The following is a 56,223-nucleotide window of genomic DNA, read 5'->3' as shown; positions in this document are numbered from 1 at the left end:
GTCCGCATCCTGATCATCTCGCCTTTCTTCGTCATGCCGCCGGTCGCCGCGCTGGTGTGGAAAAACATGATCATGAACCCGAGCTACGGGGTATTTGCCGACATCTCGAAATTCTTCGGGCTCCGGCCGATCGACTGGTTCGCGCAATATCCGCTTTTCTCGATCGTCATCATCGTCGCCTGGCAGTGGCTGCCGTTCGCGACGCTCATCCTGCTGACCGCCCTGCAGTCGCTCGACGGCGAACAGAAGGAAGCGGCGGAGATGGACGGCGCCAACTTCCTCAACCGCTTCATCTATCTGGTGGTGCCCCATCTCGCGCGGTCGATCACGGTCGTCATCCTCATCCAGACGATCTTCCTGCTCGGCGTCTATGCGGAAATCCTGGTCACCACCAATGGCGGCCCGGGTTACGCCTCCACCAACCTCGCCTTCCTGATCTACCGCACGGCGCTCCTCGGCTACGATGTCGGCGGCGCCTCGGCAGGCGGCATTATCGCAGTCGTGCTCGCCAATATCGTCGCCTTCTTCCTGATGCGCGCGGTCGGCAAGAACCTGGACCGGTAGGAGAAGATCATGGCACGCAACGTAACGACACGACACAAGATCAGCGCCACGGTCGCCGCCTGGATCGTCGCGTTGATCATCTTCTTCCCGATCCTCTACACGATCATCACCAGCATCAAGACCGAGCCGGAAGCGATTGCGGGCTTCAGCCTTTGGCCGTCCGGCACGTTCGAAAACTACATCACGGTCCAGACGCAACGCGACTACCTGAAGCCGTTCATGAACTCGGTGATCCTGTCGGTCGGCTCCACCATCCTGGCGCTTATCATCGCGATCCCGTCCGCCTGGGCGATGGCTTTCTCGCCGACCAAGCGCACCAAGGACATCCTGATGTGGATGCTGTCGACCAAGATGATGCCGGCGGTCGCGGTTCTGGTGCCGATCTACCTGCTGTTCCGCGATTTCGGCCTGCTCGACAGCCGCATCGGTTTGACGGTCATGCTGACGCTGATCAACCTGCCGATCGTGGTGTGGATGCTCTATACCTATTTCCGCGAAATTCCCGGCGAAATCCTGGAAGCGGCGCGGATGGACGGGGCGGGCCTCTGGCAGGAAATCGTCTATGTGCTGACGCCGATGGCGGTGCCGGGCATCGCCTCGACCCTGCTCCTCAACATCATCCTTGCCTGGAACGAGTCGTTCTGGACGATCCGGCTGTCGACCACCAACGCGGCGCCGCTGACGGCCTTCATCGCTTCCTTCTCCAGCCCGCAAGGCCTGTTCTGGGCAAAACTTTCGGCCGCCTCGACCATGGCGATCGCGCCGATCCTCATCCTCGGCTGGTTCTCGCAGAAACAACTCGTTCGCGGCCTCACGTTTGGCGCGGTTAAGTAAGGAAAACGGACATGGGCAGCATCACGCTCCAAAAAGTGTCGAAAGTGTTCGGCGAGGCCAAGGTCATTCCGTCCATCGACCTCGAAATCAACAACGGCGAATTCGTCGTCTTTGTCGGGCCGTCCGGGTGCGGCAAGTCAACGCTTCTGCGCCTGATCGCCGGGCTGGAAGACGTGTCCGCCGGTCATATCCTGATCGACGGTAAGGACGTCACGGACGCGGCACCCGCCGAGCGCGGGCTTGCCATGGTGTTCCAGTCCTACGCGCTCTACCCGCATATGAGCGTGCGCAACAACATCGCCTTCCCCTTGAAGATGGCGAAACTCGACAAGGCCATCATCGACAAGAAAGTGGCGGATGCCGCCCGGGTGCTGAACCTCACCGACTATCTGGAGCGGCGCCCCTCGCAGCTTTCCGGCGGCCAGCGCCAGCGCGTCGCGATCGGCCGCGCCATCGTGCGCGAACCCTCGGCGTTCCTCTTCGACGAGCCGCTTTCCAACCTCGACGCCGCATTGCGCGGGACGATGCGGCTGGAGATCAGCGACCTGCACCACCAGCTCAAGACGACGATGGTCTACGTCACCCACGACCAGGTCGAGGCTATGACCATGGCCGACAAGATCGTCGTGCTCAATCGCGGCAATATCGAGCAGGTCGGCTCGCCGCTCGAACTCTACAAGAGCCCGCGCAATCTGTTCGTTGCCGGCTTCATCGGTTCGCCGCACATGAACTTCGTCACCGGCACTTACGCCCAGTCGAAGAACGCCAAGACCGCCGGCATCCGGCCGGAGCATCTCGGCCTGTCGAAGGACAGCGGCATCTGGCGCGGCACCGTGAAGGTCGCCGAACATCTGGGCGCCGACACGTTCCTGCACCTCGATGTCGAGGGCATCGGCCAGATCACCGCGCGCTGTGACGGGGAATTCGGCGCCTATCACGGTGACACGGTCTACATGACGCCCGACGAGACCAAGCTGCATCGGTTTGATGACAAGGGCCTGGCCCTTCGCGCCTGAGCGCGAGACTGGAGTAAAGACAATGACTGTGAAGCTTTCGCTGGCGAGCTTGAATGACGCTGCGGCCACCGCCGCCGTGCCGGCCTATGATCCCAAAAGCCTGACCGCCGGTATCCTGCATTTCGGCGTCGGCAATTTCCATCGCGCCCACCAGGCGATCTATCTCGACGACCTGTTCAACACCGGCAAGGCGCATGACTGGGCGATCATCGGCGCCGGCGTGATGCCGTCAGACGGGGCCATGCGCGACAAGCTCAAGGCCCAGGATTTCCTCACCACCGTCGTCGAGCAGGACAACAACAGGACCGCTGCCCGCGTCACCGCGCCGATGATCGACATCATCGCCCCCGGCGACGTCGCGACCGTGATCGAGACGCTGGCCGACCCGAACATCCGCATCGTGTCGATGACGATTACCGAAGGCGGCTATTTCATCGATGCGTCTGGCGCGTTCAACCCGGCCCATCCGGCGATCGCCGAAGATGGGAAGAACCCCGCGAACCCGAAGACCGTATTCGGCCTGATTCTTGCTGGCCTGAAAGAGCGCAAGGCCCGGGGGATCGCCCCGTTCACCATCATGTCCTGCGACAACATTCCCGGAAACGGCGAGGTGACGGAGAATGCCGTCATCGGCCTCGCCAAGCTTTCCGACCCGGATTTCGCCCACTGGATCCACGAGAACGTCGCCTTCCCGAATTCGATGGTCGATCGCATCACGCCGGCCACCGGTCAACGCGAGATCGACATCCTCAAAAATGATTTCGGCATCGACGACAACTGGCCGGTCTTCTGCGAGGAATTCAAGCAGTGGGTGATGGAGGACAAGTTCCCCTCCGGCCGTCCGCGGCTGGAAGAGGTGGGCGTCCAGTTCGTGCCCGATGTGGCGCCCTACGAGCTGATGAAGATCCGCATTCTCAACGGCGGCCATGCGGCAATCGCCTATCCGGCAGCGCTCCTCGACATCCATTTCGTCCACGAGGCGATGGAGCACAAGCTGATCCGCGCCTTCCTCGAAAAGCTGGAAAAGGACGAGATCATCCCGGTCATCCCACCGGTGCCGAATACCAACCTCATTGATTACTACAAGCTGATCGAGCGGCGCTTCTCCAACCCGAAGATCGGTGACACAATCCCTAGGCTCGCGCAGGACGGGTCCAACCGCCAGCCGAAATTCATCCTGCCGTCGACCGCCGACCGGCTTGCCAAGGGCCAGGATATCGTCGGCCTGTCGCTGGTCTCGGCGCTGTGGTGCCGCTATTTCGCCGGCACGTCCGACAGCGGCAAGCCGATCGTCTTCAACGACGCCAGCGCCGACCGCCTGAACGCCGCGGCGCTGAAGGCCAAGGATAACCCGGCCGCCTTCCTTGCGCTTGGCGACATTTTTGGAGACGTTGCAAAATCCGAGCTGTTCCGCACCCGCTTTGCGCACGCGCTGAAGACGCTCTGGATTGAGGGGACGGCAAAGACGCTCGAGCTTTATCTTGGCGGCAAGCTCGTCAAATAGCGGGGAATGGACGTGCAACAGTCGGCGGGACCACTGGTGATCTTCGATTGCGACGGGGTCCTCGTCGACAGCGAGCCCGTCTCCGTGCGTGTGCTGGTCGATGCGCTGCGCCGCAAGGGGGTCGAGATGGATGCGGCGGAGGCCTATCGCCGCTTCCTCGGCCGCAGCCTCGGCACAGTTACAAAGACGATGCGGGAGGAATTCGGCGTCGAGGCGGACGATGGTTTCCTCGAAGACATGCGCCACGATCTCTATGCCCGCTTCCGCGCCGAGTTGCAGCCGATGCCGGGCATAGCCGAAGCGCTGGATGGCTTGAGTTTCCGCCGTTGCGTCGCCTCGTCCAGCCAGCCGGAGCGCATCCGCCTGTCCCTGTCGCTGACCGGCCTGATCGACAAGCTGGAGCCGAACATCTTTTCCGCCACGATGGTGGAAAAGGGCAAGCCGGCGCCGGATCTCTTCCTGCACGCGGCAAGCGAATTGGGCGCGGACCCCAAAGACTGCATCGTCATCGAGGACAGCCCCGCCGGCATCCAGGCGGGCCATAGCGCGGGCATGTCGGTCTTTGCCTTCGTCGGCGGTTCGCATGCCAGCGTTCCCGGCTACCGGGAGCGGATCGACGCGCTTTCGCCAGAAGTCGTGTTTGACGCGATGCCGGATTTGATCCACCTTGTCCAAAAACATATAGAGGGTCGCAGCGGCTCCGTTTCTTCGACCGCGCTTTAGTGCGATCCGTGGAACTGCAAGGCGACAAGGGACAGGAAACGAATCCGGATGCGTGATCACCTCGTTGCGGTCGATATCGGCACGGGCAGCGCCCGCGCCGGCGTCTTTGATCGCAGCGGCCGCCTGCTCGCCAAGGCCAAGCATCCGATCCTGATGTTCCGCCCGAAACAAAATCACGCCGAGCATGATTCCGAGGACATCTGGGCAGCCACCTGCCGCGCGGTGAAAGAGGCGATGGCCGAGGCGGGTATTGCGGCGGACCGTATCGCCGCGATCGGCTTCGATGCCACCTGTTCGCTCGTTGCACGCGACCGCGAGGGCAGGCCGCTTACGGTTTCCACGACGGGCAAGGCTAATCAGGACACCATCGTCTGGCTCGATCATCGGGCGATCAAACAAGCCGACCAGCTTTCCGCTACCGGCCACAAGGTGCTGGAATTTTCCGGCGGCTCGCTGTCGCCCGAGATGGAAATGCCGAAGCTGATGTGGCTGAAACAGCATCTGCCGCAGAGCTGGGCGAGGGCGGGCTATTTCTTCGATCTCGCCGATTTCCTCACCTGGAAGGCAACCGGCTCGCCTGCCCGTTCGCGCTGCACGCTGACTGCCAAGTGGAACTATCTCGCCCACGAAAGCCCCGGCTGGAGCGCCGATTACCTGGCGCTTGCCGACCTCGAAGACCTGCTCGAAAAGGGCGGGCTGCCGGGCGAGACGATCGGCGTCGGGACAAGTCTGGGCAGCCTCAGCAGGCAGGCGGCCGAAGGGCTCGGCCTCGATACGAAAGTGCAGGTGGCCCCCGGCATGATCGACGCCTATGCCGGCGCCTTCGGCGTGCTCGGTGGGGTCTCGGGTGGCGCGTCGGGTGGCTCGAAGCTCGAGACCAGCGTGGCGCTGATCGGCGGCACGTCCAGCTGCATCGTCGCCTTCACGAGGGATTCCAAACCCGGCCGCAGCCTCTGGGGTCCCTATTACGAGGCAATCCTGCCCGGCCACTGGCTGGTCGAAGGCGGACAGTCGGCGGCAGGCGCGCTGCTGGATCATATCGTGCTGATGCACGCTGCCGGCGGCGAACCGACGGCGGAGCTCCACGGCCGCATCATCGCCCGCGTCGGCGAGTTGCGGGCCGAGACCGACGGCGATATCGCCCCGAACCTTCACGTCCTGCCGGATTTCCACGGCAACCGCTCGCCGCTTGCCGACCCGCACGCGACCGGCGTCATCAGCGGGCTGACGCTCGATACGTCCTTCGACGGCCTCTGCCGGCTTTACTGGCGCACCTGCGTCTCGATCGCGCTCGGCATTAGGCACATTCTCGATGCGCTTTCGGATTACGGCTACCGGTTCGAAACCCTCCACGTCACCGGCGGCCACGTCAACAACCCGCTGCTGGTCGAACTCTACGCCGACGTCACCGGCCGCAAGGTGGTGATCCCGGAAAACCGCGACGCGGTGCTGCTCGGCACGGCTATGGCGGCTGCCGTGGCCGGCGGGGTGCATGGCTCGTTGTTCGAAGCGGGGCAGGCCATGGATGCGGGCGGGACGGAGCTGCAGCCGGACCCCGCGCGGGCCGAGCAGTACGGACGGGATTACCGGCGGTTCCTGGCGATGGTCAGGCATCGGGAGGAGTTGCGGGGGATGGTGTAGGGAGGATCCCCGGCTTGGCAAGACGGGGCGCTTCCGTGCATTTGCGGTCACCGCAATCGCCGAGACACCGCAGCCTAATAGTTCACCAGCAGGTTTGGCGCGCCCGAAGATCCGAAACGGGGTTGTACGCCGAGTAAAGGCGCTGATCGACCGATGATCTCCTTGATCATCGGGGCGGCGGTGGATGCGGCCGTCCGCCCACCGTGTTCCCCTGTCTGCGGAGCATCGATTATCGAAAGCACGATGTATTTCGGCCTGTCCATCGGGAAGGCTGCGACGAAGGCATTGAAATTGATGTCCTTGGCATAACGTCCGTTGATCACCTTGTCGGCCGTGCCGGTCTTGCCGCCGACGTGGAAACCTTCGACCTGCGCGCCGCGTCCCGAGCCCTTCACGCCGTTCCAGGTGAACAGGTAGCGCATGTCGGCGCTGGTGTCCTGCTTGATCACCGGGCGGGAAACCTGTTCGGCCTCTTCTCGGGAGCGGGGAAGAAACGTGGGAGGAACAAGTGTGCCGCCATTGATCAGGGCGGCGGCGGCAACCGCGGTCTGCAGCGGGGTGGTCGCGACCCCGTGGCCGAACGAGATCGTGACCGAGTTGATCTTCTTCCAGGTTTTCGGCTGGGTTGGCGTCGCCACGCCCGGCATCTCGGTGTCCATCCTGGAGAGAAGCCCGAGCTTCGTGAGGAACTGCTGGTGGCCCTCGATGCCGACCTTGTCCGCGACCGCCGCGGTGCCGATGTTCGATGAATACTGGAAGACTTCGGAGATCGTCAGCGGCCGGTTCTTTCCGCGGAAATCCTTGATGGTGAAGCCGCCCATGCGGATGGGCCGGGACGCGTCGACGACGGAATTCAGGGTGATCTTGCCTTCGTCCAGCCCCATCGCCAGAGTGAAGCTCTTGAACGTCGAGCCCATCTCGAACGTGGCGTTGCTTATCCGGTTGAACCAGCCCTTTTCGTAGTCCTTATCGACACTGCCGTCAGGCAGCATCCGGGACGGTTCGTTCGGGTCGTAGTCGGGCACCGAGGCCATCGCCAGAACCTCGCCGGTATCGACATCGAGAACCACCGCGCCCGCAGCCTCGGCCTTGTAGGCGGTCATCGCGTTGGCGACGACCTGGCGGACGATATTCTGGACGCGGAGATCGATGGACAGCCTGACGGGTTCGAGCGGGGCGCCCCCGGTCAGTCCGGCCAGGCGAAGATCGCCAAGACCCTGCTGATCCAGATATCGCTCCATTCCGGCCAGGCCCTGGTTGTCGACATTCACATGGCCGACGATGTGAGAGGCGGTCACGCCGCCTGGATAGAACCGACGTTTCTCCGGTCTAAAGCCGATGCCGGGAATGCCGAGCGCCAGGATATCCGCCTGCTGTTTCGGGGTGAGTTGCCGCTTCAGCCACTGGAATGCGGTATGCGATCGCAGCTTCTTGTGAGTTTCGCTCCAGTCGAGGTTGGGGATGACGAAGGCAAGCTTCTCGACGACTTCGTCCGCATCGACGATCCTGCGCGGGTCGGCGTAGAGCGAGGTCATGTTGAGGTCGGTGGCCAACAACGCTCCGTTGCGATCGACGATGTCCGGCCTGGAGGCGACGGGATTGCTGGAAATTGCTCCCGTCGCGGCCGGCTCGGCGAGGCCGTATTGGACGAGGCGCGCGCCGACGATGAAATAGACCGCAAGGAAGCCCGCGATCAGGATTCCGAGCCTTTGCCTAGCCTCCTTTCTGCGGCTTGCGCGTGCACCCAGGAAGGTCGCATTTTTCCCGACGACATTGCTCTCAACAATGAAATGTGCACGGCTTCTGAGCCGGACGACAAAAGAGATCATTCCGAACAAATCCAAAAAATATGTCAGCCGAAGGCAAAATTGAGCGGTTCGTCAGCCGCTGGATTGCAGCGTGCACGCGGTTGAACCGGAAGCCAACCGGAGAGTTTCCGGCGGGGTGGAGATGTTTAAAGTTGTATTAATATACAATTAAAGTTGTATTCGGCTGCCGGCCGAAAATTAACCGGCGCCTGCCGGGCCGGCATCGTGTCCTCCCACCGCCCACGCCAATCCGGTCGGGCATGTTTGCGGTGTTATAGCGGCAGCTCTCACAGGGGGCAGGGATACTGTCGCCTCGCTTGCTGCCCCTCCTTGCTCCGCCGCTCCCTCCCACCTACATCTCTCCCGCCAACCTGGAGACGCCGATGATCCTCGACGCCGCACGCCTTTCGCTCGCCAACCTTTTCGCACCCGAAACCCGTTCCGTGTTCTGGAAGACGCTAGGTCTAACCGCCCTCGTGCTGGTCGGTCTCTGGTTCGCGCTCCGCGAAGTCTTCATCCTTTATGCCTGGCCGTGGTTTGCAGCCTTTTTCCCGGACCTGCCGGATTGGGCGGGTTGGTTGACCCTGTTTGCGGCGATTGCTGCCGGGATCGGGCTGGCGCTGGCGCTCGCTCTGCTGATCGCGCCGATCACGGCGCTGATCGCCGGCCTGTTCCTCGACGATGTCGCCGAAGTCGTCGAGAAGCGCGATTATCCGAACGATGCGCCCGGCAAGGCGATGCCGCTCGCCCAGGCGATCATCGGCTCGATCCAGTTTCTGGGCGTCGTCATTGTCGGCAATATCGTGGCCCTTTTCCTGCTGTTCATCCCCGGCATCAACCTGATCGCCTTCTTCATGGTGACCGGCTATCTGCTCGGCCGGGAGTTCTTCGAGTTTGCGGCGATGCGGTTTCGCACGCCCGCGGAAGCACGCGCCTTCCGCTCGAAACATTCCTCCACCGTGTTCCTTGCCGGCCTTCTGATCGCGTTTTTCCTGGCGATCCCGATCGTCAACCTGCTGACCCCGCTGTTTGCCGCGGGCCTGATGGTGCATCTCCACAAGGCGGTCTCGAAGCGGGACCCCGGCTTCAAGCTCTAGGCGGGTAGGGAAGAAGCGTCGTATAGGGCGGCGAATTCTGCGCTCGGCGGGATCGGGGTGATGATGTCGATCAATACGCCGTTCGGGTCGGCGGTGATGAAATGCCGTTGGCCGAAATCCTCGTCGCGGATGTCGCGGCGGATCGGCAGACCGGCCGCCGTCAGGCGCGCGTAGACCGTATCGACATCCTCCACCTCGAAGTTCAGCAGCAGCCCGGAAACCTTTCCGCGCCCGCTTTCCGGGATCGTCTCGTGGCTGCCGTCGAGGATGGCGGGCGTCACGTGCCCGTTCTCCCTGGACTGCAGGTGCACGTACCAGTCGGCGGAAAACAGTGCCTCGAAGCCGAAATGCTCCTTGTAGAAGGCCGCCGTGCCGGCAACGTCGTCGGTCATGATGACGGGATAATAGCTGTTCGTTTTCATGGCTTTCGCTTCTCCGTGCTTCCTGATACATTCTGTCTGTATGTTTATAGATACATTCTGTTTGTATGTAAATGGGAAGGTAGGGAAATGGCGCGCAGCAATCGAGAACGGACCGATGGCACGCGGACGGCGCTGCTGGATGCTGCGCGGACGCTTTTCGTCGAGAAGGGTTATGCGGATACCGCAACGCCTGAGATCGTCGCGGCGGCCAAGGTCACGCGCGGTGCCCTCTACCATCATTTCACCGACAAACGGGCTTTGTTCTGGGCGGTGATCGAACGCGAGGCGAATGAGGTCGCCGCGGATATCGAGGCGCGTTCGGCAGAGGCCTCCTCGGCACGGGAAGCCCTCCTGCAGGGTGCTTCCGCCTATTTCGACGCGATGACTGTGCCAGGGCGAACGCGGTTATTGTTGCGGGAGGCGCCGGCCCAAACGGCGATCGATTCCGGAGAGGGGGAGGATCCGGCCGAGGCGGGTCTCAAGGTGGGGCTTTCCCACCTGCTGGCCGGTTCCAAGGCGCTTTCGCTTCTCGATCCGCTGACGGTGCTGATCTCGGCTGCCTTCGAGCGGGCGGCGATCGCCATCGATTGCGGCGGCAATCGCGCGGATTACGAGGCCGCGATCGCGGTCTTACTCGACGGCCTCGCCGATTAGCTGCTGCGGCAATTCCACAAGCGGCGCCGGCACGTCGACGGTCTTTTCCGGCGAGCGACAGAGATCGGCGATCACGCAGCGCTCGCATTCCGGTTTTCGCGCCTTGCAGCAATAACGGCCGTGCAGGATCAGCCAGTGGTGGGCGTGGAAGAGATACTGGTCTGGGATCACCTTCAGGAGGTTTTCCTCCACCTCGTCGGGCGTCGTCCCCGGCGCCATCAAGAGCCGGTTGGCGATGCGGAAAACATGTGTGTCGACCGCCAGCGTGGGCACCCCGAAGGCCATCGACATCACCACATTCGCCGTCTTGCGGCCGACACCCGGCAGGCGGATCAGTTCTTCGCGCGTCTTTGGGACTTCGGAGCCGAATTCGTCGATCAGCATGCGACAGAGGGCGATGACGTTCTTCGCCTTGTTGCGGTAAAGCCCGATCGTCTTGATATACTGGGTGACGCCCTCTTCGCCGAGATCAAGCATCTTTTCCGGCGTATCGGCGATCTTGAAGAGCGCCCTCGTCGCCTTGTTGACGCCAGCATCGGTCGCCTGGGCGGACAAGGCCACCGCGACGACCAGCGTGAATGGGTTCACGTGCTCCAGCTCGCCCTTCGGCTCCGGCCGCTGCACCGAGAAGCGCCGAAAGATCTCCTCCATCTCCGCTTTCGAATAGGCGGATTTGAAACGTTTAGCCTTGGGTGCGGCCTTGACTGCCCCTTGTCGCTCGGGCGCGTGATTTGACTTTTGCTGGGTGCTGGTTTTGGATTTGATCTTTGGAGTCGCCATATGTCTGTATAGGCATCCCGCAGGAGGGAAATCAACGTGGACGTTTCCGAGGATCAGCCTGTTTTCGCAGCCGAACTGACGCCCTATCGTTCGCTCGGCAAGACGGGTTTTCGTGTCGTGCTGGTGCTGACGGGCGGCATCTGCCTTCTCTATGGCGGCTTCTTCCTGATCACCGGCGCCTATCCGATCGGCTTCTTCTTCGGGCTCGATTTCCTCGGCCTCTATATCGCGCTGAAGATGAGCTACCGCTCTGGCCGCGCGCGCGAGGAAGTGACTGTCTCGCGCAGCAACCTTTCGATCCGGAAATTCTCGCCGGCGGGACGTGTCGTGGAGCATCGCTTCAATCCGTTCTGGGCGCGCTTCAACGTTCGCCGCCACGACGAGTTCGGCATCACCTCCATGTATGTGACGGGCGAGGGGCGCGGCACCGATATCGGCTCCTTCCTCAATCCGGACGACCGGGAAAGTTTCGCCAAGGCCTTCAGAGGAGCCCTGGCAACCGTCAGGCAGCGGGTTTAGGCGGGATGGAAAACCTGCCATAGGGCAAGAAACGGGTGGTTTCGGTCAAGCCGAAGGCGCATCTAAGCAGCATACCAGTTGCACAGCGGTTCTTGCGCGCCCAAGGTCCAGGTTGGCGGGTGCGTGGCGCTGCAGAGGAGACAGATGATGAACGCTCTCGCCCAGATCGATTCGCCGCCCATCGACGTGACGCCCGAGGGTTCCGACTACGAAACTGTCCGCCGCGTCATCGAGATGATCACGCTCGATTATCGCGACCAGCCGTCGCTCGAGGCGATCGCTTCCGAACTCGGCCAGTCACCGACCCAGCTCCAGAAAGTGTTTACCCGGTGGGCCGGGCTGTCGCCCAAGGCTTTCCTTCAGGCCGTGACCCTCGATCATGCCAAACGCCTGCTCGGCAAGGAGGAACTGCCGCTGCTCGAAGCCTCCTATGAGCTCGGCCTCTCCGGTCCAGGCCGCCTTCACGACCTGTTCGTCACCCATGAGGCGATGTCGCCCGGCGAATGGAAGGCGCGCGGCGGTGGGCTTACGATCCGCTACGGCTTTCACCCGTCGCCCTTCGGCGAGGCACTGGTCATGGCGACGGATCGCGGCCTTTCGGGCCTCGCCTTTGCGGATCTCGGCCATGAACAGGCGGCGCTCGACGACATGATGCGCCGCTGGCCGAACGCCGAATACGTTCCCGACCAGGAGATGACGGCGCCTTATGTCGACCGCGTCTTCGACCGTGCGAACTGGTCCTGCAACCGGCCGCTGAAGGTCGTGCTTATTGGCACCGACTTCCAGGTGCGCGTCTGGCAGAGCCTGTTGAAGATCCCGTTTGGCAAGGCCGTCACCTATTCCGACGTCGCAAACGACATCGGCCAGCCGACGGCGAGCCGCGCAGTGGGTGCGGCGGTCGGAGCAAACCCGATCTCGTTCGTGGTGCCCTGCCACAGGGCGCTCGGCAAGAGCGGGGCACTCACCGGCTATCACTGGGGGCTGACGCGCAAGCGGGCGATCCTGGGCTGGGAAGCAGGAAATGCGTAAGGAGCCGAAGGCGTGAGTTCGGCGGTCAGGTTCCGTTGCCGGCCGCAAGCCGGTAGATACCACGTTGCCTGAAAAGCCATGGGCGGCCTCCGAGGATTGCGGGATTGCCCATGGAAGCCTATAAGCGACGCCTGAAATAATTGTCGAAGGACGCCGTCAGGTGCATGAGCGCAGACACCAGAGATCGAAAAGCTTTCTAGGCGCCAAGATCATCTTCAATGGCGATCATTCGACCTTCGACTGCATCGTGAAGGAAATTTCGGCCGGCGGCGCGTTGATCAAGATCGAGAATGCCTTGTCCGTGCCGGAAAGCTTCGGCCTCGCCTTGTCAGATGGCCGACATTTCGAATGCGAAGTCCGCTGGCGGCGGATCAATTCCCTCGGAGTAGAGTTCCTGACCGCCGCCTGATTGCCCTTCCGTTCACGCGCAGCCGGTGGTCAGGCTGTCCCTTGTGCGGTCTCGGAGGGTTCGTTCAGCCGCAACAACTCCCTGGCCGCAGTCTCGTCGGTGATCAGCGTATGGCACCCGATCCTGCGGATCGTGGCGCGGATCGCCACCGCCCGGTGCGCGCCGCCCGACGACAGCACGATGTGCCGGGCCTTTTTCAGCGTATCGAGATCCACCGACATCACCCGCTCGTTCAGCTTGTGATCCACGGAGCGGCCTTGCTCGTCGAGAAAGTTGAACATCGTGTCGCAGACGCAGCCGGCCGCGATCAGCCGGTCGAGCTCCGCCTTGGAGATGAAGCCTTCCGACAGCGACGTCGAGTGAGGGCCGATATCGCCGCAGCTCACCACCGCGAGGTCCAGGTTTTCGGCGAGATCGTAGATCGTGTCGAGCCCGCATTGCTCGATCAGCGCGCGTTTGGTCTTGACCGAATCGACCAGGAGCGGCGCCAGGAACATGTAGCATTCGGCGCCGAGCTGCCCGGCGAAGCGCCAGGTGTAGTCGATCGGATTGGTCTGGTGCACCGCGACGATGCCGCCGAGCAGCGACACGACCTTGCAATTGTCACGCCGCGGCGGGCGAAAGCTGCCGAGCGAGGCGGTCATGGTGCGGCCCCAGCCGACCCCGATCGTCATGTCGTCCTGCACCACTTCCGAGAGGAACTGCCCGAGCGCCAGCCCGACCGAGCTTGCAAGCGCCGTGGCGCTGTTGTCGCGCGGCGCCGGCACGACCACGGCCTCGTCGAGCCCGTAGGCCTTTTCCAGCCGGATCGCCAGTTCGACGCAGGTGTCGATGCCTTCGCTGATCCAGATCTGCACTTCGGAGCGCTTCATCGCCTCGTCGAGCAGGCGGATCACCGTCGAGCGGCTCAACCCCAGCCGTTCGGCGACATCTTTTTGCGTCAATCCCTGGTTATAATAAAGCCATGCCGCGCGCAGCCGCATGGAAGCGGCTTCGGAATAGGCGGTATGGGTCTCGCGTCTGAGCCTAGCCAACGGGCCTCCGGGACGATGAGGGACAAGCGAGACGATACTTGTTCCAACTGACACATATGTCAATTCCGAAGAACAAATGTCTTGACTTTTTAACCGTGGGCGGAGGATAGTTCTGCCAACGCGCCGAAGGAGCCAAATCGCGCAACAGGCGTTTAGTTCTCCATATATCGAGGAATATTCGGATGACGTCTAAACTAGAGCAGCTTCGTTCCATGACCACGGTCGTTGCCGATACCGGCGACATCGAGGCGGTCGCCCGCCTGAAGCCCGTGGATTGCACCACCAACCCGACCATCGTCCTGAAGGCGCTCGGCACGCCCATCTTCGCCGACAAGGTCAAGGAAGCGATCGCCTGGGGCCGCAAGCAGTCCGGCACTCCGGACGCCGTCGTGTCCGCCGTGGCCGACCGCCTGGCGATCACCGTCGGTGCCGCCTTGTCCGAGCTGGTCCCAGGCCGCGTTTCGACCGAAGTCGATGCCGACCTTTCCTTCGACACCGAAGCGTCGATCGCCAAGGCCCGCCAGATCATCGCCTCCTACAAGGAGCGCGGCATCGAACGCGACCGCATCCTGATCAAGCTCGCCTCCACCTGGGAAGGCATCCGCGCCGCGGAAGTGCTGCAGAAGGAAGGCATCGATTGCAACCTGACGCTTCTGTTCTCCCAGGCCCAGGCAATCGCCTGCGCGGAAGCCAAGGTGTTCCTGATCTCGCCCTTCGTCGGCCGCATTCTCGACTGGTACAAGAAGTCGACCGGCCAGGACTATACGGCCGAGACCGATCCGGGCGTTGTCTCCGTGCGCGCCATCTACAATTACTACAAGGCGAACGGGATCAAGACGATTGTCATGGGGGCCTCGTTCCGCAATGCCGGTGAAATCGAAGCGCTGGCCGGCTGCGACCGACTGACGATCAGCCCGGCTCTGCTCGACGAGCTCGACAAGGACACCGGCAAGCTGGAGCGCAAGCTCGTGCCGGAAACATTCCATGCGGAGCCGTTGCAGTCGCTCGACGAGAAGTCCTTCCGCTGGATGCTGAACGAGGACGCCATGGCGACCGAAAAGTTGTCGGAAGGCATTCGCGCCTTCGCCAAGGACCTCGCGTCGCTGCGCCAGATGGTCAAAAAGGAACTGACCCTCGCGGCTGCCTGATACCAGCTTCCACCGCCGGCATGAAGAAAGGCCCGTCTCGCGACGGGCCTTTTTGTATTGCGAAGGCTCAGGCTCGCGCCGGATTCAGTCCGGCTTTTTTGCTGACGAACAGGCCGGTTTCCTTCTCCGCCGCGAGCACACCGTGGCCGCGCTCGAATGCGGCGGCGATTGCTTGCCGGAACGCGTTCAATTGAGCCTCGTCCGCGCTGTCGCCGGGCGGGTAGGACGTCAGGGCAAGAAACACGTCCTCCGGCTCCGTGATCCGCATTCTTGCGGGGTGCTGCGCAAAGGCGACATTGCCGAACCTCGCGCGCATCAGCTCTTCGGCCCTGTCGTATCCGAAGGCGGCTGCGCTCGGATCGAACGGCTCGCTGCCGAACACGGCGGTGAGTTCGTAGATGCCGCGCATGTTGCCCATGCCATTGGTGGTGACGGCAAGAAAACCGCCTGGCTTCAGCACCCGGAACATTTCCGCGATCCCGGCTGCCGGATCGGGCAGGTGGTAGAGCATGTGCATGGCAATGACGACATCGAAGCTATCGGCTCCGAAGGGCAGGGCGGCAGCTTCCGCCTGATGGCCGACGACCGATCCGAAGGGCAGGGGCGTGCAGCGCGCAACGGCTTCCTCCACCATTCCGGCAGACTGATCGGCGAGCGTCAGGTCGAGATTTTCGGGTACATCCTTGATCACGGAGGCCCAGAACCAGGCCGGGCCGCAGCCGACATCCAGGACCCGGGCACCCGGTTTCAGGGGCAGTTGCCGCGCCACCCAGGGGAACCAGCCGGTCTCGGCGATCGTGTATTCCCTGTTGAGGCGTCCGCGGGCCGCGAGCTTGCTGCTGTCGACATATTGAACGGCGTTGCCCGAAGTGATCGATGACATGGTGCCTCCCGCGGCGACGCGGCTCGCTTTGCGCACCAAATATCATATCCGGCGAGTTTGCAGTTTTGCAACGGCAGGTAATCTCCGGCGGCCGATGCCGACCGCCGGAGAGGTGTGGCGTCATCAGGCCGGCTGCGGCACCAGCTTGGCAGCGCCCGGCTTGCGCAGCAGCAGGACCGAGACCGCGGCGATCATGCACATCACGCCGGCGATCTGCAGGGCCGGCATATAGGTGTTGAAGTCGCTCTTCAGGAACCCGGCGCCGAAGGCAGCGGTGGCCGCACCGATCTGATGGCCGGCAAACACCCAGCCGAAGATCAGTCCGGCCCGTTCGCGGCCGAATTCGGCAGCGGCGAGCTTTACGGTCGGCGGCACGGTCGCCACCCAGTCGAGGCCATAGAAGATCGCGAAGACCGACAGTTCGACGAAGCTGAAGCCCGAGAAGGACAGATAGACCAGCGACAGGCCGCGCAGGCCGTAGAACCAGAACAGCAGCCAGCGATTGTCATAGCGGTCCGACAGCCAGCCGGCGAAGATGGTGCCGAAGAAGTCGAAGATGCCGATCACCGCAAGCGTGCTGGCGGCGGTGACCGCAGCCATGCCGAGATCGCCGCAGATCGAGATCCAGTGGGTCTGGATCAGGCCGTTGGTGGAGAGGCCGCAGACGAAAAAGGTGCCGAACAGAACCCAGAACGTGCCGCTGGTCGAGGCGTGACGCAGCGCGCCGATCGGCGAATAGAGCGTCGCCCAGAACTTGTGGTCCTGCTTGGGCGCCGGCGTCACTGCGGTCTCGCCATAGGCCGGCAGGCCGACATCGGACGGATAGTCGCGCATCAAGAGCAGCACCAGCAGCATCGCGGCGGAGATGATGGCGACCGTAAAGGTGAGTGCGGTACGCCAGCCATAGGCCTCCGTCATGGCGGCGAGCAACGGCAGGAAGACGAGCTGGCCCGTGGCGTTGCTGGCGGTCATGAGGCCGACCACAAGGCCGCGGCTCTTGGAAAACCAGCGGGTCGCGACCGTTGCGCCGAGGACCAGCGCCGTCATGCCGGTGCCGACGCCGATCACCACGCCCCAGAGCGCCACGAGCTGCCAGACCTGCGTCATGAACAACGACAGGACAATGCCGCCCATGATCAGAGCCAGGGCGAAGGTGACCACCTGGCGGACGCCAAAATGGTTCATGAAGGCGGCGGCGAACGGTCCGAGCAGCCCGAAAAGCACGAGGCGCACGGCCATCGCCGAGGAGATGTCGGCGATATCCCAGCCGAACTCCTGATGCAGCGGCTGGATCATCACGCCGGCCGAACCCATGGCGCCGGCGGTCGCGAGCATCGTCAGGAATGTGGTGATCGCGACCACCCATCCATAGTGCAGGTTTCTGGCTGCCATCCATCGGGCGGCGCGATTGGAGATCATGGTCTGTCCCTTTCCTGGTCGTTGCCGCACTGGCAGCTGATAAAATCGGGTATATACCCGCTTCCGGTTAAAAATCAGAGGGCTGCAAGCAGTTCCTGCAGTTGCCTGGTTTTCTCGGCCCCGAGCCGGGCCTCGATATCGTCCTGGACGCTGTCCCAAAGGGGCGCGCCCTGCTTCAGGATCGCCGCCCCCTTCGGCGCGATGGTCAGCATCGCTTCCCGCTGGTCCTCGCCATGGCCGATCGCCACCAGGCCCATGCGCTCCAGCACCTTGGCATTGCGGCCGACCGTCGACCGGTCCAGTTCCACCTGGACGGCGAGATCGGTCAGCGAGATCGGCGCCAGCCGGTTGATGTTGCGCAGCAGGCTGAACTGCCCGATGTTGACGCCGAGCGGCGCCAGGGCCTCGTCGTAGTAAGACGAGACCTTTCGGGAGGCCTTGCGCAGCAGAATGCAGTGGCAGGTGTCGTTCGGCATGGAGCGGGTATATACCCGCGGTTCGATTTGCGCAAGAGGGACACGTCAAAAGCCGGACCGTTTCGGAATGGAGCAGGCCGATAGCAAGAAAGATCTTCTCGGGTCGAAAAGAATCCCTCGGCTTAAAGCTTCCTCAACAAGAATAGGCGACTATCCCGGCACTATTCCATCCTTTTGTTTTGCGTAGATATGGAGTTGACCATGCCGGAGCTCGGCAAGTGAAGGGTCTGAAGTTCCGGTTTTCCAAGAAGCTCGTCTTCATCCTCATGGGCAGCATCGTCGTGCTCGGCGGCGGCAGCGGTGCGGCTGCGGTGCTCATCGGCACGGACAAGATCCTCGGCCCCTCCTATCTGGAGATCAACGGGCTGGAATGTACCGCCCTCGAAACGGTCAAGATCAAGCGGGACCAGCGCTACTGGGTCCGCAAATATGTGGTGAGCGATGGAACCGGTGATGGCCTGGCGCGCATCCGCACGGCCCTGCGCGTCGCCAAGGCGGTCCAGGAAAAGGAGAAGGCGGATCTGGTCCAGGTGGCGATGATCGACAAGGCCGGCCCCCGTGATCGTGCCCAGATGCGCGGCCGCGCAATCGGCGCTCAGGTCGTCTATATCCCGGATCCCAAAAAGGCGCCCGAAGGCACCGATGCCCAGCCTTATTCGGCATACTACCTCGACGGCACCGCCAATTCGAACGGCGAATATTACGGCATGCGAATCGACCTGCCGCTCGAGGATGTCGAGGCGCTTACCGCCCGGCTGACCGATCACGCCGATTGCGTCGATCCGGCCGTCACCACGCCGGGCGGCGAACATGGTGCGCCCGCCGGCCACGGCGAAAAACCGAAGAAGGCTGACGGCCACGGCGCGCCGAGCGGCCACGGGGCGCCTGCAGCCGATGCCCACGGGACCCCTGCCGACGCCCACGGCGCGCCCGCCGAAGGTCACGGCGACGAAGTCGCCGCCAAGGAAAGCGGCGGTTTCTTGAACTCCATTACAGGCATGATCTTCGGCTCCAAGACAGAAGCGCCAGCCGAGGCCGCCCATGCGCCTGCCGGCAATGCTGCGGCTGAAACCCATGCCGCTGTCCCGGCTGCCGCCACCCATGCTGCCCCGGCCGCCGACACGCATCCGGCACCGGCAGCACAGAACAAGGCCGCCGCCAATCAGGGTCAAGGCAACCAGAAGCCGGCCGCGCCTGCCCAGGTCGCAGCCGCCGAACCGAAAAAGGAGGCGGGCGGTTTCCTTGCCTCGATAACCGGTCTGTTCTCCGGCAGCGGCGAGCAGGAGGCGCCGAAGGCATCCCAAGCTGAGGCCAAGGCATCCGAGCCCGCGCCTGCGCCTCGCACGTCTGCTGAAGGCGGCAAGCGCTGGTCGAAGCAGACCGATGGCGATGCGGTTCGTTCCGATGCCAAGCCGCCGGAAGCGACGCATGCCGAGGCGGCTCCGGCCAAGGCCGCCAGCGCCACGGACGCGGACGCCGCCGGCGCCGAATGGCTTGCAAAGCTCAGGGGCCAACCGGCTCCGGCCGCACCCGCGAAACCCGCCCAGGCGGCGTCGGCGTCGGATGCGAAGGACGCGGCCGAGAAGGTCGTGCATTGAGAGGGGAGTAACCGAGCTCTCCGTCGTCATCCTCGGGCTCGACCCGAGGATCCAGCATCCGCAGATGCCCGGCCCTATGGACCCTCGGGTCAAGCCCGAGGATGACGACCGTGGTTGTGGTTCGTCCGTGAGATCGCGATCAGTCCGCCTTGGCGCGCCGTGCCGGAAACAGGATCACGTCGCGGATAGACGGTGAGTCCGTCAGCAGCATGACCAGCCGGTCGACGCCGATGCCGAGGCCGCCGGCGGGCGGCATGCCCTGGTCGATGGCGTCCAGAAATTCCTCGTCGAGCTGCTTGTCCTTTTCGCCGCGGGCATGGGCCTGTTCGAGCTGCTCGACCATGCGCTTGCGCTGCTCTTCCGGGTCGTTGAGCTCGGAGAAGGCGTTACCCAGTTCCCAGGCGTTGCAATAGGTCTCGAAGCGTTCGACGAGGCGCGGTTCGCCCGGGACTTCCTTGGCGAAGGGCGAGATGTCCTTCGGGAAGTGGGTAACGTGGCTTGGCTGGATCAGGGTGCCCTCGACCTTTTCCTCGAAGATGAAGGCGAGGCATTCGCCCCAGGTCCAGTCCTTCTCGACCGCGAAACCGGCAGCCTTGGCGGCGGTGCGGGCTTCCTCGTCGGTCTTCATGGCAAGGAAGTCGATGCCGGTTGCTTCCTTGACGGCGTCGGGCATGGGCACGCGCTTGAACGGACCCTTGAAGGAGAGTTCCTTGTCGCCGAACTTCACTTCCGTCGTGCCGTGGATGGTCATGGCGAGCGTCGAGAACAGGCGCTCGACGAGGTCCATGATGTCCTCGTAATCGGCGTAGGCCCAGTAGCACTCCATCATCGTGAATTCGGGATTGTGCCTTGTGGAGACGCCTTCGTTGCGGAAATTGCGGTTGATCTCGAACACCTTGTCGGTGAGGCCGGAGACCAGCGTGCGCTTCAGGAACAGTTCCGGCGCAATGCGCAGGTACATGTCGAGCTTCAGCGTGTTGTGATGCGTCTTGAACGGCTCGGCGGTGGCGCCGCCATAGACCGAGTGCAACATCGGCGTTTCGACTTCCATGAAGCCGTCGTTTTCCATGAAGCGGCGGATGCCCGAGACGATGCGGCTGCGCTGCTGGAAGCGGAGCTTCGACTCCTCGTTGGTCATGATATCGAGATGGCGCTTGCGGTAACGCAGCTCGACGTCCGACAGGCCGTGCCACTTCTCCGGCATGGGCAGAAGCGACTTGGTGAGCATGGTGATGTTCTGGGCGTTGATGGTCAGCTCGCCGCGCTTGGTGCGGCGCACGACGCCGGTGACGCCGATAATGTCGCCGATGTCGATCATCGGCAGCAGGTCGCGCGCTTCCTGCGGCGTGGTGTCCTTGTGGGAGAAGATCTGAACCTTGCCCGACGCATCATGGATATCCATGAACATGCCGGAATTGCGCGAGGAATAGACCCGGCCGGCGACGGTGACGATGTCCTGCGTCTCGACGTCGGCTTCCAGGTTCTTGTATTTCTCGGCCAGTTCCGCATTGGTCATGGTGCGGTGGAAATGCGCCGGATAGACGTCGCCGATCTTTTCGCGAAGCAAAGCGAGTTTCTGGGCGCGCACCTGGGTGGCGTCGGAGGAGAGGGCGGTTTCGGTCGTGTTCTCGGTCATCGTATTTCGCCTTCTTCGGGCAGGTTTGTTGGTTTTGCAGGTTTAGCGGCTCGGCTTGATCTCCGCACAGTCCCACATTCGTCATCCTCGGGCTCGACCCGAGGATCCATTCTTTCTGGCGGTGCGCCTCCCTGCATCCACCCTTTCGGGCTTGGCATGGATCCTCGGGTCGAACCCGAGGATGACGGCGGGGGAAGCGCCCATCAACAGCCACAGGAGTGCAGCGTATACCTTACTTTCCGTCGCCCACCATCGAGGCCACCACGGCTGCTGCAATCTTCAGCCTCTGGCGCACAACCGAGCGGCCGAGCAGCGCCATGCTATCGAACAGCGGCAACGAGCGGGACGAACCCGACATGGCGACGAAGAGCGGCGGGGTGACGACACGCAGCTTCTTGCCGAGCTTGTCGGCGACGGCGCGCAGTTCCGCGTCGATCGTCTCGACATTCCATTCGAGGATCTTTTCGAGATCCGTCTGGACGGTGGTGAGGATTTCCAGCGTCTCGGCCGGGCTGGTCTTCAGGCCCGCGAACGAGGCCGGCGTCAGGCCGACATCGCTCGACAGCAGGAAGCCGGCGAGGTTCGGTAGTTCGCCGAGCTTGGAAATGCGGCTCTGCGAGTGCTTCAGGCCTTCCGTCAGGCGGCTGTTCTCCATTGCCCATTCCAGCACGCGCGCGACGAATTCGTCCGGCGAGAGCTTTTCGCGCAGCCAGCGGCCGTTCAGCCAGTCGAGCTTCTGGATGTCGAAGATCGCGCCGGCCTTGGAGAGATTGTCCGGATCGAACTTTTCGATCAGTTCGTCCATGGTCAGCATCTCTTCGCCTTCGGCGATTTGGATGAAGAACAGGCCGAGGAAGTTCATCAGCGCTTCCGGCAGGTAGCCGAGCGCGGAATAATAGGAGATCGAGGTCGGGTTCTTGCGCTTCGATAGTTTCGACTTGTCGGCATTCCTCATCAGGGAGAGGTGCATGAACACCGGCTGTTCCCACTCGAAATAGCGGTAGAGCAGGATGTGCTTGGGCACCGAGGCCAGCCATTCCTCGCCGCGCGCCACGTGGGTGATCTTCATCAGATGGTCGTCGATGACGTTGGCCATGTGATAGGTCGGCATGCCGTCGCCCTTGATCAGCACCTGCATGTCGACCGAATCCCACGGGATCGACACGTCGCCGTACACGCCGTCGTGGAAATCGCAGGAACCTTCGGTCGGGATCTTCATGCGGATGACCGAGCCTTCGCCGGCCGCCATCCTGGATGTTACTTCCTCGGCCGTATAGCTCAGGCAGAGACCGTCGTATTTCGGCGGCTTGCCGGCGGCGCGCTGGCCTTCGCGCATCTGCTCAAGCCGTTCGGGCGTGCAGAAGCAGCGGAAGGCATGGCCCTTGTCGAGCAGCTGCTGGGCGTAGGGCTGGTACATGTCCTTGCGATCGGACTGGCGATAGGGACCGTAGGGGCCGCCGACATCCGGGCCTTCTGCCCAGGTCAGGCCCGTCCAGCGCAGCGCGTCCAGCACCTTCTGCTCGAATTCCAGCGTCGAACGCGTCGCATCGGTATCCTCGATGCGCAAGATGAATTCGCCGCCATGTTTCTTGGCGAAGAGGTAGTTGAAGAGCGCGATATAGGCGGTGCCGACATGCGGCTCGCCGGTCGGCGAGGGGGCGATGCGGACGCGGGGCTTCGTGGCGATCATGAAGAATGCTCTATCTGTGGCGGCCTGAAAGGCGCCAAGCCTGTTTTTGAAATGCGGATTGGCGCAGGCTTAGGCCATATTCAGCCGCGAGCGTCAAGGTTTTTGGCCTTGAACCCTACCTTACGGGCCAGACATAGAGCAGCGCCGGCACGCTGACGAGGATGATCAGGAAAGAAAGCGGCAGGCCGAGCCGCGGATAGTCGGAAAACTTGTAGCCGCCGGGGCCGAAGACCAGCGTGTTGCACTGGTGGCCGACCGGGGTGAGGAAATCGCAGCCGGCGCCGATCGCTACCGCCATCAGAAAGGCTTCCGGCCGAAAACCGAGACTGGTGGCGAAGCTCGCGGCGATCGGGCCCATGACGAGCACCGTCGCGGCATTGTTGAGGAACGGCGTCACCGCCATGGCCGTGACGAGGATCAGCCCCAGGGCCCCCCAGGCCGGAAGCGTCGCGGCCACCTGGCCGAGCCAGCCTGCGATCAGCTCGCTGCCACCGGTCGTCCTCAGCGAATCCGAAACGGGGATCAGCGCTGCCAGCATGACGAGGATCGGCCCGTCGACCGACTTATAGAAATCGTTGAGCGGGATCGCCCGGAAGACCACCATGCCGAGAGCGGCCGTGAAGAAGGCAACCGGAACCGGAGCGATGCCGACGGCGGTTGCGGTCATGGCCAGCACCAGGATGACCAGCGGAATGAAAGCGCGCCGCTGTGTCCCGAGCAGGATTTCCCGCTGCGCCAGTGGCAGCAGAGAAAAGTCCTGAAGCACCGCGGGCAGGTTCTTGCGGCTGCCCTGCAGCACCAGCACGTCGCCGGCCATCAGCGTCAGCTCGCCCAGCCGCTGCTTCAGCCGTTCGCCGCGCCGGCTGATCGCCAGAAGATTGATGCCGCGCGTATAGGAGAGCGCCAGTTCCTTGGCGGACAGACCCTTGAGCGGCGATTCCTGGGTGATGATCGCCTCGACCGAGATCACGTCCGCCTGTGCCTGGCCGTTTTCCCTCAGCGGCTTGCCGGACAGTTTCAGCTTGCCGCCGGAGACGATCCTGTCCAGCGCGACCGACGGGCCTTCGAGGAGAACGGCATCACCTTCGCGCAAAACGAGATCCGGGAAGGGTGACATGCGGGCCGTTCCGCGCAGCACGGCGGTTGCAAGCACCTCGCCGTCGCCGAGTTTCAGGAGATCGCCGATCGATTTTTCGAGGAGCGTGGAATCGGACGTCACGGAGACCTCGGACGTGTAGTTGGTGATCTCCACCGCCTCTTCGATCGAGCTGTTCTCCCGAGTGCGGCTTGGCACCAGCCAGTGAAAGAAGAGCAGGAAGGTGATGCCGACGACGGTGAGGATCGCGCCGATCGGCGTGAAGTCGAACATGGTGAAAGACGTGCCGGTCAGCTCTTCGCGCAGCCGCGACACGACGATATTGGGCGAGGTGCCGATCTGGGTCATCAACCCGCCGAGCAGGGCCGCGAACGCCATCGGCATCAGGTATTTCGACGGCGAGGCGCCGGATTTCCTGGCGAACTGGAAAGCGACCGGCATCATGATCGCCAGCGCACCGATGTTCTTGATGAAGGCGGAAAGCACCGCCACGACGATCATCAGCAGGGCGAGCTGGGTGTTCAGCGTGTTGAGGTTGGGGAAGAACTTCTTGATGGCGATATCGACGATGCCCGACCGCGCCACGCCGGCGCTGACCACCAGCGCGCTGCCAACGATGATGACGATATCGTCCGAAAAGCCGGAGAACGCCTTGTCGACCGGTACGACGCCGAGTGCGACGGCCAGCACCAGCGCGCAGCAGGCGACCAGGTCGTAGCGAAACCGGTCCCAGATGAAGACCGCCATCATGATGGCGATGACGGAAAACGCGAGGATCTGCTGAGTGGTCATGCCGCCCTTGATGTCGAGAGGACCGGCGGAAGGATCGCCGCCGGCAGGATAACGTGGCGCTGCCGCGCCGCCCGTCAATGCGGCGATGGGGCCAAAGTTCCGGCGCGCCGTGGGCGGGGGCCTGTCCACTGGACAACGGGAACCGCTTCGATAGGGTATCGCGGCAAAGCGACCAATTTGTTTTGAATGGAGATTTGTCGATGACTGATGTCTTGAACGTGCCGGTAAAGCTGGCCGACGGCCGCGAGACCACGCTTTCCGAATACAAGGGCAAGGTGATGCTGGTCGTTAACGTCGCGTCGAAATGCGGCCTGACCAAGCAGTATGAAGGCCTCGAAAAACTCTACGAAGACAAGCGCGGCGATGGTTTCGTGATCACCGCCTTCCCGGCCAACAATTTCAAGGGCCAGGAGCCCGGCACGGAAGCCGAGATCGTCGAATTCTGCCAGCTCACCTACGACGTCAAATTCCCGATCTTTTCGAAGATCTCCGTCAAGGGCGAGGACAAGCATCCGCTCTACCAGACGCTCACCACCTCGGGCGTGCCGACCACCGGCGACGGCCCGATGAAGGAAAAGCTGCGGGGCTTCGGCATGGAGGTCGAGGACGGCGAGATCGTATGGAACTTCGAAAAATTCCTGATTGGCCGCGACGGAGAAATCAAGGCCCGCTTCGCGCCGGATGTCGACGCGCAGGACAGCCGGCTGGTCGAGGCGGTCGAGCGGGAGCTGGCGAAGAACTGAGGGCGGTTTCTTCCCTATGGAGACCTCACTTGTTGGGTTATCTCAAATGGGCTATATAGCATAGATGATATGGACGGTTGAAACCCATCAAGCCGTCGATGATGAAATTGAGGCGTTGCCTGCCGGTCTTCAGGCGCGTCTCCTCCGTCTTTTGGAAGCCATCGAGAATGTTGGCTTGGACAATCTGCGGGAGCCGCATGTCAAACATCTTGAGGGCAAGCTTTGGGAGCTTCGCGCCAAAGCGTCCGAAGGTATCGCCCGAGGCATCTACGTTACGCTGACCGGGCGCAAAGTCGTTGTCCTGCATGTCTTCGTCAAGAAGTCGCAGAAAACCCCAGCACGAGCTCTCGAAATAGCAAGGCAGCGAATGAAAGAGGTAAAGCCATGACCAAGATCGCAGACCTCAAAAAAAAGCTGATGAACAATCCGGAATTCCGCGAGGAATACGAGAAAGCCGACGCCGAGTTCCAGCTTATCGAGGAGTTGGTGCGTGCCCGGACCAAGGCGAACCTGTCTCAGGCTGAATTGGCCAAAAGACTAGGCACGACCCAGTCTGCCATTGCAAGGCTGGAAGGTGGCGGAGTTTCTCCCTCGCTGTCAACGCTTCGGCGTTATGCCGAGGCCACGGGATCGAAGCTGGAGATCAATCTGGTCTCCTGCTGAGAACGCAGCAAGCAAATGAAAAGGGCGCCGCGAGGCGCCCTTGATGCATGAAGATCAATGCAGCGTTCCGCCGCCCTTCTTTTTCTTGCGGGCGTTGCGCGACACCATGTTGAGCACTTCGACGCCGGCAGAAAAGGCCATGGCGGCGTAGATGTAGCCCTTGGGCACATGCACGCCAAAACCTTCGACGATCAGGGTGCCGCCGATCATCAGCAGGAAGGCGAGCGCCAGCATGACGATGGTCGGGTTTTTCTCGATGAAGTTTGCAAGCGGGGTGGCGGCGATCAGCATGACGGTGACGGCGGCGACAACGGCGACCACCATGATCGGCAGATGCGGCGTCATGCCGACGGCGGTGATGATGCTGTCGACCGAGAAGACGAGGTCGAGCAGAAGGATCTGGCCGATCGCAGATGCAAAGCTCATCCGGACCACTTCCTTGCCGGCGCCGACCAGGTCTTCCTTGTGGTCGTCGACATCGACGGAGTGATGGATTTCCTTGGTCGCCTTCCATACTAGGAAAAGGCCGCCGGCGATCAGGATCAGATCCTTCCACGAGAAGCCGTGGCCGAAGGCCTCGAAGATCGGGTTGGTAAGCTGGACGATCCAGGCGACGGTGCCGAGCAGGGCGAGGCGCATGACGAGTGCCAGGCCGATGCCGATCTTGCGGGCACGCTCACGGCTTTCGGGCGGCAGCTTGTTGGTGAGGATGGAGATGAAGATGAGGTTGTCGATGCCGAGCACGACTTCCATGACGACGAGGGTGATAAGTGCCACCCAGGCGGCCGGATCCTGAACCAGCACGACGATATCCTGCATCAATGTTCCCTTCTTTCAATCGCAAGGCGTAATTGCCTCACCGATTTAAGGATTGATGCGCGGAAGACAAGAGGAGGTTGCGCTACAACCTCCTGAAATCAGGCGTGTTCTTTCGTTTTTGCGGTCACGGAATTGTCATGGACGCCATAGGCTGCCATGAAGACCCGGATCGCGCCCGTCACGACGCGGTCGATCTCGCTGAACGGCGGTACGTCGTCGAGGTCGCCGAAAAGGCGGAGCTTGAAGAAGGTGCCGCTCGCCATGTCGATGAATTGACGGGCTGCGAGATCCGTATCCTCCACCTTGAGATTGCCGAGGGCGACGTGACGCTTGATGAAGTCATCGAGCACCGTGCGGACGTTTTGGGACGGCGAGTTGAAGAAGTGCCGGCAGACACTCGGCATCCGATCGACGACGCCGATCACGATGCGCATCGCCTCTATTACCTGCGATGCGGTGATATGCGTCGCAAACCCCATGCCGAAGCGGTAGAGACCGTCCTCGACTTCCTCACTGCCGGCGAGAATGTCGCGCATACGCAGCGTGATCCGTTCGCGCTCACGTGCGATGATAGCGCCGAAGAGGTCTTCCTTGTTCTGGAAGTAGACGTAGATCGTCCCCTTCGAAACGCCCGCTTCGCGGGTGATGTCGTTCATGCTTGCGGCGTCGAAGCCGAGCTTCATGAAGACGCGTTTCGCGCCGTCGATAATCTGTTCCCGTTTCGCCGGGTCCTCGCCCGCTGCGAAACGTCCTGCGGGAACCGGATCGGATCTTTCCAGTTTCCTTGTCTGCCTGGCCATTTCGATGCCCTTTTTTAACCTTTTCGAACCGAGCGGTTCGATTGCTCTTGATATGTGTCATCGATGGGTCTATGTCAAGCTCGCTGAACCGATCGGTTCGATGGAATAAGACGCTCCCAAGACGGTAGATAGAAGATGACGTCCTCTCAGAATTCCGGCGCATTGCGCGCCGTGACGACGGAAAATGCTGACCTTCCCAAGGCCGAGGCCCGCAAAGGCTCCCCGGCTGCGGAACAGCCTGCGGCTGCCGAGGCGATTGCGGCCCCCGCGGTCGCCGAGGCGCCCGAAAAGAAGAAACGTCGCGGTCTGCTGTTGCCTGTCATTGCGCTTGCCCTCCTCGGAGGCGCTGGCTGGTATGGTTACAACTGGTGGATCGATGGTCGGTTCCTGGTTTCCACCGACGACGCGTATGTCGAAGGCGATATTGCGGTGATTTCGCCGAAGGTTTCCGGTTACGTCGCCAAGGTCAACGTCGTCGAGAACCAGGCCGTCAAGGCAGGCGATCCGCTGGTGACGCTCGACGACGGCGACTATCAGCTGGCGCTGCGCAAGGCGCAGGCCGCCATCGAGTCGGCCAATCTTGCCGTGTCCCGCATCGATGCGCAGATCATCGGCGGTGAAGCTTCGGTCAAGCAGGCCCAGGCGCAGCAGGGCGCTCTCGAGGCGGCCGTTCGCGGCGCAGAGATCAATCAGAAGCGGGCCAGCAGTCTGCAGCAAAGCGCGGTCGGCACGGCAGCTTCTCTCGACACCGCCGAGATCGCGCTCGAACAGGCCCGTGCCAATCTCGTCGCCGGCCAGGCGGCCGTCGCGTCGGCCCAGGCCAATATCGGCCTCCTGCATGCGCAGCGCGACGAAGCGGTCAATACAATCCATACCCAGGAACTCGCCCGCGACCAGGCTCAGCGCGACTTGAACTTCACGATCCTGAAGGCGCCCTATGACGGCGTCATCGGTAACCTCTCGGTCCAGACGGGCGACCTCGTCTCGACCGGCAAGCGGCTCGCGTCGCTGGTGCCGCTGACCGAGCTCTATATCGAGGCGAATTTCAAGGAGACACAGCTCGGCAACCTGCAGCCGGGTTCCAAGGTCCGCGTGCATGTGGATGCCTATGAGGATCACAACATCACCGGCACGGTGGTGTCGATCGCGCCGGCTTCGGGTGCCGTCTTCTCGATGCTGCCGCCGGAAAACGCGACCGGCAACTTCACCAAGGTCGTGCAGCGCGTTCCGGTTCGCATCTCGATCCCCAAGGAAGACCTCGAGCGCCAGCGCCTTCGCGCCGGCCTGAGCGTCGTCGTCGACGTCGACACCCGCACCGCGCCCGGGATCAGCGCCGTCGCTGCCAAGTAAGAGAACCAAGGAGAAGCGGCCATGGCAGGAGCAACGGCCACGGCGGGTACGCCCCCTATGGCGATGCCGGCCGACCAGCCGATGGACAGACGCAAGCTCATCGCCTTCTTCGCGATGGTCTTCGGAATGTTCATGTCGATCCTCGACATCCAGATCGTCTCGGCATCGCTCGCGGAAATCCAGGCCGGCCTTTCCGCCGGCTCTGATGAAATCGCCTGGGTGCAGACCTCCTACCTGATCGCCGAAGTGATCATGATCCCGCTGTCGGGCACTCTTGCCCGCATCATGTCGACGCGCATCCTGTTCTCCATGTGCGCGGCGGGCTTCACGCTGGCCAGCATCCTTTGTGCCACTGCCACGAATATCGACGAGATGATCGTCTATCGTGCCATCCAGGGCTTCATCGGCGGCGGCATGATCCCTTCGGTTTTCGCGGCGGCCTTCACCATCTTCCCGCCGTCGAAGCGCAGCATCGTGTCGCCGATCATCGGCCTCGTCGCGACGCTTGCCCCGACGATCGGCCCGACCGTCGGCGGTTACCTTTCCAATTCCTTCTCCTGGCATTGGCTGTTTCTGGTCAACGTCATCCCCGGCATCATCGTCACCGTCGTCACCTTCACGCTGATCGACTTCGACAAGCCACAGCTGCAGCTGATGAAGAAGTTCGACTGGTGGGGGCTCGCCTCCATGGCTGTCTTCCTCGGCGCGCTGGAATACGTGCTGGAAGAGGGCAACAACAAGGACTGGTTCAGCGACGACAAGATCGTCATCGGCACCGTTTTCATCGTCATCGGCGCCGTGGTGTTCTTCTGGCGTGCCTTCAAGGTCGAGTTCCCCATCGTCGATCTCAGGGCCTTCGGCAACGCCAATTTCGCCTTCGGCTCTCTGTTCTCCTTCATCATGGGCGTCGGGCTCTACGGGCTCACCTATCTCTACCCGCTCTATCTCGGTCGCGTCCGCCACTACGACTCGCTGATGATCGGAGAGACGATGTTCGTTTCCGGCATCGCCATGTTCGTCTCGGCGCCGCTCGTCGGGCGGCTGTCGAACAGTGTCGATCTGCGCATCCTGATGGCCGTCGGTTTCGGCTCGTTTGCCATGGGCACATACCTGATGACCGGCATCACGGCCGACTGGGATTTCTACGAGCTGCTTCTGCCACAGATCCTGCGCGGGTTCGGGATGATGATGTGCATGGTGCCGATCAGCAATATCGCGCTCGGGACGCTTGCGCCGCAGCGCATCCAGGGCGCGTCCGGCCTTTTCAATCTGACCCGCAACCTCGGCGGTGCGGTCGGCCTCGCCGTCATCAACACCGCGCTGACCCAACGTTCCGACGAGCACTACGCCCGGCTTTCCGAACACGTCAACTACGGCAATCCGGCTGCCATGAACTGGCTCGACAGCGTCGGCGCCAACTATAATTCCTTCGGCCTCGACGGCAGCGCCGTCGCGCTGCAGAAGCTCTCCGGAATCATCACCCAGCAGGCATTGCTGCTTTCCTTCATGGATGTCTTCTTCATCCTGACGGGGCTGTTCGGCAGCCTGATCTTCTTCGTCTTCCTGATCGCCAAGCCGGCCCGCCCTGCGGGCGCCGGAGGCGGAGGGCATTGATTGCAGCATTCCACCGCCGGGAAAGGGGCCGCCACGCAAGTGACGGCCTTTTTCTTTGGGTGTTCGAGCTTCGGTGAAACACGTACCTCAAATTTTGATTTACGTACCTCAGGATTTCCGCTAACACGGTCGGCGGAGGAATTCATGAAGCCCACTGTCCACGACATCGCGAAGATTGCGGGCGTCAGCCTTGCGACAGTCGACCGGGTTCTCAACGGCCGGCCGGGCGTGCGCTCCGTCACCCGCGGCAAGGTCGAAGACGCGATCACGTCGCTCGGTTATGTGCGCGATCTCGCTGCCGCCAATCTTGCCAAAAGCCGCACCTATTCCTTCGTCTTCATCCTGCCGGCCAACGACAACTCGTTCATGATCGGCCTGCACGAGGAAGTGCGCGGCGCCGTTGCCCGCTCCAGTTCCGAGCGCACCGACATTCGCATTGTCGACGTGCCGCCCTTCGATCCGGGCGCGCTGGTTACCGCCCTCGAAACCGTGCTCGCCGAAAAGCCGGCCGGGGTCGCCTTCGTCGCCATCGACGCGCCGGAAGTCCGCGCTGCTGCCCGCCGCCTCAGCGAGGCCGGAATCCCGATGGTGACGCTCGTGTCGGATCTGCCGGATTCCTCCCGCGATCATTATGCGGGCATCGACAATATCGCGGCCGGCCGCACCGCCGGCAGCCTGATGGGACGGTTCCTCAGCGGCCCCCTGATGGACGAACGGGGGGCGACCGTCGCGGTGCTTGCCGGTTCCATGCTGGTGCGCGACCATCGCGAGCGGCTCGAAGGGTTTTCGACCGTCATCGCGCACGCCTATCCGAACGTCCATATTCTGCCCGTCCTCGAAGGCCGCGACGATCCGGCGCTGTCCGAGGCGATGGTGTCGGAGGCGCTGCGCCGCAATGCGGACATCGCCGGCATCTACAGTCTCGGCGCCGGCAATCGCGGCCTCATCCGCGCGCTACAGAAGGCGGGCGCTGTCCGCCGGCCGCTCGTCATCGCCCACGAACTGACCGCCTCGACCCGTGCGGCACTTGCCGACGGGGTCATCGACGCGGTGCTGAACCAGGATGCGGGCCACGAAGTCCGCAGCGCCATCCGCGTGCTGAAGGCCAAGGCCGACGGACTGCCGGTGCTCGCAGCGCAGGAACGCATCCGCATCGACATTTTTCTGAAAGACAATCTGCCCTGAAGGCAGAAGAGGGAGTTGCACCATGTATCTCGGTCTCGATCTCGGCACTTCGGGCGTCAAGGCGATGCTGATCGACGGCGATCAGAAGATCATCGGTTCGGCGAGCGGCTCGCTCGACGTCTCGCGTCCGCATTCCGGCTGGTCGGAGCAGGATCCTGCCCACTGGATCCGCGCCACCGAAGAGGCCGTCGCCGGTCTCAAGACGAAGTTCCCGAAAGAACTCGGGGCGGTGAAGGGTATCGGGCTTTCCGGCCAGATGCACGGCGCGACGCTGCTCGATGCCGAAGACAAGGTGCTGCGCCCCTGCATCCTCTGGAACGATACCCGTTCCCATGTGGAAGCCGCAGCGCTCGATGCGAACCCGATCTTCCGCAAGCTCACCGGCAATATCGTCTTCCCGGGCTTCACCGCCCCGAAGCTCGCCTGGGTCGCCAAGAACGAGCCGGACATCTTCGCGAAGGTCGCCAAGGTGCTGCTACCGAAGGATTATCTGCGCCTCTGGCTGACCGGCGAGCATATTTCCGAAATGTCGGATTCGGCCGGCACGTCCTGGCTCGATACCGGTGCCCGCAAATGGTCGCCCGAACTGCTTGCCGCGACCGGCCTTGACGAAAAACAGATGCCGTCGCTGGTCGAGGGCACCGAACAGGCCGGCAAGCTGCGCGGCGAACTGTCCTACAAATGGGGCATGGCCGAAGGCGTCGTGATTGCCGGCGGGGCAGGGGACAATGCGGCGTCCGCCTGCGGCATGGGCACGGTCGCGGAGGGCCACGCCTTCGTCTCGCTCGGCACGTCCGGCGTGCTGTTTGCCGCCAACGCCTCCTACCTGCCGAAGCCGGAAAGCGCCGTGCATGCCTTCTGCCACGCGCTGCCGAAGACCTGGCACCAGATGGGCGTCATCCTGTCGGCGACCGACGCGCTCAACTGGTATTCCAACATCACGGCCAAGACCGCCGCCGAACTCACCCAGGAACTCGGCGATGCGCTGAAGGCTCCCTCCAGCGTCACCTTCCTGCCTTATCTTTCCGGCGAGCGCACGCCGCATAACGATGCGGCCATCCGCGGCGCCTTCATCGGCCTCGAACACGAGAGCAGCCGCGCGGTACTGACCCAGGCGGTGCTCGAAGGCGTGACCTTCGCGATCAGGGACAATCTCGAAGCGCTGAAATCCGCCGGCACCTCGATTTCCCGCGTTACCGCAATCGGCGGCGGTTCGCGCTCGCGCTACTGGCTGCAGTCGATCGCCACCTCTCTCGGCGTGCCGGTGGATATTCCGGCCGACGGCGATTTCGGAGCTGCCTTCGGCGCCGCACGGCTGGGGTTGATTGCGGCGACGGGGGCGGACCCGCTTTCCGTCTGCTCGGCACCGAGGACGGACGAGACCATCGAGCCGGTCTCCGGGCTGGCGGAGGCTTATGAGACCGCATACGCCCGCTACCGGGCGCTCTACCCGGCGATCAAGTCGCTGGCGCATTGAACAGCTTCCACTTGGAGGTGTGTTGAAAAACTCCTCCCCAACCCCTCCCCACAAGGGGGAGGGGCTTTATTGCCCCGAGTTCCGCTTTTCCGATTGGGCAAGGCGGTGCCACCAGCGTTCTCCCGCCCTTGTGGGGGAGATGCCGGCAGGCAGAAGGGGATCTTTGGCACTCTCAATTATTCGATAGGAGAACACCCCATGAGCACAGGCTTTTTCGGAGACATCCAGAAGATCAAATACGAAGGCCCGGGCAGCACCAATCCGCTCGCCTTCCGGCACTACAACCCGGATGAGATCGTCGCGGGCAAGCGCATGGAGGATCACCTCCGCTTTGCCGTCGCCTACTGGCATACCTTCACCTGGCCGGGCGGCGATCCCTTCGGCGGCCAGACCTTCCAGCGCCCGTGGTTCTCCGACACGATGGAAGCGGCGAAGATGAAGGCGGATGTCGCCTTCGAATTCTTCCGGCTGCTCGGCGCGCCTTTCTACTGCTTCCACGATGCCGACGTGCGCCCGGAAGGCAGTAACTTTGCCGAAAACACGAAGAACCTCAACGAGATCGTCGACTATTTCGAAAAGAAGCAGGCCGAGACCGGCGTCAAGCTGCTCTGGGGCACGGCGAACCTGTTCTCCAACCGCCGCTACATGTCGGGTGCCGCCACCAATCCGGATCCGGACGTCTTTGCGTTTGCCGCCGCGACGGTGAAGACCTGCCTCGATGCCACCAAGAAGCTCGGTGGCGCCAACTACGTGCTGTGGGGCGGCCGCGAGGGTTACGAGACGTTGCTCAACACCGACCTGTCGCGCGAGCTCGACCAGATGGGCCGCTTCCTCAATCTGGTGGTCGAATACAAGTACAAGATCGGCTTTGAAGGCACGATCCTGATCGAGCCGAAGCCGCAGGAGCCGACCAAGCACCAGTACGACTACGACGTCGCGACCGTCTACGCGTTCCTGCAGAAGCACGGGCTGGACAAGGAAGTGAAGGTCAATATCGAGCAGGGTCATGCGATCCTCGCCGGCCATTCCTTCGAACACGAGATCGCCATGGCCAACGCCTTCGGGATCTTCGGCTCGATCGACATGAACCGCAACGACATGCAGTCCGGCTGGGATACCGACCAGTTCCCGAACAACGTGCCGGAAATGGCGCTCGCCTATTACCATGTGCTCGCCGGCGGCGGCTTCCAGAACGGCGGCACCAATTTCGACGCGAAACTGCGCCGCCAGTCGCTCGATCCCGAGGACCTGCTGATCGGCCATATCGGCGGCATGGATTGCTGCGCCCGTGGCATCAAGGCGGCGGCGAAGATGCTTGACGACGGTGCGCTGAAGGCCCCGCTTGATGCCCGCTACGAGAAGTGGGACAGCCCGGAATACCAGAAGATGCTGCGCGGCGAATACAAGCTCGACGACATCGCCTCCTGGGTCGAGAAGCAGGACATCAACCCGGAACCGAAGTCCGGCCGCCAGGAATACCTGGAAAACGTCGTCAATCGCTACGTTTGAGCGGATTGCCCGTCACCCTAGCCTTTCTCCCCCTAAAAACGGGGAGAAGGGTCCGCAGGACGCAGCCGGATGAGGGCGGACGCTGCCGTTGGAGAAGGGCAACAACGCGACAAACGACAACCGGCAGGAGGTTTGCGTAAAGTGTCCCCACGTTCGCGTGTGAGCTTGGCAAATCTGCTTTACGTACCTCAGAATCTGGGCTAGCGTTCTGATGGGAGGAGCTTGGGTGCAGATTATCATATACAGGCGTGCTGTCGGTAACGCAGCGGTTCGCTGTCGGGCCATGCGCTGCTCTATGGTCATGGGTGCTGCGCGATGAGTTCTGTGGAGGCGAGCCCCGTCGTGCCGCTCTTCGAAGCGACCGGCCTTTCCAAAACATTCGGCATCATCGAGGTCCTCAAGGACATCAATATCAATGTCCGCGCCGGCGAGGTTCACGCGATCATCGGCGAGAACGGCGCCGGCAAATCGACGCTGATGAAGATCATCGCCGGCAACCAGCCGCCGACCCGCGGAGAGATGAAGATCGACGGCGAGGTGGTCACCTTTTCCGGTCCGGTCGATGCGGAGCATCGCGGCATCGTGCTGGTGCACCAGGAAATCCTGCTGGCGCCGGACCTCACCGTCGCCCAGAACATCTATCTCGGCCGCGAGCTGCACAAGGGCGTCTTCATCGACGACCGCGCCATGAACGAAGGTGCCGCCAAGGCTGTCCGCGATCTCGGCAGCGATATCGATCCGAACACGATCGTCAGCCGCCTGTCGATCGCCCAGCGCCAGCTGGTGCAGATCGCCCGCGTGCTGCTGGTGCCGCATCGCATCGTCATCTTCGACGAGCCGACCGCGTCGCTCACACCCCATGAGACCGAGGCGTTGCTCAAGGTCATCCGGCAGATCCGCGCCAAGGGCGTCGGTGTGCTCTACATTTCCCACCGCCTGCCGGAGGTGAAGGAGATTGCGGACCGGGTGACCGTGCTGCGCGACGGAAGGCTTGTCGCCTCTCACAATACGAGCGAAATCCAGCCCGCGGACATGGCGCGGCTGATGGTCGGCCGCGACGTCGCGAAGCTCTATCCGGACCGGCATGCGGCCGCAGCCCGCGAGACGGTCCTCGAAGTCGAGCAGTTCAACGTCCCCGGTTATGCGCAGGACGCTTCGTTCCAGCTTAAAAAGGGTGAGATCCTCGGTTTTGCCGGTCTCGTCGGGGCTGGACGTACCGAGCTGATGGAGGGCATGGTCGGCCTTCGCCCGAGCCGCGGCACGGTCCGCCATCTCGGCAAGCCCGTCAATTTCAGGGACGTGCATGCGAGCCTCAAGGCCGGCATCGTCTATCTCTCCGAAGACCGCAAGGGCAAGGGCCTGCTGCTCACCAAAGACCTGATCGTCAACCTGACACTCGCGTCACTCAGCAAGTTTGCGGGCGTCCTGCAGATAGACCGCAAGCGCGAAAGTGCAGCGCTCGACAAGGCGATCCATGATTTCGACATTCGCACCGGCCGAAAGGATATCCTCGCGGGCCAGCTATCGGGCGGCAACCAGCAGAAGCTGCTGCTTGCCAAGATGATGCTGCTCGATCCGTCGATCGTCATCATCGACGAGCCGACGCGCGGCATCGATATCGGCAACAAGGAACAGATCTACAAATTCATCGCCAACCTGGCCGAGGAGGGGCGTTCGATCATCGTCGTTTCCTCCGAAATGCCGGAACTGATCGGCATCTGCGACCGCATCCTCGTCATGCGCTCCGGCCGGATCGTCGGCGAAGTGACGGGGGACCATATGAACGAAAACGAAATCGTCGTGCTCGCCACGGGCGTTACTAAAGGGGAGGCCGCGTGATGGCGAATGTCGTTAGCGAACCGGCCAAGGCACCGAAAACCTCCAAGGACTGGGACATGGCGGCGATCGCGCCGTTCATCGCGCTCGCCCTTCTCCTGGTGCTCGGCTATTTCGCCAACCCGAACTTCATGACGTCCGCCAATCTTCTGAACGTCGTGACGCGCAGTTCCTTCATCGCCGTCATCGCGCTTGGCGCGACATATGTGATCACTTCGGGCGGGCTCGACCTTTCGGTCGGCGCCATGCTCGCCTTCGTCGCCAGCCTGATGATCCTCTTCCTGAACTCGGGGACGATCGCCGACCCCGCGCTGGCGCTCACCGCCGGCATGGCGCTGGCGATTGCGATCGGCGCCGCCTGCGGGCTCGCCAACGGCCTGATCACCACGATAGGCAGGATCGAACCGTTCATCGCCACGCTCGGCACGATGGGCATCTATCGCGGCCTCACTACCTGGCTCAGCCAGGGGGGCGCCATTACCGTGCGCGACCGGGACATCATGGCGCTCTACCGGCCGGTCTATTCCGGTTCGTTCGTCGGCGTGCCGATCCCGATCATCGTCATCTTCGTCACCGCCGCCATCGCCGCCTTCGTGCTCTACCGCACCCGCTACGGCCGGCATGTCACCGCGGTCGGCTCGAACGAGGACGTAGCGCGCTATTCCGGCATTTCGATCAACCGGGTGCGCACCGTCACCTATGTCATCCAGGGGCTCTGCGTCGCGGTTGCCGTGCTGCTCTACGTGCCGCGCCTCGGCTCGACATCGGCGACAACAGGCAGCTTCTGGGAACTGCAGGCGATCACCGCGGTCGTCGTCGGCGGCACGGCGCTTCGGGGAGGGGTCGGGCGCATCTGGGGCACGATCTGCGGCGCCTTCATTCTGGAAATCGTCGGCAACATCATGCTGTTGTCCAACTTCGTCAGCGAATATCTGATCGGCGCCATCCAGGGAGCGATCATCATCATCGCCATGCTGGTTCAAAGGTCGCTGATGCGGAAATAGGCCGCTGAAGCGGATATAGGTCAAGACGCAAATTGACCGGGCTGATGGGTCGCGCCCGGTCCTGAAATACTAAAGACCCTGATATCGTGGGAGAGAGAAACAATGCGCAGACAAATTTTGGGACTGGCCGTGGCCTCGCTGGCGCTTCTCGCCGGCACCGCCTTCGCACAGGACAAGAAGGTGACGATCGGCGTTTCCATTCCGGCTGCCGACCATGGCTGGACTGCCGGCGTCGTGTTCCATGCCGAACGCGTCGCCAAGCTCCTGATGAAGGAGCATCCGGGCCTGAACGTCATCGTCAAGACCTCGCCGGACGCGGCGAGCCAGGCAAACGCCGTGCAGGACCTCGCGGTCCAGGGGCTCGACGCGCTGGTCATCCTGCCGTCCGATCCGGATCCGCTCGTCAACGCCATCCAGCAGGTCAAGGACAAGGGCACGTTCGTGGCGCTCGTCGACCGCGCGCCCTCCGTCAACGACAGCACCATCCGTGACCTCTACGTTGCCGGCAACAACCCGGCGCTCGGCCAGGTCGCCGGCGAATACATCAAGAAGACCACGCCGGACGCCCAGGTCGTCGTCATCCGCGGCCTGCCGATCCCGATCGACCAGCAGCGCCAGGACGGTTTCGACAAGGGCATTGCCGGCTCCAAGGTGAAGATCCTCGATCGCCAGTTCGGCAACTGGAGCCGCGACGACGCGTTCAAGGTGATGCAGGACTTCCTGACAAAGTATCCGAAGATCGACGTGGTCTGGTGCCAGGACGATGACATGGCCGTCGGCGTTCTCGAAGCCATCTCCCAGGCCAAGCGCACCGACATCAAGTATGTGGTCGGCGGCGCGGGCTCCAAGGACATGGTGAAGAAGGTCATGGACGGCGACAAGATGATCCCGGTCGACGTTCTTTATCCGCCGGCAATGGTGGCGACCGCCATGGAACTCACCGCCGGCAATTTCTACGACAAGGTTCCGGTGAGCGGCACCTACATTCTCGACGCCACGCTGGTGACGAAGGAAAATGCCAAGAACTTCTACTTCCCGGATTCGCCGTTCTGATAGCTAACACTGCCGTGCCCGCCTTTATTTTGGCAGGCACGGCCACAACCTCACCATCATTCCTGTGCTTGTCGCAGGAAGCCAGCCACGGCGCATCTGCGCCGTGAAAAGCCTCTTCCGCGCCCAAGACTTGTGCGCACTGGATTCCTGTGACAATCCCCGGATCAAGCCCGAGGACAGGAATGGGGGAGGAGAAGCAGTCCAGGCACGCCAATTTCTGAAGAGGAAACATCATGAAGACGATCAAGGGCCCGGCCATCTTTCTCGGCCAGTTTGCGGGCGATGCGGCGCCGTTCAATACCTGGGACGGGATCACCAAATGGGCGGCCGACAAGGGGTATCTCGGCGTGCAGGTGCCCACCTGGGCCGGCCAGCTCATCGACCTCAGACAAGCTGCCGCCTCCAAGGATTATTGCGACGAATTCGCCGGTGTCGCGCGCGCCAATGGCGTCGAGGTGACGGAGCTTGCGACCCATCTGCAGGGCCAGCTCGTCGCGGTACACCCGGCCTATGACGAAGCCTTCGACGGGTTTGCGGCACCTGAAGTGCGCGGCAATCCGAAGGCGCGCCAAGCTTGGGCCGTCGAGCAGGTGAAGATGGCGATCACCGCTTCGAAGCACCTCGGCATCAAGGCGCACGCGACCTTTTCCGGCGCGCTTGCCTGGCCCTACATGTATCCGTGGCCGCAGCGCCCGGCCGGTCTCGTCGAGACCGCCTTCGACGAACTCGCCAAGCGCTGGACGCCGATCCTCGACCATGCCGATTCCTGCGGCGTCGACATATGTTACGAGACGCATCCCGGCGAAGACCTGCACGACGGCGTCACCTTCGAGATGTTCCTGGAGCGGGTGAAGAACCACCCGCGCGCCAACATGCTCTACGATCCGTCGCATTACGTGCTGCAATGCCTCGACTATCTCGACAACATCGACATCTACAAGGACCGGATCAAGATGTTCCACGTCAAGGACGCGGAATTCAACCCGACCGGCCGGCAGGGTGTTTACGGCGGTTACCAGGGATGGGTCGGCCGCGCCGGCCGCTTCCGCTCGCCCGGCGACGGCCAGGTCGATTTCGGTTCGATCTTCTCGAAAATGGCCGCCAACGATTTCGACGGCTGGGCCGTGGTCGAATGGGAATGCGCGCTGAAGCATCCCGAGGATGGAGCCCGCGAAGGCGCCGAATTCGTGAAGGCGCACATCATCCGCGTCACGGAAAAGGCGTTCGACGACTTTGCCAGCGGCGGTACCGACGAGGCGGCCAACCGGCGGATGCTGGGGCTTTAACAGCTGAGCCGAGAGATGCCGTGTCTCCCCCTGCCGGGCATCTCCCCCACAAAGGGGGAGATCGGATGGAGTACTGTTGAGCCCCAATAAAATGGATGAGGCAAAGCGTCCGCGGTTGATCTCCTCGTGGAGGAGATGTCACGGGGTGACAGAGGGGCGTGGAGTTCCGATTTCAGTTTCGGGAGAAATTCATGGCAAACGAACTCAGGCAAGAACAGGCTCCCGAACTTTTCATCCGCCTTGCTGTGGGCGTGTCGTGATGTCGTCAAGCTCTCTTCAAGGCCACAAGATCGCCACTTTCGAGCGCGGGCAGATTTGCCGCTATCTTGTCGAACGACCAATTCCACCAGGCAAGCTCGAGAAGTTCGGCGATGATCTCCGCGGGGTAACGCATACGGATGAGACCTGCCGGATTTCCGCCGACAACCGCATAGGGTGGTACATCGTGCGCGACCACCGACGCCGCGGCGACGATCGCCCCATGGCCGATGTTCACACCGGGCATGATCGCGGCGTTGTGGCCGATCCAGACGTCATGTCCGATGATCGTGTCCCTGACCGGCAAGTCCTTGTATCCGAACGTCTCGGGTTTGAAGATGCGGAACGGATAAGTGGTAAAACCCGTCATCGGATGGTTTGCGGAACTGGTGATGAAATAGCTGCCCCTGGCGATCTGCACGAACTTGCCGATCACCAGCCGTTCCCGGCTGTCGCGGAAAAGGTAGGGCGCGAGTATGCCGGCGGTTTCGTCATGCTCTCCGGAATGGGTGAAGTAGCTGTAATCGCCGATCTCCATGCGCGGGTGATCGATGACGTTCTTCAGGTAAACCGTATCGCGGTAAAGCCTGCCGTCGGGAAGGGTAATGGGATGCGTGGCTGTCGCGTCGAGAAGGGGCATGACCGGACCTTTTCCATGGATTTTGCAAGAGGCGCCCTATCGTTCGACGGGCGGCTGTTTCAAATACGTGGAGCCTCAGCGGAGGCGGGGCTTGGTGTTCACGGTCGGGGTGTCCTTTTGTCTCGCGGCGGAAAACTAGCCTGATCGCAGGGCGAAATCCACCACAGGGTTTTCAAGAAATCGAATAAGGAGAAATATCATGGCAATCGAAGGCAAGGACGAACAGGCGCGGGAGCCGCGCATCCGGCTCGGAATGGTTGGTGGTGGAGCGGGGGCGTTCATCGGAGCGGTGCATCGCATGGCGGCCAGACTGGACGACCAGTTCGACCTGGTCGCCGGCGCGCTGTCGTCGGCGCCGGAAAAGGCGATCGCCTCGGGCCGCGATCTCGGTCTCGATCCGTCGCGCACCTATGGCTCCTACAAGGAGATGGCGATCCGCGAAGCGCGGCTGAAGGACGGCATCGAGGCGGTGTCGATCGTCACGCCGAACCACGTGCATTACGATGCGGCCAAGGAATTTCTGAAGCGCGGCATCCACGTCATCTGCGACAAGCCGCTGACCTCCAATCTCGCCGACGCCAGGAAGATGAAGAAGGCGGCTGACGAAAGCGGCGCGCTGTTCATCCTCACCCACAATTACACCGGTTATCCGATGGTGCGCCAGGCGCGCGAAATGGTCGCCAATGGCGATCTCGGGAAAATCCGCGTCGTGCAGGTGGAGTATCCGCAGGACTGGCTGACCGAGGCCGTCGAGCAGACCGGCGCCAAACAGGCCGTCTGGCGCACCGATCCGGCCCAGTCGGGCGCCGGCGGTTCGACCGGCGATATTGGCACGCATGCCTATAACCTCGCCGCCTTCATCACCGGTCTGACGCTCGAAAGTCTCGCGGCCGATCTTGACAGTTTCGTCGAGGGTCGCAGGCTCGACGACAACGCCCATGTGATGCTGCGCTACGAAGGCGGCGCCAAGGGCATGCTCTGGTGCAGCCAGGTGGCGCCCGGCCATGAGAACGGCCTGAAGATCCGCGTCTACGGAACCAAGGGCGGCATCGAATGGGTGCAGGCCGATCCGAATTATCTGTGGTTCACGCCGTTCGGCGAGCCGAAGCGCCTGATCACCCGCAACGGTGCCGGTTCCGGCCCGTCCGCCGCTCGCGTCAGCCGCATCCCGTCCGGCCACCCGGAAGGTTACCTCGAAGCCTTTGCAACCATCTACACGGAAGCCGCCCGCGCCATCAACGCCGTCAAGAAAGGCGTCGCGGTCGACAAGGCGGTCATCTACCCGTCCGTGGACGACGGCGTGAAGGGTGTGGCGTTCGTCGAGGCATGCGTTGCGTCCTCGAAGAAGAACGGGGCCTGGGTGAAGCTGTAAGCGGCTAAATAACAAACAAGGTCATGATTTGGCTGTGATAAATCATGACTTGTAACCCCTGCAGCCAAGAGTGAGGTAGCCCGAGGTAAGCGCGGCATCCCTAACCCTCCCCCTTGTGGGGAGGGTGGCCGGCAGCGGGAGGGGTTTCCTGCAGAAGATCCTCACGAGAAGAAGACTCTCCCCGCAACGGGGAGGAAGCAGGCAGCGGATCTGCAACGTTTCAGAATTCTCATCTGTACATCCGCGCGCCGCTTGGTTAAATCGCCGCGAAAGATGGTCCGGCAGACCTTGCGCAACCAGATATGGCGGCATTCCCATGACCAATCCCAAAACGCCCGATCCCCAAAAATTCGCGGCTGGGTTTCCCGGCGATTTCCTATGGGGCGTCGCCACGGCGTCCTACCAGATCGAAGGGTCCACCAAGGCGGATGGCCGCAAACCCTCGATCTGGGATGCGTTCTCGAAGATGCCGGGCCGGGTCTATCAGGGGCATAATGGCGACGTCGCCTGCGATCATTACAATCGCTGGGAACAGGATCTCGATCTCATCCAGGAAATGGGCGTCGAAGCCTACCGCTTTTCGATCGCCTGGCCGAGGATCATCCCAGACGGCACCGGCCGCATCAACGAACAGGGGCTGGACTTCTACGATCGCCTCATCGACGGCTGCAAGGCGCGCGGCATCAAGACCTATGCGACCCTCTATCATTGGGACCTGCCGCTTTCGCTGATGGGCGAGGGTGGCTGGGCGGCGCGCTCGACGGCCTACGCCTTCCAGCGTTACGCCAAGGTGGTGATGGCGCGGCTTGGTGACCGGCTGGATGCGGTTGCCACCTTCAACGAGCCCTGGTGCATCGTCTGGCTCAGCCACCTCTACGGCATTCATGCGCCGGGCGAGAAGAACATGCAGGCGGCGCTCGCCGCCATGCACCATGTCAACCTTGCCCACGGGCTCGGCGTCGAGGCGATCCGGCATGTGACGCCGGACGTTCCGGTCGGCACCGTCATCAACGCCGCGTCGATCATCGCCGGCTCCGACAGCCCGGCAGATCTCGCAGCCGCCGAGCGCGCCCACCAGTTCCATAACGGCGCTTTTTTCGATCCGGTCTTCAAGGGCGAATATCCGAAAGCGTTCCTGGAAGCGCTCGGGGATCGCATGCCGGTCGTCGAAGAGGGCGATCTCAAGATCATCAGCCAGAAGCTCGACTGGTGGGGTCTCAATTACTACAAGCCGGACCGGGTGCATGATGATGCGACGCGCTCCGGCGATTTCCCCTGGACGGTCGAGGCCAAGCCCGCCAGCGACGTCAAGACGGATATCGGCTGGGAAGTCTATGCGCCGGGCCTGAAACTGCTGGTCGAGGATCTCTACCGCCGCTACGAGCTGCCGGACTGCTACATCACCGAGAACGGCGCCTGCTACAACATGGAGCCGGCGGGCGGCGAGGTGGATGATCAGCCGCGTCTGGATTATTATGTCGAGCACCTTTCGGTGGTCGCCGACCTGATCAGGGACGGTTACCCGATGAAGGGTTATTTCGCCTGGAGCCTGATGGACAATTTCGAATGGGCGGAGGGCTACCGCATGCGGTTCGGCCTCGTGCATGTGAATTACGAGACCCAGGAACGGACAATCAAGAAAAGCGGCAAGTGGTACCGCGAACTCGCGTCGTTATTTCCGAAAGGCAACCATAAATCTGCGTAAATGCGAAGATCCTTTTTTAAGGGATGCTGTGATACCCATCGCCTTCTGATTGCTGGAGATAGTGCGATGGCTGGTTGCGTGGGATGCCGTGAGGGCGAGGGTTTCGAAATCCCATTTTCGATGGCTTTCCAGCCGATCGTCGATCTGCGAACCGGTACGGTCTTCGCGCAGGAGGCTCTGGTTCGCGGGCTCGGCGGAGAGGGCGCCATGTCGGTCCTGTCGCAGGTAACGGAGCATAACCGATATGCGTTCGACCAGCAGTGTCGCGTCAAAGCCATTCAGCTCGCGGCGCGCCTGGGCGCTGATTCTCCGGATACCAAGCTTTCCATCAATTTCATGCCGAACGCCGTCTACGAGCCGCGGGCCTGTATCCGACTGACGCTTGCGACGGCCACGCAGGCGGGTTTTCCGCTGGACCGGATCATTTTCGAGTTCACCGAGGGCGAGCAGGTGGATGTGAAACATCTCCTGAATATTCTGCGCACCTACAAGGACATGGGGTTCAAGACGGCGATCGACGATTTCGGCGCCGGTTATTCAGGGCTCAATCTGCTTTCGCAATTCCAGCCGGATATCGTCAAATTCGACATGGAGCTGATCCGCGGTATCGATCAGGACGCGGCCAAGCGCGTCGTCGTCAAACACAGCCTGGCGATGCTCGACGAATTCGGCGTCGTTGCCGTCTGCGAAGGAGTTGAAACGCATGAAGAGCTCAAGGTCCTGCGGGATCTCGGCGTGTCGCTCGTGCAGGGCTATGTTTTCAGCCGGCCTACCTTCGAGAGCTTTGCAAGTCCGGATCTGAAACTGGCGTCGTGACGCGGATTGCCGCTAATCCGTCCGAATATTTTCCATCCACCGCAATATCTGGAAATTCGTTTCTCGGCCCGGCGACGCTGCGGTGCAATAAGAGCACTGGATTGTCGGCCGAGTGGCGGCTGCGTGTGGACGAGACATGGGCAGACTATTATATCGACGCGTGAGCCGAATGTGTGACTGACCAGTGGGATGTTCCCCTTGTGTCACCGTTGCGCCGGCCGGTCCGTAAAAGAGTTTCCGATGTCCATAAAAGTTCAAACCCTGCTCGAGGCGCCGCACGGCGCCGTGTCGATACCGCCTGAACAACCACTGTCTTCACCAACGTCGATGGTTACTTTCGAAGCGGTGACGAAACGCTTCGGCGGTGCCGACGACAAGAGCCAGTTCACCGCGCTTGACGGCATCGACCTTTCCGTGGCGCGTGGCGCGATCACCGGCATTATCGGCCGCTCGGGCGCCGGCAAGTCGACCCTGATCCGCCTCGTCAACGGGCTGGAAAAGGCGACCTCCGGCCGCGTCGTCGTCGACGGTGTGGAGGTGGGCGGCCTGTCGGAAAACGGGCTTCGGGATCTGCGCCGCCAGGTCGGCATGATCTTCCAGCACTTCAATCTGCTCTCGTCGCGCACCGCCTTCGACAACGTCGCGCTGCCACTCGAAATCGCCGGCCTCGACAGACAGGCAATCCGTGCCAAGGTGGCGCCGCTGATCGATCTGGTCGGCCTCGGCGACAAGTCGGATCGTTACCCGGCCGAGCTCTCCGGCGGCCAGAAGCAGCGCATCGGCATTGCCCGGGCACTCGCCACCTCGCCGAAACTGCTGCTTTCGGACGAGGCGACCTCGGCGCTCGACCCGGAAACGACGCAGTCGATCCTGGCGCTTCTGAAGCGCATCAATGCCGAACTCGGCCTCACCGTGCTTTTGATCACCCACGAGATGGAGGTGGTGAAGACCATCGCCTCGGATGTGGCGGTGATCGACCGCGGCAAGATCGTCGAGGCCGGCCGCACGTTCGACGTGTTCACCGGTGCCAAGCATGAGACGACACGCTCGCTTCTGTCGGCAGCGCTCGGCACCAATCTGCCGGACTGGATTCGCTCCAACCTGAAGCCGCAGCCGTCCGCCGGCGACCGCGTCCTGGTGCGGCTGATCTTTTTCGGAGCGACGGCCTTCCAGCCGCTGACTGCGCGGCTGGTCACCGAACTCGGCGCCGACGTCAACATTCTCGCCGGCACGATCGAGGAAATCGCCGGCGAGCCCTATGGTTCGCTGGTTGTTGCCTATCCGGCCGACCCTGCCGTTCGGGAGCGCGCCGAACGCTTCTATGCCGCAACCGGCCTTTCCACGGAGGTGCTCGGTTATGTCGCCTGACATGCTCTTCAACCTGCTCCTGAAGGCGCTCGGCCAGACGATGCAGATGGTGGCGGTCGCCGGCATCATCGGCGCCTTGATCGGCCTGCCGATCGGCGTGTTCCTGGCGACCAGCGGCAAGGGCGAGCTCTTTCCCGCACCGGTCAGCAACCGCATCATCGGTGCGATCGTCAATGCGGCGCGCTCGACGCCGTTCATCATCCTGGTCGTGGCGATCATCCCGTTCACGCGCCTCGTCACCGGCACCTCGATCGGCACCTATGCGGCGATCGTGCCGCTGACGGTCGCGACCATTCCCTTCGTCGCGCGACTTGCCGAGGCGGCGATCCGCGAGGTGGACAAGGGCCTGATCGAGGCCGCCCGCGCCATGGGGGCGACGCCGCTGCAGATCGTCTTCAAGGTGCTGCTGGCGGAAGCCAAGCCCGGTCTGACGCTGGCGCTGACGCTCACCCTCGTCAGCCTGGTCGGCTATTCGGCCATGGTCGGCGCAGTCGGTGGCGGGGGCCTCGGCGATCTCGGCATCCGTTACGGCTACCAGCGCTTCATGCCGGACGTGATGCTGGCCGTCGTCGTGGTGCTGATCGTGCTGGTCCAGGCGATCCAGAGCGCTGGCGACGCGCTCGCACGCCGCTTCGACAAGCGCAACCGCAAGACCTGAGATCATTCCGAAAGCCAGCCTCCCAATACATACCCAAGAAGACTGGCGCATATAAGCAAACCCAAGGAGACACTTATGAAGAAGCTCATCATCGCCGCGGCACTCGCCGCCTTCGCCGCCGCCCCGGCTCTTGCCCAAGACATCAAGATCGGCGTCACCCCCGGCCCGCATGCGCAGATCATGGAAAAGGTGAAGGAAGTCGCGGCCACCAAAGGCCTCAACATCCAGATCCTCGAATTCTCCGACTACGTCGTGCCGAACCAGGCGCTGGCGGACGGCGAACTCAACGCCAATTCCTTCCAGCACCAGCCCTATCTCGACAACCAGGTCAAGGATCGCAAGTTCGACATCGTCAGCGTCGCTCAGACCGTCAACTTCCCGATGGGCGTCTATTCCAAGAAGGTGAAGAGCCTTGCCGACCTGAAGCAGGGCGCCACCGTCGCCATCCCGAACGACCCGACCAATGGCGGCCGCGCGCTGCTCATCCTCGCAGACCAGGGCCTGATCAAGGTCAATGCCGCCAAGGGCCTGAAGATCGGCCCGGCCGACGTGACCGAGAATCCGAAGAAGATCGAGTTCGCCGAACTCGACGCCGCCCAGCTGCCGCGTTCGCTCGACGATGTCGACGCTTCGGTCATCAACACCAACTACGCATTGGAAGCCGGCCTCAACCCGAAGACCGATCCGGTCGCCAAGGAAGGCGAAAAGGCCCCTTACATCAACATCATCGCCGTCAAGTCCAAGGACAAGGATGCGGCCTGGGTCAAGACGCTCGTGGAAGCCTATCACAGCGCTCCGGTGAAGGACTTCGTCAACACCCAGTTCAAGGGCGCCGTCATCGCCGCCTGGTAATAATATAGAATTTTCGAAAATACTTGGTGGGCCGGCTCTCAAGTGTGGGGGGCGGCCTTTTCCTTTAACGCTATCTGAAGGAATACCCGCGAAAGATGTAGGGATTCATGAGGTCTTAGATGCGGCTTCTTCCGTCCCGCTTTCGCCGCTCCGCAACACTTGGCCGTCGCTCCGCCGTGACGTCGATGCTGCTTGCATTCGCGGTGGTTGTGGTGCTGGTGACGATCTTCATCCTGACCGCGCTCGACCGCATCGCCGACTACGCCAATCGCCTTGACGACGAACGCTCGCGCGAGACGACCTCGGGCGCGATCCAGACGTTCCAGGAGCAGCTGCACGCGACGCTGAACGACTACGCGGCGTGGGACGACGCCGCCCAGTTCGTCTATGCAGGCGACGATGCCTGGGTCGTCGGCAACTATGGCGACATGACCGCCAACAGCGATCTTTTCGACGTGGCGCTGATCATGGATACGAATCGCAACGTTCTGATGGCCTATCAGGACGGCGCGCCGGTCACCTGGGCGCCGCGGAATTATTTCGACACCTCGCTCTGGACTCTGTTCGACAAGGCAAGCAGTGCCGGCGCCGAAACGGTGCCGGAGGCGGTGGGTTTCGTGGGGACCAAAAACGGCGTCGCGGCCGTTGGCGTGGCGCTCATCCGCCAGAAATCCGGTGAACTCGCCCAGCCCGTCGAAGGGCGCCGGTTCCTGATCTTTGGCCGCCATCTTGACGAGAAGAAGATCCTGAAGCTCTCGGAAACCTATGTCATCGGGGGGCTTCGTTTTGCCGGTGCGGGCGATACGATCCCCAACATGGTGGAGATCCGCAATATCCACGGCAAGGCGCTGCAGCGGCTCGTCTGGCATTCGCGCAAGCCGGGCGATATGGGATATGCCCAGGTCCGGCCGCTCGTCTATTGCGCGCTCGCCATGGTCGGCCTGTTCTTCCTGCTCCTCTTCGTCAGCGGCAGCAATACGCTCAATCGGCTGACGGCGGATGAGGCGGCCGCGCGGCATCTTGCCATGAGCGACCGGCTGAGCGGGCTGCTCAACCGCGCTGGCTTCTTCGCTTCCCTCGATGCGCTGGTGCTGCAGAGCCGCCGCAACAACAATGACGTGGCGCTGCTCTATCTCGATCTCGACGGTTTCAAGGAGGTCAACGATGCCTATGGCCACGGCACCGGCGACAAGCTTATCCGCGGCGTTGCTGCCGGCCTCAAGACGCTGGTCGGAGAGACTGCGATCCTTGCCCGTGTAGGCGGCGACGAGTTCGCCATCGCGCTCGCGGCCACGGATATCGGCCGGGCAGTGGAGACGCTGAGCGATCATATTCTCGGCTTCTTCGGCGAGCCCTTCGTGATCGGCGAAAGAGTCGCGACCATCGGCACCTGCATCGGCGTCGCAATCTCGCCGCGCGGCAAGGTCTCCGGCGAGGAACTGGTGCGGCGTTCCGACATGGCCATGTATCACGCCAAGGAAACCGGCCGCGGCCGGACAGAATATTACCGGCCGGAAATGGATGCCGAGCGCGAAGAGCGCAACCTGCTGGAGATCGACCTCAGGATCGCCATCGAGCGCCGCGAGCTCACCATCGTCTACCAGCCGGTGGTGGATGCCAGGACCTGGCGCATCATCGGAGTCGAGGCGCTGGCGCGCTGGCACCGCACCGGTTACGGCCCCGTATCTCCCGACGTCTTCATCCCGATCGCCGAATCGACCGGCCTCATCGACCAGCTCGGCCTGTTCGTGCTGCACCGCGCCTGCGAGACGCTGACGCTGTGGCCGGAACTCAAGCTCGCGGTCAACATCTCCCCCGGCCAGTTCCGCGATCCGGCATTTGCCGTGCACGTCGCTTCGGTATTCCGCAAGACCGGCGCCGATCCTTCCCGCATCACGCTCGAAATGACCGAGGGCTATTTCATCCAGAACCCGGAACGCGCCCGCGCTGCGCTTGCCAAGCTGAAGCAGCTCGGGGTGAAGATCGCACTCGACGATTTCGGCGCCGGCTTTTCGAGCGTCGGGTATCTGCGCCAGTTCGGCTTCGACCGGATGAAGATCGACAAGTCGCTGGTGCACGCGCTGGAAGAGGGCGGCCGCGCCGTCGATCTTCTGCAGGCGACCGTGGCGCTCGCCCGCTCGCTGGAAATCCCGGTCACCGCCGAGGGCGTCGAAACCGAGGCCGAGGCCATTCAACTGCGCCTGACCGGCTGCGACGAACTGCAGGGCTACATGTTCGGCAAGCCGATGTCGTCGCAGGAAATCGACATCATCTACCGCGGCAACCGCCTGCCGGGGGGCATGAGCGGGGCGGCGTAGTTTCATACGCCTGGCGCGGGGCACTGGGTTTTGAGGTCTGGATTCTCGGGTGAAGCCCGAGGATCGAGAGGTGGCGCTACGGGGCTCCAAAAGAGGCCTGGCGAAGTGCCGCTACACTGTCGTGGGCGGACGATTGAGACCACCTCTTCATTCCATATACGCCACGTATGCCAATTGACATACGTGGCGTATATTGAGATATGGGGCGCATACGCGGCGTATGTAAGCGTCCGTATGACGAAGCCAAGGCCGGACATCCAGCTCAAGCCGTGTGCACCATCCCCGGTGGCGTCGCGCTACGGAAACCGGCCTCCAATAAAGGAATGAAACAATGAGCACACGCGAGGCGATCTTCCCTGCCGGTCGGCATGCACTCTACGAGGAGCACCGCTATTCGGCGGCCATCCGCTCTGGAGACCTTCTATTCGTTTCCGGCCAGGTCGGCAGCCGGGTAGACGGTTCACCGGAACCCGACTTCGAGCGCCAGGTGCAACTGGCGTTCGACAACCTGACGGCCGTCCTGAAGGCGGCCGGCTGCACGTTTCAGGACATTGTTGACGTCACGACCTTCCATACCGACCCGCAGGCCCAGCTGGAAACCGTCATGGCCGTACGGCAAAAGGCGATCGGCGGGGCACCCTATCCGAACTGGACAGCGGTCGGCGTCACCTGGCTCGCCGGTTTCGATTTCGAAATCAAGGTGATCGCCCGCGTGCCGCAGGCGGCCTGAAACAGCAACGTTCCGCTCGCGCCAGCCGGCTGGCGCGGGCAAGCCTTAGCCGCCGATATGCCTCACGCCGCGCTTTTTGGCGAGCGCGATCTGGAGCTGCCGCTGGCGGTAGCGATCGCGGTCTTCCTCGGTGCGGGTCGGGTAGCAGTGGGAGCAGGAGACGCCTTCCTCGTAATGGGGCGACGTCACCTCTTCCGCGGTGATCGGGCTGCGGCAGGCGTGGCAGAGCTTGTGGTTGCCCTCCTTCAGCCCGTGCTCCACGGAGACCCGCTCGTCGAAGACGAAGCAGGCGCCTTCCCAGAGGCTTTCCTCTGCGGGCACTTCCTCCAGATATTTGAGGATGCCGCCCTTCAGGTGGAAAACCTCGTCAAAGCCCTGTTCCTTCATGAAGGCGGTGGCCTTCTCGCAACGGATGCCGCCGGTGCAGTACATGGCGATCTTCGGCTTGTTGTGGAGGCCGGGATTGTTCTTCACCCAGTCGGGAAACTCGCGAAACGTCTTGGTCTGCGGATCGACCGCGCCCTTGAAGATGCCGATCGCCGTTTCGTAGTCGTTGCGGGTATCTATGACGATCGTTTCCGGATCGGAAATCAGCGCGTTCCAGTCCTTCGGCTCGACATAGGTGCCGACGATGCGCTTGGGGTCGATATCCTCGACGCCCATGGTGACGATTTCCTTCTTCGGCCGCACCTTCATGCGCAGGAAGGGCATCTTCGACGCGCGGCTTTCCTTGTGCTCGAGGCCTGCGAATTCCGGCTGGGCCCGCAGATAGGCGAGAAGGCCTGATATCGCCGCGTCGGAGCCGGCAACCGTGCCGTTGATCCCCTCGCGGGCGATCAGCAGCGTGCCCTTGATGCCGTTCTCGTCGCAGAACGCCTGCAGCGGCTCGCGGAAACTGTCATAGCGGTCGAAACGCGCGAAATGATAGAGCGCGGCAACGAGCCAGGCGCCCGTCGCTTCCGAGCGGGTTTGAATGATGTTTTCGGTCATGGCGCTGAAATACAGTTTCCGGACTATCCGCGCAACGCGGTTTCTTTCTCGTGCGTCGCTACAGCCCTGTGCAGCTTTGCCGCACGGCGCTCCTTGCGCGGCGCGGTGGCCGCCTTTTCCCATAGCAGCGCGATCAGGCCGCTTTCCGTCTCGGCGCTGTCGGCGAACACCTCATGGGCCGCTTGCAGCGCCTCGTGCCGCAGCGCCTGCCGGCGGGTGATGATGGCGCCGAGCACCCGGGCCAGCGTGTCGCTGTCGCCGAACAGTTCCGGGTTTTCGTTCACGAGGCCGGTCAGCACCGAAAGATCGTGTTCGTGGCCGAGCAGATCGACCAGGGCCTTGGCCTGCTGCTGCTTGGCGAGCATGGCGGAGGGCCAGATCCCGCCGAGCAGCGACAGGTGCATCCAGTAGGTCTGGCCGCATTTGCGCAGCTCGTGATAGGTCTCCGCATCGCCGTGTTCCTCGCAGCCGGCGAATGCGCCGAGCGCCTTCTCGCGCTGGTCCTTCCAGGCCCTGGCGAGCCGTTTGGCCGTCTTGTGCGGATCGTCGTCGAGATCGAGGTCGTCGAGGGCCGCGATCGCCGCACGGCAGGTGTCGGCGGCGGCCGCCATCTTGGCCGGCAGGTCGTGTTCCTCCGAAGCGATCCGGTCACGACGTTCGGTCAGCGCCTTGGAGGCCGCGGTGAGGGCGGCAAGCTCTTCGGGAGAACCTGCATGGCCGGCGAGATAGTCGACCGTCTCGACCAGCGCGGTGGCGTCGCGCACGGCCGACAGCGTCTGCGCCATGTCGCGGATACGGGCGTTTTCATGCCGGCGGAACATTTTTGCGTCCGGCTGGATCAGCCGGTAGAGGGCGCGTACCCGCTTGAAGCGTTTTCGCGCGTCGTGCACTGCTTCGTGCGGCCCGTCCGGCTGGTCTTCCAGCAGCCGGATCGCGTGGGAAAGCTGGCTTTCCGCAACCGAGCGGAATTCGTCGGTAAAGGATTTAGCGGGCCGCAGACGGTACGCCATGACACAATTCTCCGCTCAAATCTTCGGTCGCCATCACCATGTTGGAATACCGCCGGTCGCCGGTGATCTCCTCGCCGATCCAGTCCGGAATGTCGGGCAGGGCACCCTCGTCCTCCACCTCGACCTCTGCGACGACCAGTCCCTTGTAGGCTCCGTCATAGACATCCACCTCCCAGGTATAGCCCTCGTGACGGACCTCGTGGCGGGTCTTTTGGAGCACCACGCCCACGGCGGCGTTTGCCATCTCCTCGGCGTCGCCAAGCGGAATCTCGTATTCGAATTCGTCGCGGGCAAGCAGTTCCCGACCGATCTTGATGGTCAGCTTGGCGCGCTTGCCGTCCATGATCCGCACCCGCACCGAACGGTCGTCGCCGGATGCGACATAGGCCTGCAGGAAATCGGAGGATGACGAGATCTCCGAGCGCCAGCCGTCGCTCTTCACCAGAAATTTCCGTTCGATTTCCTTGGCCATGCCTTGCCCGCCGCCTCGGGAACTTCAACAATTGTTGCAACCCTAGTGCAAACTCCGCTTTCCGCAAACCCGTTCGACGGCGAAGGCCTGTTTTTTCTCGACAATGACGGGCTTGAGAGGTATCTCGACCTCAAAGTTTCAATCGTTTTAGCGGAGACCTGACCCATGACCGGCAAGACGGAAAAGCTGCTTTCCATCCTGAAACTGCAGCCGGTGGTGCCGGTGCTGATCGTCGACGATGCCAAGTCGGCGGTGGGTCTGGCGCGGGCGCTGGTCGCCGGCGGCCTGAGGGCGATCGAGATCACCATGCGCACGCCGGCCGCACTCGATGCGGTCAAGGCGGTGGCCGCCGAAGTTGAAGGCGCCAATGTCGGCGCAGGCACCATCCTCAACGCCCGCGACTACGAAGCGGCCGTCAAGGCAGGCTCGACCTTCATCGTCTCGCCCGGCGTGACCCCCGGCGTGCTTTCGGCCGCCAAGGACTCTGCCGTGCCGCTTCTGCCGGGTGCTGCGACCGCCAGCGAAGTGATGACGCTGCGCGAGGCCGGCTACGCGGTGCTGAAATTTTTCCCCGCCGAACAGGCCGGCGGTGCCGCCTACCTGAAGGCACTGTCGTCGCCGCTCGCCGGCACGCTGTTCTGCCCGACCGGCGGCATTTCGCTGAAGAACGCCAACGACTACCTGTCGCTGCCGAACGTCATCTGCGTCGGCGGTTCCTGGGTTGCGCCGAAAGAGCTGGTCTCGGCAGGCGACTGGGCCGGCATTACCAAGCTCGCGTCGGAAGCGGCGGCGCTGAAGGCGTAAAACCCCGCAACCCGTCTTTGTAATTTCACAATCGCATCCCTATCTTTCCCCGGAAACACAACAGGGAGATGTGCGATGTTCGACGCGAAGAAACTTCTCGACCAATTTCTGGGGTCACAGATTCCGGGCATGTCGGGGGGAAGCGTGAGAGACCGGGCAGGGCAAGCGACCCAGCTGGCCAAGAGCAATCCGCTCGCCACCGGCGCGATCCTCGCGGCCGTCCTCGGCACCAAGACCGGCCGCAACATCGCCGGCAATGTTGCCGCCGTCGGCGGCATCGCGGCGATCGCCGGCCTCGGTTATCTCGCCTACAAGAACTATCAGTCCGGCAAGTCTCCCGAAGCCGTACCTCAGCCCGCGCCTCAGGCCGACAAGCCGCTGCTTTCGCCGCCGGCCGATTCGCCCTTCCATCCGCAGTCTCCTGCCCTCACCAACGATTTCGCGCTGACGCTGGTGCGTGCGATGATCGCCGCCGCCAAGGCCGACGGGCATATCGATGCCGGCGAGCGCGCCAACATCATGGACAAGGTGCATGCGGTCGATCTCGGCGCCGAGGCCGAAGCCTTCATCGAGAACGAACTCGCCAATCCGGTCGATATCGACGACCTCGTGGCCGCTGCCCGCACTGAAGAGCAGAAGGTCGAGATCTACGCCGCCTCGCGGCTGACCATCGATCCGGACACCCGCGCCGAACGCGGTTATCTCGATCTGCTCGCCGGCCGCCTCGGATTGGATGATGCGCTGATCGCCCATATCGACGCGACGGTATCCGCGGCCAAGGTCACGGCGTAAGGCGGCCCGTCGTGGCAATGCCTTTTTCTCCTGTCGGCATCGATCATGTCGTCCTTCTGATCGACGACATGGAGCGCGCGCTGGATTTCTATTGCGCCGTCCTGGGCTGCCGGCCGGGTTATTCGTACCCGGCCCTCGGGATGGAACAGGTCTGGTGCGGGTCGTCGCTGATCGTTTTATGGGACATAACGCATCCGGGCGGGAAAAAGGCTTCTCCGCCGGTCGCCGGTGGCCGCAACGTGGATCACATCTGCATCGCCACCAGCCCCTTCGATCACGACGAACTGCGCCTGCATTTGCAAAGCCACGGTGTCGAAATCTCTCAGGAGGCTTTCCACGGCGGGGCTCGAGGCATGGGGCATTCGTTTTATATTCATGATCCGTTCGGCAATAAGATCGAGATCAAGGGGCCGGCGGAATATCCGGATGGGCGACCTTGACGACGAAGTCATAGTCTTCAATCTGCCTTCGCGCGTCTTCGCGATCTCTTGTAACCTAGCCGGTGGGCAGGGCCTTGCCCACCGGTTGCCTTTCCCCCGTTGCTGGCCTAAGCCTCAGCCACGATGCAAGAGGCTGATATGCGCGATCTGAAGAACTACAAAGTTGCCGCCCCGGCTCCTGTCACCCTCAAGGGCCGGTTCGTGACGCTCGAACCCTATGACAGGGACACCCACCTCCAGGCGCTGTGGGACGGGCTCGGCGGCGCCGAGGGCATCAATCCGCTTCTCAAATATTTCCCCAACGATGATTTTGCCGATGTCGGTGCCTTCGGGGACTGGCTGGAAAACGCCCGCGTCCATTCGAATTTCGTAACGCTCGTCTCGCGCGACAACGCCACCGGCAAGGTGGTCGGTATGGCAAGCTACATGCGGCCGGACCCGAAGAACGGCGTCATAGAGGTCGGCTCCGTCGCGCACGGCGCCGACATGAAGCGTTCGCCGCTATCGACCGAAGTGCACTACCTGATGGCCAGGCACGTGTTCGAAGGGCTCGATTATCGCCGCTACGAATGGAAATGCCATAACGAGAACGAGCCGAGCAAGGCATCCGCCCGTCGCTACGGCTTCACCTTTGAAGGCGTGTTCCGCCAGCACGTCATCTCCAAGGGCGCCAATCGCGACACCGCCTGGTTTTCGATGATCGATGGGGAGTGGCCGCTCCTGAAAGCCGCTTTCGAAGCATGGCTTTCGCCCGAGAATTTCGAGGCGGACGGCACCCAGAAGCGGCGGCTGGAAGATATCCGCGCGCAACTCGCAAAAGGAGCAAGCGCATGACGCCCGAGGTAAAATCGCAGGCAATCGCCGCGGCGGTGATCCTCGCAGGCATC

Annotated in this window: 54 protein-coding genes (2 of these 54 running past the window's edge); 38 read left to right on the top strand and 16 right to left on the bottom strand. The window is 62.6% G+C overall.

Annotated features, from left to right (window positions below):
• The 6 genes in view from GQ59_RS03630 to GQ59_RS03605 are tightly spaced (at most 48 nt apart) and all read left to right on the top strand, a layout consistent with a single transcriptional unit that may run on beyond the window.
• Positions 1-564, top strand: the 3' portion of a protein-coding gene (locus GQ59_RS03630; RefSeq protein WP_037077461.1) for a carbohydrate ABC transporter permease. It extends 309 nt beyond the left edge of the window; the window shows 564 of its 873 coding nt (coding positions 310-873); the start codon falls outside the window, past its left edge; it ends in the stop codon at positions 562-564.
• Positions 565-573: 9 nt separating this feature from the next.
• Complete coding sequence (locus GQ59_RS03625; RefSeq protein ID WP_037077457.1) at positions 574-1,398, top strand: carbohydrate ABC transporter permease; 825 nt, start codon at positions 574-576, stop codon at positions 1,396-1,398.
• An 11-nt stretch (positions 1,399-1,409) separates the two neighbouring features.
• Complete coding sequence (locus tag GQ59_RS03620; RefSeq protein WP_037077452.1) at positions 1,410-2,414, top strand: ABC transporter ATP-binding protein; 1,005 nt, start codon at positions 1,410-1,412, stop codon at positions 2,412-2,414.
• A gap of 22 nt (positions 2,415-2,436) precedes the next feature.
• Entirely contained in the window at positions 2,437-3,918 is a 1,482-nt protein-coding gene (locus GQ59_RS03615; protein WP_037077448.1) for a mannitol dehydrogenase family protein, read from the top strand.
• Positions 3,919-3,924: 6 nt separating this feature from the next.
• Complete coding sequence (locus GQ59_RS03610; protein WP_051903755.1) at positions 3,925-4,641, top strand: HAD family hydrolase; 717 nt, start codon at positions 3,925-3,927, stop codon at positions 4,639-4,641.
• Positions 4,642-4,689: 48 nt separating this feature from the next.
• A complete protein-coding gene (locus GQ59_RS03605; RefSeq protein ID WP_037077446.1) occupies positions 4,690-6,282 on the top strand; it encodes an FGGY-family carbohydrate kinase in 1,593 nt (530 codons plus the stop codon).
• Positions 6,283-6,356: 74 nt separating this feature from the next.
• Here GQ59_RS03605 and GQ59_RS03600 read toward each other — a convergent pair whose 3' ends face one another.
• On the bottom strand, positions 6,357-8,111 hold the full coding sequence (locus tag GQ59_RS03600; RefSeq protein ID WP_037077441.1) for a peptidoglycan D,D-transpeptidase FtsI family protein: 1,755 nt from the start codon (positions 8,109-8,111) through the stop codon (positions 6,357-6,359).
• Between the two features lie 362 nt (positions 8,112-8,473).
• On the opposite strand from GQ59_RS03600, the gene GQ59_RS03595 reads away from it, so the two are divergent.
• Complete coding sequence (locus tag GQ59_RS03595; protein ID WP_037077438.1) at positions 8,474-9,187, top strand: sulfate transporter family protein; 714 nt, start codon at positions 8,474-8,476, stop codon at positions 9,185-9,187.
• On the opposite strand, the gene GQ59_RS03590 is transcribed toward GQ59_RS03595, so the two are convergent.
• A complete protein-coding gene (locus GQ59_RS03590; protein ID WP_037077435.1) occupies positions 9,184-9,609 on the bottom strand; it encodes a VOC family protein in 426 nt (141 codons plus the stop codon). The genes GQ59_RS03595 and GQ59_RS03590 overlap by 4 nt on opposite strands.
• Positions 9,610-9,696: 87 nt before the next feature.
• On the opposite strand from GQ59_RS03590, the gene GQ59_RS03585 reads away from it, so the two are divergent.
• The gene (locus GQ59_RS03585; RefSeq protein ID WP_037077432.1) at positions 9,697-10,263 is read left to right on the top strand and encodes a TetR/AcrR family transcriptional regulator; all 567 of its coding nucleotides are present in this window, start codon (positions 9,697-9,699) and stop codon (positions 10,261-10,263) included.
• Here the strand turns inward: GQ59_RS03585 and nth are convergent.
• Entirely contained in the window at positions 10,240-11,043 is an 804-nt protein-coding gene (gene nth / locus GQ59_RS03580; RefSeq protein WP_037077429.1) for an endonuclease III, read from the bottom strand. The genes GQ59_RS03585 and nth overlap by 24 nt on opposite strands.
• Positions 11,044-11,079: 36 nt before the next feature.
• On the opposite strand from nth, the gene GQ59_RS03575 reads away from it, so the two are divergent.
• The 3 genes from GQ59_RS03575 (at position 11,080) to GQ59_RS03565 (ending at position 13,000) form a co-directional block, all read left to right on the top strand.
• Positions 11,080-11,562: a DUF2244 domain-containing protein gene (locus GQ59_RS03575; protein WP_037077426.1), complete on the top strand. Its 483-nt coding sequence runs from the start codon at positions 11,080-11,082 to the stop codon at positions 11,560-11,562.
• A 147-nt stretch (positions 11,563-11,709) separates the two neighbouring features.
• On the top strand, positions 11,710-12,591 hold the full coding sequence (locus GQ59_RS03570; protein WP_037077423.1) for a methylated-DNA--[protein]-cysteine S-methyltransferase: 882 nt from the start codon (positions 11,710-11,712) through the stop codon (positions 12,589-12,591).
• Positions 12,592-12,751: 160 nt separating this feature from the next.
• Entirely contained in the window at positions 12,752-13,000 is a 249-nt protein-coding gene (locus GQ59_RS03565) for a PilZ domain-containing protein (protein WP_037077420.1), read from the top strand.
• Between the two features lie 29 nt (positions 13,001-13,029).
• On the opposite strand, the gene GQ59_RS03560 is transcribed toward GQ59_RS03565, so the two are convergent.
• On the bottom strand, positions 13,030-13,983 hold the full coding sequence (locus GQ59_RS03560) for a sugar-binding transcriptional regulator (protein ID WP_432762565.1): 954 nt from the start codon (positions 13,981-13,983) through the stop codon (positions 13,030-13,032).
• A 233-nt stretch (positions 13,984-14,216) separates the two neighbouring features.
• Here GQ59_RS03560 and tal point away from each other — a divergent pair, with 233 nt between their 5' ends.
• Positions 14,217-15,182, top strand: coding sequence for a transaldolase (gene tal, locus GQ59_RS03555; protein ID WP_037077414.1), 966 nt, complete (start codon positions 14,217-14,219; stop codon positions 15,180-15,182).
• Between the two features lie 67 nt (positions 15,183-15,249).
• On the opposite strand, the gene GQ59_RS03550 is transcribed toward tal, so the two are convergent.
• The 3 genes from GQ59_RS03550 to GQ59_RS03540 form a co-directional block, all read right to left on the bottom strand.
• The gene (locus GQ59_RS03550; protein WP_037078164.1) at positions 15,250-16,065 is read right to left on the bottom strand and encodes a class I SAM-dependent methyltransferase; all 816 of its coding nucleotides are present in this window, start codon (positions 16,063-16,065) and stop codon (positions 15,250-15,252) included.
• A 123-nt stretch (positions 16,066-16,188) separates the two neighbouring features.
• Positions 16,189-17,484: an MFS transporter gene (locus tag GQ59_RS03545; RefSeq protein ID WP_037077413.1), complete on the bottom strand. Its 1,296-nt coding sequence runs from the start codon at positions 17,482-17,484 to the stop codon at positions 16,189-16,191.
• Between the two features lie 74 nt (positions 17,485-17,558).
• Entirely contained in the window at positions 17,559-17,960 is a 402-nt protein-coding gene (locus tag GQ59_RS03540) for a MarR family winged helix-turn-helix transcriptional regulator (protein ID WP_007767562.1), read from the bottom strand.
• Between the two features lie 218 nt (positions 17,961-18,178).
• On the opposite strand from GQ59_RS03540, the gene GQ59_RS31735 reads away from it, so the two are divergent.
• A complete protein-coding gene (locus GQ59_RS31735) occupies positions 18,179-19,558 on the top strand; it encodes a hypothetical protein (protein WP_051903754.1) in 1,380 nt (459 codons plus the stop codon).
• A 139-nt stretch (positions 19,559-19,697) separates the two neighbouring features.
• On the opposite strand, the gene lysS is transcribed toward GQ59_RS31735, so the two are convergent.
• The 3 genes from lysS to GQ59_RS03520 form a co-directional block, all read right to left on the bottom strand.
• Complete coding sequence (gene lysS, locus GQ59_RS03530; RefSeq protein WP_037077409.1) at positions 19,698-21,194, bottom strand: lysine--tRNA ligase; 1,497 nt, start codon at positions 21,192-21,194, stop codon at positions 19,698-19,700.
• Positions 21,195-21,426: 232 nt separating this feature from the next.
• Entirely contained in the window at positions 21,427-22,884 is a 1,458-nt protein-coding gene (gene gltX / locus GQ59_RS03525) for a glutamate--tRNA ligase (RefSeq protein WP_037077407.1), read from the bottom strand.
• Positions 22,885-22,999: 115 nt separating this feature from the next.
• A complete protein-coding gene (locus tag GQ59_RS03520) occupies positions 23,000-24,772 on the bottom strand; it encodes an SLC13 family permease (RefSeq protein ID WP_037078160.1) in 1,773 nt (590 codons plus the stop codon).
• Positions 24,773-24,972: 200 nt separating this feature from the next.
• Here GQ59_RS03520 and GQ59_RS03515 point away from each other — a divergent pair, with 200 nt between their 5' ends.
• The 3 genes from GQ59_RS03515 (at position 24,973) to GQ59_RS03505 (ending at position 26,178) form a co-directional block, all read left to right on the top strand.
• Positions 24,973-25,515: a glutathione peroxidase gene (locus tag GQ59_RS03515; RefSeq protein ID WP_037077404.1), complete on the top strand. Its 543-nt coding sequence runs from the start codon at positions 24,973-24,975 to the stop codon at positions 25,513-25,515.
• Positions 25,516-25,579: 64 nt separating this feature from the next.
• Positions 25,580-25,903: a type II toxin-antitoxin system RelE/ParE family toxin gene (locus tag GQ59_RS30900; protein WP_084682958.1), complete on the top strand. Its 324-nt coding sequence runs from the start codon at positions 25,580-25,582 to the stop codon at positions 25,901-25,903.
• The gene (locus GQ59_RS03505) at positions 25,900-26,178 is read left to right on the top strand and encodes a helix-turn-helix domain-containing protein (RefSeq protein ID WP_037077398.1); all 279 of its coding nucleotides are present in this window, start codon (positions 25,900-25,902) and stop codon (positions 26,176-26,178) included. The genes GQ59_RS30900 and GQ59_RS03505 overlap by 4 nt, the downstream gene beginning before the upstream one ends.
• A gap of 54 nt (positions 26,179-26,232) precedes the next feature.
• Here GQ59_RS03505 and GQ59_RS03500 read toward each other — a convergent pair whose 3' ends face one another.
• Both GQ59_RS03500 and GQ59_RS03495 read right to left on the bottom strand, forming a co-directional pair.
• Positions 26,233-26,997: a TerC family protein gene (locus GQ59_RS03500; protein ID WP_037077394.1), complete on the bottom strand. Its 765-nt coding sequence runs from the start codon at positions 26,995-26,997 to the stop codon at positions 26,233-26,235.
• 98 nt (positions 26,998-27,095) lie between these two features.
• Positions 27,096-27,797 (bottom strand): TetR/AcrR family transcriptional regulator, encoded by a 702-nt coding sequence (locus tag GQ59_RS03495; RefSeq protein ID WP_051903753.1) that lies wholly within the window; start codon positions 27,795-27,797, stop codon positions 27,096-27,098.
• A 135-nt stretch (positions 27,798-27,932) separates the two neighbouring features.
• Here GQ59_RS03495 and GQ59_RS03490 point away from each other — a divergent pair, with 135 nt between their 5' ends.
• The 9 genes from GQ59_RS03490 (at position 27,933) to GQ59_RS03450 (ending at position 40,111) form a co-directional block, all read left to right on the top strand.
• The gene (locus GQ59_RS03490; RefSeq protein ID WP_037077392.1) at positions 27,933-29,147 is read left to right on the top strand and encodes an HlyD family secretion protein; all 1,215 of its coding nucleotides are present in this window, start codon (positions 27,933-27,935) and stop codon (positions 29,145-29,147) included.
• Positions 29,148-29,168: 21 nt separating this feature from the next.
• Entirely contained in the window at positions 29,169-30,761 is a 1,593-nt protein-coding gene (locus tag GQ59_RS03485) for a DHA2 family efflux MFS transporter permease subunit (RefSeq protein WP_037077390.1), read from the top strand.
• A 144-nt stretch (positions 30,762-30,905) separates the two neighbouring features.
• Positions 30,906-31,946 carry a LacI family DNA-binding transcriptional regulator gene (locus GQ59_RS03480; RefSeq protein WP_037077388.1) on the top strand — a complete coding sequence of 347 codons (1,041 nt, stop codon included), beginning with the start codon at positions 30,906-30,908 and terminating at the stop codon, positions 31,944-31,946.
• 22 nt (positions 31,947-31,968) lie between these two features.
• Positions 31,969-33,423: a xylulokinase gene (xylB, locus tag GQ59_RS03475; RefSeq protein ID WP_037077385.1), complete on the top strand. Its 1,455-nt coding sequence runs from the start codon at positions 31,969-31,971 to the stop codon at positions 33,421-33,423.
• A gap of 198 nt (positions 33,424-33,621) precedes the next feature.
• Entirely contained in the window at positions 33,622-34,932 is a 1,311-nt protein-coding gene (gene xylA / locus GQ59_RS03470; protein WP_037077382.1) for a xylose isomerase, read from the top strand.
• Between the two features lie 315 nt (positions 34,933-35,247).
• The gene (locus GQ59_RS03465; RefSeq protein ID WP_037077380.1) at positions 35,248-36,771 is read left to right on the top strand and encodes a sugar ABC transporter ATP-binding protein; all 1,524 of its coding nucleotides are present in this window, start codon (positions 35,248-35,250) and stop codon (positions 36,769-36,771) included.
• Positions 36,771-37,772 carry an ABC transporter permease gene (locus GQ59_RS03460; protein WP_037077377.1) on the top strand — a complete coding sequence of 334 codons (1,002 nt, stop codon included), beginning with the start codon at positions 36,771-36,773 and terminating at the stop codon, positions 37,770-37,772. Before GQ59_RS03465 ends, GQ59_RS03460 begins: the two co-directional genes overlap by 1 nt.
• A 102-nt stretch (positions 37,773-37,874) precedes the next feature.
• Positions 37,875-38,825: a substrate-binding domain-containing protein gene (locus GQ59_RS03455; protein WP_037077375.1), complete on the top strand. Its 951-nt coding sequence runs from the start codon at positions 37,875-37,877 to the stop codon at positions 38,823-38,825.
• A 233-nt stretch (positions 38,826-39,058) separates the two neighbouring features.
• On the top strand, positions 39,059-40,111 hold the full coding sequence (locus tag GQ59_RS03450) for a sugar phosphate isomerase/epimerase family protein (protein ID WP_037077373.1): 1,053 nt from the start codon (positions 39,059-39,061) through the stop codon (positions 40,109-40,111).
• Positions 40,112-40,376: 265 nt separating this feature from the next.
• Here GQ59_RS03450 and GQ59_RS03445 read toward each other — a convergent pair whose 3' ends face one another.
• Complete coding sequence (locus tag GQ59_RS03445; RefSeq protein WP_037077370.1) at positions 40,377-41,009, bottom strand: CatB-related O-acetyltransferase; 633 nt, start codon at positions 41,007-41,009, stop codon at positions 40,377-40,379.
• Positions 41,010-41,208: 199 nt separating this feature from the next.
• Between GQ59_RS03445 and GQ59_RS03440 the strand changes: the two genes are divergently transcribed.
• From GQ59_RS03440 to GQ59_RS03405, 8 genes are all read left to right on the top strand, one after another.
• Positions 41,209-42,381, top strand: a complete 1,173-nt coding sequence (locus GQ59_RS03440; protein ID WP_037077369.1) for a Gfo/Idh/MocA family protein — start codon at positions 41,209-41,211, stop codon at positions 42,379-42,381.
• Between the two features lie 316 nt (positions 42,382-42,697).
• Positions 42,698-44,086: a GH1 family beta-glucosidase gene (locus tag GQ59_RS03435; protein ID WP_037077368.1), complete on the top strand. Its 1,389-nt coding sequence runs from the start codon at positions 42,698-42,700 to the stop codon at positions 44,084-44,086.
• A 66-nt stretch (positions 44,087-44,152) separates the two neighbouring features.
• Positions 44,153-44,902 (top strand): EAL domain-containing protein, encoded by a 750-nt coding sequence (locus GQ59_RS03430; protein WP_037077367.1) that lies wholly within the window; start codon positions 44,153-44,155, stop codon positions 44,900-44,902.
• 327 nt (positions 44,903-45,229) lie between these two features.
• Positions 45,230-46,270, top strand: a complete 1,041-nt coding sequence (locus GQ59_RS03425; RefSeq protein ID WP_037077364.1) for a methionine ABC transporter ATP-binding protein — start codon at positions 45,230-45,232, stop codon at positions 46,268-46,270.
• A complete protein-coding gene (locus tag GQ59_RS03420) occupies positions 46,260-46,928 on the top strand; it encodes a methionine ABC transporter permease (protein ID WP_037077361.1) in 669 nt (222 codons plus the stop codon). Before GQ59_RS03425 ends, GQ59_RS03420 begins: the two co-directional genes overlap by 11 nt.
• 75 nt (positions 46,929-47,003) lie before the next feature.
• The gene (locus GQ59_RS03415) at positions 47,004-47,780 is read left to right on the top strand and encodes a MetQ/NlpA family ABC transporter substrate-binding protein (protein ID WP_037077358.1); all 777 of its coding nucleotides are present in this window, start codon (positions 47,004-47,006) and stop codon (positions 47,778-47,780) included.
• A gap of 119 nt (positions 47,781-47,899) precedes the next feature.
• Positions 47,900-50,098, top strand: coding sequence for a bifunctional diguanylate cyclase/phosphodiesterase (locus GQ59_RS03410; RefSeq protein WP_037077356.1), 2,199 nt, complete (start codon positions 47,900-47,902; stop codon positions 50,096-50,098).
• Positions 50,099-50,429: 331 nt separating this feature from the next.
• A complete protein-coding gene (locus GQ59_RS03405) occupies positions 50,430-50,828 on the top strand; it encodes a RidA family protein (protein ID WP_037077353.1) in 399 nt (132 codons plus the stop codon).
• 45 nt (positions 50,829-50,873) lie between these two features.
• Here GQ59_RS03405 and trhO read toward each other — a convergent pair whose 3' ends face one another.
• Genes trhO through GQ59_RS03390 form a run of 3 tightly spaced genes read right to left on the bottom strand, consistent with a single transcriptional unit; the run spans position 50,874 to position 53,300 of the window.
• A complete protein-coding gene (gene trhO / locus GQ59_RS03400) occupies positions 50,874-51,818 on the bottom strand; it encodes an oxygen-dependent tRNA uridine(34) hydroxylase TrhO (RefSeq protein ID WP_037077351.1) in 945 nt (314 codons plus the stop codon).
• A gap of 23 nt (positions 51,819-51,841) precedes the next feature.
• Positions 51,842-52,828: a CHAD domain-containing protein gene (locus GQ59_RS03395; RefSeq protein ID WP_037077348.1), complete on the bottom strand. Its 987-nt coding sequence runs from the start codon at positions 52,826-52,828 to the stop codon at positions 51,842-51,844.
• Complete coding sequence (locus GQ59_RS03390; RefSeq protein ID WP_037077346.1) at positions 52,803-53,300, bottom strand: CYTH domain-containing protein; 498 nt, start codon at positions 53,298-53,300, stop codon at positions 52,803-52,805. Before GQ59_RS03390 ends, GQ59_RS03395 begins: the two co-directional genes overlap by 26 nt.
• A gap of 165 nt (positions 53,301-53,465) precedes the next feature.
• On the opposite strand from GQ59_RS03390, the gene GQ59_RS03385 reads away from it, so the two are divergent.
• The 5 genes from GQ59_RS03385 to GQ59_RS03365 all read left to right on the top strand — a co-directional run.
• On the top strand, positions 53,466-54,104 hold the full coding sequence (locus GQ59_RS03385; protein WP_037077343.1) for a 2-dehydro-3-deoxy-phosphogluconate aldolase: 639 nt from the start codon (positions 53,466-53,468) through the stop codon (positions 54,102-54,104).
• A 75-nt stretch (positions 54,105-54,179) separates the two neighbouring features.
• Entirely contained in the window at positions 54,180-54,896 is a 717-nt protein-coding gene (locus GQ59_RS03380; protein ID WP_037077340.1) for a tellurite resistance TerB family protein, read from the top strand.
• A gap of 17 nt (positions 54,897-54,913) precedes the next feature.
• On the top strand, positions 54,914-55,336 hold the full coding sequence (locus GQ59_RS03375) for a VOC family protein (protein WP_037077338.1): 423 nt from the start codon (positions 54,914-54,916) through the stop codon (positions 55,334-55,336).
• A 138-nt stretch (positions 55,337-55,474) separates the two neighbouring features.
• The gene (locus GQ59_RS03370; RefSeq protein WP_037077336.1) at positions 55,475-56,170 is read left to right on the top strand and encodes a GNAT family N-acetyltransferase; all 696 of its coding nucleotides are present in this window, start codon (positions 55,475-55,477) and stop codon (positions 56,168-56,170) included.
• On the top strand, positions 56,167-56,223 hold the 5' portion of the coding sequence (locus tag GQ59_RS03365) for a hypothetical protein (RefSeq protein ID WP_037077333.1). The gene runs 150 nt beyond the window's last position; 57 of the gene's 207 nt are visible here — the first part of the coding sequence; it begins with the start codon at positions 56,167-56,169; its stop codon lies off the right edge, out of view. The genes GQ59_RS03370 and GQ59_RS03365 overlap by 4 nt, the downstream gene beginning before the upstream one ends.

The sequence above is a fragment of the Neorhizobium vignae genome (assembly GCF_000732195.1).
Classification (GTDB): Bacteria; Pseudomonadota; Alphaproteobacteria; order Rhizobiales; family Rhizobiaceae; genus Neorhizobium; species Neorhizobium vignae.
The sequence above is the reverse complement of the archived record's forward strand: the minus strand, read 5'-3'. Positions and strand labels throughout refer to the sequence as shown.

Excerpts from the sequence above, each read along its gene's own strand:
- GQ59_RS03625 (WP_037077457.1), top strand. The coding sequence starts at position 574 with ATGGCACGCAACGTAACGACACGACACAAGATCAGCGCCACGGTCGCC.
- GQ59_RS03620 (WP_037077452.1), top strand. The coding sequence starts at position 1,410 with ATGGGCAGCATCACGCTCCAAAAAGTGTCGAAAGTGTTCGGCGAGGCC.
- GQ59_RS03615 (WP_037077448.1), top strand. The coding sequence starts at position 2,437 with ATGACTGTGAAGCTTTCGCTGGCGAGCTTGAATGACGCTGCGGCCACC.
- GQ59_RS03610 (WP_051903755.1), top strand. The coding sequence starts at position 3,925 with ATGGACGTGCAACAGTCGGCGGGACCACTGGTGATCTTCGATTGCGAC.
- GQ59_RS03605 (WP_037077446.1), top strand. The coding sequence starts at position 4,690 with ATGCGTGATCACCTCGTTGCGGTCGATATCGGCACGGGCAGCGCCCGC.
- GQ59_RS03600 (WP_037077441.1), bottom strand. The coding sequence starts at position 8,111 with ATGATCTCTTTTGTCGTCCGGCTCAGAAGCCGTGCACATTTCATTGTT.
- GQ59_RS03595 (WP_037077438.1), top strand. The coding sequence starts at position 8,474 with ATGATCCTCGACGCCGCACGCCTTTCGCTCGCCAACCTTTTCGCACCC.
- GQ59_RS03590 (WP_037077435.1), bottom strand. The coding sequence starts at position 9,609 with ATGAAAACGAACAGCTATTATCCCGTCATCATGACCGACGACGTTGCC.
- GQ59_RS03585 (WP_037077432.1), top strand. The coding sequence starts at position 9,697 with ATGGCGCGCAGCAATCGAGAACGGACCGATGGCACGCGGACGGCGCTG.
- nth (WP_037077429.1), bottom strand. The coding sequence starts at position 11,043 with ATGGCGACTCCAAAGATCAAATCCAAAACCAGCACCCAGCAAAAGTCA.
- GQ59_RS03570 (WP_037077423.1), top strand. The coding sequence starts at position 11,710 with ATGAACGCTCTCGCCCAGATCGATTCGCCGCCCATCGACGTGACGCCC.
- GQ59_RS03560 (WP_432762565.1), bottom strand. The coding sequence starts at position 13,983 with ATGCGGCTGCGCGCGGCATGGCTTTATTATAACCAGGGATTGACGCAA.
- tal (WP_037077414.1), top strand. The coding sequence starts at position 14,217 with ATGACGTCTAAACTAGAGCAGCTTCGTTCCATGACCACGGTCGTTGCC.
- GQ59_RS03550 (WP_037078164.1), bottom strand. The coding sequence starts at position 16,065 with ATGTCATCGATCACTTCGGGCAACGCCGTTCAATATGTCGACAGCAGC.
- GQ59_RS03545 (WP_037077413.1), bottom strand. The coding sequence starts at position 17,484 with ATGATCTCCAATCGCGCCGCCCGATGGATGGCAGCCAGAAACCTGCAC.
- GQ59_RS03540 (WP_007767562.1), bottom strand. The coding sequence starts at position 17,960 with ATGCCGAACGACACCTGCCACTGCATTCTGCTGCGCAAGGCCTCCCGA.
- lysS (WP_037077409.1), bottom strand. The coding sequence starts at position 21,194 with ATGACCGAGAACACGACCGAAACCGCCCTCTCCTCCGACGCCACCCAG.
- gltX (WP_037077407.1), bottom strand. The coding sequence starts at position 22,884 with ATGATCGCCACGAAGCCCCGCGTCCGCATCGCCCCCTCGCCGACCGGC.
- GQ59_RS03520 (WP_037078160.1), bottom strand. The coding sequence starts at position 24,772 with ATGACCACTCAGCAGATCCTCGCGTTTTCCGTCATCGCCATCATGATG.
- GQ59_RS03515 (WP_037077404.1), top strand. The coding sequence starts at position 24,973 with ATGACTGATGTCTTGAACGTGCCGGTAAAGCTGGCCGACGGCCGCGAG.
- GQ59_RS30900 (WP_084682958.1), top strand. The coding sequence starts at position 25,580 with ATGATATGGACGGTTGAAACCCATCAAGCCGTCGATGATGAAATTGAG.
- GQ59_RS03505 (WP_037077398.1), top strand. The coding sequence starts at position 25,900 with ATGACCAAGATCGCAGACCTCAAAAAAAAGCTGATGAACAATCCGGAA.
- GQ59_RS03500 (WP_037077394.1), bottom strand. The coding sequence starts at position 26,997 with ATGCAGGATATCGTCGTGCTGGTTCAGGATCCGGCCGCCTGGGTGGCA.
- GQ59_RS03495 (WP_051903753.1), bottom strand. The coding sequence starts at position 27,797 with ATGGCCAGGCAGACAAGGAAACTGGAAAGATCCGATCCGGTTCCCGCA.
- GQ59_RS03490 (WP_037077392.1), top strand. The coding sequence starts at position 27,933 with ATGACGTCCTCTCAGAATTCCGGCGCATTGCGCGCCGTGACGACGGAA.
- GQ59_RS03485 (WP_037077390.1), top strand. The coding sequence starts at position 29,169 with ATGGCAGGAGCAACGGCCACGGCGGGTACGCCCCCTATGGCGATGCCG.
- GQ59_RS03480 (WP_037077388.1), top strand. The coding sequence starts at position 30,906 with ATGAAGCCCACTGTCCACGACATCGCGAAGATTGCGGGCGTCAGCCTT.
- xylB (WP_037077385.1), top strand. The coding sequence starts at position 31,969 with ATGTATCTCGGTCTCGATCTCGGCACTTCGGGCGTCAAGGCGATGCTG.
- xylA (WP_037077382.1), top strand. The coding sequence starts at position 33,622 with ATGAGCACAGGCTTTTTCGGAGACATCCAGAAGATCAAATACGAAGGC.
- GQ59_RS03465 (WP_037077380.1), top strand. The coding sequence starts at position 35,248 with ATGAGTTCTGTGGAGGCGAGCCCCGTCGTGCCGCTCTTCGAAGCGACC.
- GQ59_RS03460 (WP_037077377.1), top strand. The coding sequence starts at position 36,771 with ATGGCGAATGTCGTTAGCGAACCGGCCAAGGCACCGAAAACCTCCAAG.
- GQ59_RS03455 (WP_037077375.1), top strand. The coding sequence starts at position 37,875 with ATGCGCAGACAAATTTTGGGACTGGCCGTGGCCTCGCTGGCGCTTCTC.
- GQ59_RS03450 (WP_037077373.1), top strand. The coding sequence starts at position 39,059 with ATGAAGACGATCAAGGGCCCGGCCATCTTTCTCGGCCAGTTTGCGGGC.
- GQ59_RS03445 (WP_037077370.1), bottom strand. The coding sequence starts at position 41,009 with ATGCCCCTTCTCGACGCGACAGCCACGCATCCCATTACCCTTCCCGAC.
- GQ59_RS03440 (WP_037077369.1), top strand. The coding sequence starts at position 41,209 with ATGGCAATCGAAGGCAAGGACGAACAGGCGCGGGAGCCGCGCATCCGG.
- GQ59_RS03435 (WP_037077368.1), top strand. The coding sequence starts at position 42,698 with ATGACCAATCCCAAAACGCCCGATCCCCAAAAATTCGCGGCTGGGTTT.
- GQ59_RS03430 (WP_037077367.1), top strand. The coding sequence starts at position 44,153 with ATGGCTGGTTGCGTGGGATGCCGTGAGGGCGAGGGTTTCGAAATCCCA.
- GQ59_RS03425 (WP_037077364.1), top strand. The coding sequence starts at position 45,230 with ATGGTTACTTTCGAAGCGGTGACGAAACGCTTCGGCGGTGCCGACGAC.
- GQ59_RS03420 (WP_037077361.1), top strand. The coding sequence starts at position 46,260 with ATGTCGCCTGACATGCTCTTCAACCTGCTCCTGAAGGCGCTCGGCCAG.
- GQ59_RS03415 (WP_037077358.1), top strand. The coding sequence starts at position 47,004 with ATGAAGAAGCTCATCATCGCCGCGGCACTCGCCGCCTTCGCCGCCGCC.
- GQ59_RS03410 (WP_037077356.1), top strand. The coding sequence starts at position 47,900 with ATGCGGCTTCTTCCGTCCCGCTTTCGCCGCTCCGCAACACTTGGCCGT.
- GQ59_RS03405 (WP_037077353.1), top strand. The coding sequence starts at position 50,430 with ATGAGCACACGCGAGGCGATCTTCCCTGCCGGTCGGCATGCACTCTAC.
- trhO (WP_037077351.1), bottom strand. The coding sequence starts at position 51,818 with ATGACCGAAAACATCATTCAAACCCGCTCGGAAGCGACGGGCGCCTGG.
- GQ59_RS03395 (WP_037077348.1), bottom strand. The coding sequence starts at position 52,828 with ATGGCGTACCGTCTGCGGCCCGCTAAATCCTTTACCGACGAATTCCGC.
- GQ59_RS03390 (WP_037077346.1), bottom strand. The coding sequence starts at position 53,300 with ATGGCCAAGGAAATCGAACGGAAATTTCTGGTGAAGAGCGACGGCTGG.
- GQ59_RS03385 (WP_037077343.1), top strand. The coding sequence starts at position 53,466 with ATGACCGGCAAGACGGAAAAGCTGCTTTCCATCCTGAAACTGCAGCCG.
- GQ59_RS03380 (WP_037077340.1), top strand. The coding sequence starts at position 54,180 with ATGTTCGACGCGAAGAAACTTCTCGACCAATTTCTGGGGTCACAGATT.
- GQ59_RS03375 (WP_037077338.1), top strand. The coding sequence starts at position 54,914 with ATGCCTTTTTCTCCTGTCGGCATCGATCATGTCGTCCTTCTGATCGAC.
- GQ59_RS03370 (WP_037077336.1), top strand. The coding sequence starts at position 55,475 with ATGCGCGATCTGAAGAACTACAAAGTTGCCGCCCCGGCTCCTGTCACC.